General features: G+C 66.7%; 48 protein-coding genes, 1 tRNA gene and 1 other RNA gene (2 of these 50 running past the window's edge). 10 read left to right on the top strand and 40 right to left on the bottom strand.

Annotation, left to right across the window (positions count from 1 at the left end; genetic code table 11):
* Nucleotides 1-842, bottom strand: partial view of an Rv2578c family radical SAM protein gene (locus ACVXZ4_RS03070; RefSeq protein ID WP_461796771.1) — the 5' portion only. It extends 250 nt beyond the left edge of the window; only the first 842 of its 1,092 coding nucleotides appear in the window; it begins with the start codon at nucleotides 840-842; the stop codon falls past the left edge of the window.
* A 48-nt stretch (nucleotides 843-890) separates the two neighbouring features.
* Nucleotides 891-2,318: a malate:quinone oxidoreductase gene (locus tag ACVXZ4_RS03065; RefSeq protein WP_461797915.1), complete on the bottom strand. Its 1,428-nt coding sequence runs from the start codon at nucleotides 2,316-2,318 to the stop codon at nucleotides 891-893.
* Between the two features lie 392 nt (nucleotides 2,319-2,710).
* Here ACVXZ4_RS03065 and ACVXZ4_RS03060 point away from each other — a divergent pair, with 392 nt between their 5' ends.
* Nucleotides 2,711-3,553, top strand: a complete 843-nt coding sequence (locus tag ACVXZ4_RS03060) for a hypothetical protein (RefSeq protein WP_461796770.1) — start codon at nucleotides 2,711-2,713, stop codon at nucleotides 3,551-3,553.
* A gap of 189 nt (nucleotides 3,554-3,742) precedes the next feature.
* Here ACVXZ4_RS03060 and ACVXZ4_RS03055 read toward each other — a convergent pair whose 3' ends face one another.
* The 5 genes from ACVXZ4_RS03055 to ACVXZ4_RS03035 all read right to left on the bottom strand — a co-directional run bounded on the left by ACVXZ4_RS03055 (nucleotide 3,743) and on the right by ACVXZ4_RS03035 (nucleotide 9,525).
* Entirely contained in the window at nucleotides 3,743-4,048 is a 306-nt protein-coding gene (locus ACVXZ4_RS03055; RefSeq protein WP_461796769.1) for a putative quinol monooxygenase, read from the bottom strand.
* A gap of 66 nt (nucleotides 4,049-4,114) precedes the next feature.
* Nucleotides 4,115-5,167 (bottom strand): aspartate-semialdehyde dehydrogenase, encoded by a 1,053-nt coding sequence (locus ACVXZ4_RS03050; RefSeq protein ID WP_461796768.1) that lies wholly within the window; start codon nucleotides 5,165-5,167, stop codon nucleotides 4,115-4,117.
* Complete coding sequence (locus tag ACVXZ4_RS03045) at nucleotides 5,164-6,429, bottom strand: aspartate kinase (protein ID WP_461796767.1); 1,266 nt, start codon at nucleotides 6,427-6,429, stop codon at nucleotides 5,164-5,166. The genes ACVXZ4_RS03050 and ACVXZ4_RS03045 overlap by 4 nt, the downstream gene beginning before the upstream one ends.
* Nucleotides 6,430-6,625: 196 nt before the next feature.
* Nucleotides 6,626-7,225, bottom strand: coding sequence for a recombination mediator RecR (gene recR, locus ACVXZ4_RS03040; RefSeq protein WP_461796766.1), 600 nt, complete (start codon nucleotides 7,223-7,225; stop codon nucleotides 6,626-6,628).
* Between the two features lie 2 nt (nucleotides 7,226-7,227).
* Nucleotides 7,228-9,525: a DNA polymerase III subunit gamma and tau gene (locus tag ACVXZ4_RS03035; RefSeq protein WP_461796765.1), complete on the bottom strand. Its 2,298-nt coding sequence runs from the start codon at nucleotides 9,523-9,525 to the stop codon at nucleotides 7,228-7,230.
* A 185-nt stretch (nucleotides 9,526-9,710) separates the two neighbouring features.
* On the opposite strand from ACVXZ4_RS03035, the gene ACVXZ4_RS03030 reads away from it, so the two are divergent.
* Nucleotides 9,711-10,358, top strand: coding sequence for an SDR family oxidoreductase (locus tag ACVXZ4_RS03030; protein WP_461796764.1), 648 nt, complete (start codon nucleotides 9,711-9,713; stop codon nucleotides 10,356-10,358).
* Between the two features lie 88 nt (nucleotides 10,359-10,446).
* Here ACVXZ4_RS03030 and ACVXZ4_RS03025 read toward each other — a convergent pair whose 3' ends face one another.
* The 6 genes from ACVXZ4_RS03025 to ACVXZ4_RS03000 form a co-directional block, all read right to left on the bottom strand.
* Nucleotides 10,447-11,532, bottom strand: a complete 1,086-nt coding sequence (locus tag ACVXZ4_RS03025; RefSeq protein ID WP_461796763.1) for an LPXTG cell wall anchor domain-containing protein — start codon at nucleotides 11,530-11,532, stop codon at nucleotides 10,447-10,449.
* Nucleotides 11,533-11,636: 104 nt separating this feature from the next.
* Complete coding sequence (locus ACVXZ4_RS03020; protein WP_461796762.1) at nucleotides 11,637-12,422, bottom strand: hypothetical protein; 786 nt, start codon at nucleotides 12,420-12,422, stop codon at nucleotides 11,637-11,639.
* 107 nt (nucleotides 12,423-12,529) lie between these two features.
* Nucleotides 12,530-13,654, bottom strand: a complete 1,125-nt coding sequence (locus tag ACVXZ4_RS03015) for an acetate/propionate family kinase (RefSeq protein WP_461796761.1) — start codon at nucleotides 13,652-13,654, stop codon at nucleotides 12,530-12,532.
* A 73-nt stretch (nucleotides 13,655-13,727) separates the two neighbouring features.
* The gene (gene pta / locus ACVXZ4_RS03010; RefSeq protein ID WP_461796760.1) at nucleotides 13,728-15,824 is read right to left on the bottom strand and encodes a phosphate acetyltransferase; all 2,097 of its coding nucleotides are present in this window, start codon (nucleotides 15,822-15,824) and stop codon (nucleotides 13,728-13,730) included.
* 44 nt (nucleotides 15,825-15,868) lie between these two features.
* Nucleotides 15,869-16,771, bottom strand: coding sequence for an SCO6745 family protein (locus ACVXZ4_RS03005; RefSeq protein WP_461796759.1), 903 nt, complete (start codon nucleotides 16,769-16,771; stop codon nucleotides 15,869-15,871).
* A 55-nt stretch (nucleotides 16,772-16,826) separates the two neighbouring features.
* Nucleotides 16,827-17,396 (bottom strand): ATP-dependent Clp protease proteolytic subunit, encoded by a 570-nt coding sequence (locus tag ACVXZ4_RS03000; RefSeq protein ID WP_461796758.1) that lies wholly within the window; start codon nucleotides 17,394-17,396, stop codon nucleotides 16,827-16,829.
* Between the two features lie 234 nt (nucleotides 17,397-17,630).
* Between ACVXZ4_RS03000 and ACVXZ4_RS02995 the strand changes: the two genes are divergently transcribed.
* Nucleotides 17,631-17,942 carry a helix-turn-helix domain-containing protein gene (locus ACVXZ4_RS02995; protein ID WP_461796757.1) on the top strand — a complete coding sequence of 104 codons (312 nt, stop codon included), beginning with the start codon at nucleotides 17,631-17,633 and terminating at the stop codon, nucleotides 17,940-17,942.
* Here ACVXZ4_RS02995 and ffs read toward each other — a convergent pair.
* Nucleotides 17,940-18,036, bottom strand: an RNA gene (ffs, locus tag ACVXZ4_RS02990) — signal recognition particle sRNA small type. The genes ACVXZ4_RS02995 and ffs overlap by 3 nt on opposite strands.
* 128 nt (nucleotides 18,037-18,164) lie before the next feature.
* Between ffs and ACVXZ4_RS02985 the strand changes: the two genes are divergently transcribed.
* Nucleotides 18,165-18,249, top strand: a tRNA-Ser gene (locus tag ACVXZ4_RS02985).
* 117 nt (nucleotides 18,250-18,366) lie between these two features.
* Entirely contained in the window at nucleotides 18,367-19,002 is a 636-nt protein-coding gene (locus ACVXZ4_RS02980; protein WP_461796756.1) for a hypothetical protein, read from the top strand.
* 43 nt (nucleotides 19,003-19,045) lie between these two features.
* Here ACVXZ4_RS02980 and ACVXZ4_RS02975 read toward each other — a convergent pair whose 3' ends face one another.
* The 12 genes from ACVXZ4_RS02975 to ACVXZ4_RS02920 form a co-directional block, all read right to left on the bottom strand.
* A complete protein-coding gene (locus ACVXZ4_RS02975) occupies nucleotides 19,046-20,785 on the bottom strand; it encodes a helicase HerA-like domain-containing protein (RefSeq protein WP_461796755.1) in 1,740 nt (579 codons plus the stop codon).
* A gap of 375 nt (nucleotides 20,786-21,160) precedes the next feature.
* Nucleotides 21,161-22,273, bottom strand: a complete 1,113-nt coding sequence (menC, locus tag ACVXZ4_RS02970; protein WP_461796754.1) for an o-succinylbenzoate synthase — start codon at nucleotides 22,271-22,273, stop codon at nucleotides 21,161-21,163.
* Between the two features lie 10 nt (nucleotides 22,274-22,283).
* Nucleotides 22,284-23,561: a saccharopine dehydrogenase family protein gene (locus ACVXZ4_RS02965; protein WP_461796753.1), complete on the bottom strand. Its 1,278-nt coding sequence runs from the start codon at nucleotides 23,559-23,561 to the stop codon at nucleotides 22,284-22,286.
* A gap of 9 nt (nucleotides 23,562-23,570) precedes the next feature.
* Complete coding sequence (locus ACVXZ4_RS02960) at nucleotides 23,571-24,290, bottom strand: phosphatase PAP2 family protein (RefSeq protein WP_461796752.1); 720 nt, start codon at nucleotides 24,288-24,290, stop codon at nucleotides 23,571-23,573.
* Nucleotides 24,291-24,337: 47 nt separating this feature from the next.
* Entirely contained in the window at nucleotides 24,338-25,345 is a 1,008-nt protein-coding gene (locus ACVXZ4_RS02955) for an arabinan endo-1,5-alpha-L-arabinosidase (protein ID WP_461796751.1), read from the bottom strand.
* Between the two features lie 3 nt (nucleotides 25,346-25,348).
* Entirely contained in the window at nucleotides 25,349-26,860 is a 1,512-nt protein-coding gene (gene arfA / locus ACVXZ4_RS02950) for an arabinosylfuranosidase ArfA (protein WP_461796750.1), read from the bottom strand.
* A gap of 29 nt (nucleotides 26,861-26,889) precedes the next feature.
* Nucleotides 26,890-27,774, bottom strand: coding sequence for a carbohydrate ABC transporter permease (locus tag ACVXZ4_RS02945; RefSeq protein ID WP_461796749.1), 885 nt, complete (start codon nucleotides 27,772-27,774; stop codon nucleotides 26,890-26,892).
* Nucleotides 27,771-28,736 carry a carbohydrate ABC transporter permease gene (locus tag ACVXZ4_RS02940; RefSeq protein ID WP_461796748.1) on the bottom strand — a complete coding sequence of 322 codons (966 nt, stop codon included), beginning with the start codon at nucleotides 28,734-28,736 and terminating at the stop codon, nucleotides 27,771-27,773. Before ACVXZ4_RS02940 ends, ACVXZ4_RS02945 begins: the two co-directional genes overlap by 4 nt.
* Before the next feature lie 99 nt (nucleotides 28,737-28,835).
* Nucleotides 28,836-30,185: an extracellular solute-binding protein gene (locus ACVXZ4_RS02935; protein WP_461796747.1), complete on the bottom strand. Its 1,350-nt coding sequence runs from the start codon at nucleotides 30,183-30,185 to the stop codon at nucleotides 28,836-28,838.
* A gap of 257 nt (nucleotides 30,186-30,442) precedes the next feature.
* A complete protein-coding gene (locus ACVXZ4_RS02930; protein WP_461798053.1) occupies nucleotides 30,443-31,465 on the bottom strand; it encodes a LacI family DNA-binding transcriptional regulator in 1,023 nt (340 codons plus the stop codon).
* 543 nt (nucleotides 31,466-32,008) lie between these two features.
* Complete coding sequence (locus tag ACVXZ4_RS02925; protein ID WP_461796746.1) at nucleotides 32,009-33,238, bottom strand: multidrug effflux MFS transporter; 1,230 nt, start codon at nucleotides 33,236-33,238, stop codon at nucleotides 32,009-32,011.
* Between the two features lie 53 nt (nucleotides 33,239-33,291).
* Nucleotides 33,292-34,506 (bottom strand): ROK family protein, encoded by a 1,215-nt coding sequence (locus tag ACVXZ4_RS02920; protein WP_461796745.1) that lies wholly within the window; start codon nucleotides 34,504-34,506, stop codon nucleotides 33,292-33,294.
* Nucleotides 34,507-34,604: 98 nt separating this feature from the next.
* On the opposite strand from ACVXZ4_RS02920, the gene xylA reads away from it, so the two are divergent.
* A complete protein-coding gene (xylA, locus tag ACVXZ4_RS02915) occupies nucleotides 34,605-35,795 on the top strand; it encodes a xylose isomerase (protein WP_461796744.1) in 1,191 nt (396 codons plus the stop codon).
* Nucleotides 35,796-35,823: 28 nt separating this feature from the next.
* Nucleotides 35,824-37,242, top strand: a complete 1,419-nt coding sequence (xylB, locus tag ACVXZ4_RS02910; RefSeq protein ID WP_461796743.1) for a xylulokinase — start codon at nucleotides 35,824-35,826, stop codon at nucleotides 37,240-37,242.
* Nucleotides 37,243-37,265: 23 nt separating this feature from the next.
* Here xylB and ACVXZ4_RS02905 read toward each other — a convergent pair whose 3' ends face one another.
* The 4 genes from ACVXZ4_RS02905 to ACVXZ4_RS02890 all read right to left on the bottom strand — a co-directional run bounded on the left by ACVXZ4_RS02905 (nucleotide 37,266) and on the right by ACVXZ4_RS02890 (nucleotide 41,440).
* On the bottom strand, nucleotides 37,266-38,363 hold the full coding sequence (locus tag ACVXZ4_RS02905; RefSeq protein ID WP_461796742.1) for a Gfo/Idh/MocA family protein: 1,098 nt from the start codon (nucleotides 38,361-38,363) through the stop codon (nucleotides 37,266-37,268).
* Nucleotides 38,348-39,058: a ThuA domain-containing protein gene (locus ACVXZ4_RS02900; RefSeq protein WP_461796741.1), complete on the bottom strand. Its 711-nt coding sequence runs from the start codon at nucleotides 39,056-39,058 to the stop codon at nucleotides 38,348-38,350. Before ACVXZ4_RS02900 ends, ACVXZ4_RS02905 begins: the two co-directional genes overlap by 16 nt.
* A gap of 31 nt (nucleotides 39,059-39,089) precedes the next feature.
* A complete protein-coding gene (locus ACVXZ4_RS02895; protein ID WP_461796740.1) occupies nucleotides 39,090-40,283 on the bottom strand; it encodes a Gfo/Idh/MocA family protein in 1,194 nt (397 codons plus the stop codon).
* A gap of 134 nt (nucleotides 40,284-40,417) precedes the next feature.
* Nucleotides 40,418-41,440 carry a LacI family DNA-binding transcriptional regulator gene (locus tag ACVXZ4_RS02890; RefSeq protein ID WP_461796739.1) on the bottom strand — a complete coding sequence of 341 codons (1,023 nt, stop codon included), beginning with the start codon at nucleotides 41,438-41,440 and terminating at the stop codon, nucleotides 40,418-40,420.
* Nucleotides 41,441-41,641: 201 nt separating this feature from the next.
* On the opposite strand from ACVXZ4_RS02890, the gene ACVXZ4_RS02885 reads away from it, so the two are divergent.
* From ACVXZ4_RS02885 to ACVXZ4_RS02875, 3 genes are all read left to right on the top strand, one after another.
* The gene (locus ACVXZ4_RS02885; protein WP_461796738.1) at nucleotides 41,642-42,961 is read left to right on the top strand and encodes an ABC transporter substrate-binding protein; all 1,320 of its coding nucleotides are present in this window, start codon (nucleotides 41,642-41,644) and stop codon (nucleotides 42,959-42,961) included.
* A 77-nt stretch (nucleotides 42,962-43,038) separates the two neighbouring features.
* Entirely contained in the window at nucleotides 43,039-44,001 is a 963-nt protein-coding gene (locus tag ACVXZ4_RS02880; protein ID WP_461796737.1) for a carbohydrate ABC transporter permease, read from the top strand.
* Nucleotides 43,998-44,888: a carbohydrate ABC transporter permease gene (locus ACVXZ4_RS02875; RefSeq protein WP_461796736.1), complete on the top strand. Its 891-nt coding sequence runs from the start codon at nucleotides 43,998-44,000 to the stop codon at nucleotides 44,886-44,888. The genes ACVXZ4_RS02880 and ACVXZ4_RS02875 overlap by 4 nt, the downstream gene beginning before the upstream one ends.
* Here ACVXZ4_RS02875 and ACVXZ4_RS02870 read toward each other — a convergent pair.
* From ACVXZ4_RS02870 to ACVXZ4_RS02825, 10 genes are all read right to left on the bottom strand, one after another.
* Nucleotides 44,885-45,883, bottom strand: a complete 999-nt coding sequence (locus ACVXZ4_RS02870) for a LacI family DNA-binding transcriptional regulator (RefSeq protein ID WP_461796735.1) — start codon at nucleotides 45,881-45,883, stop codon at nucleotides 44,885-44,887. The two genes, ACVXZ4_RS02875 and ACVXZ4_RS02870, sit on opposite strands and share 4 nt — an antisense overlap.
* Nucleotides 45,884-45,919: 36 nt before the next feature.
* On the bottom strand, nucleotides 45,920-47,440 hold the full coding sequence (gene araA, locus ACVXZ4_RS02865) for an L-arabinose isomerase (protein WP_461796734.1): 1,521 nt from the start codon (nucleotides 47,438-47,440) through the stop codon (nucleotides 45,920-45,922).
* Nucleotides 47,437-48,114: an L-ribulose-5-phosphate 4-epimerase gene (locus tag ACVXZ4_RS02860; protein ID WP_461796733.1), complete on the bottom strand. Its 678-nt coding sequence runs from the start codon at nucleotides 48,112-48,114 to the stop codon at nucleotides 47,437-47,439. Before ACVXZ4_RS02860 ends, araA begins: the two co-directional genes overlap by 4 nt.
* A complete protein-coding gene (gene araB / locus ACVXZ4_RS02855; protein WP_461796732.1) occupies nucleotides 48,111-49,793 on the bottom strand; it encodes a ribulokinase in 1,683 nt (560 codons plus the stop codon). The genes ACVXZ4_RS02860 and araB overlap by 4 nt, the downstream gene beginning before the upstream one ends.
* Nucleotides 49,794-50,289: 496 nt before the next feature.
* A complete protein-coding gene (locus ACVXZ4_RS02850; RefSeq protein ID WP_461796731.1) occupies nucleotides 50,290-51,396 on the bottom strand; it encodes a substrate-binding domain-containing protein in 1,107 nt (368 codons plus the stop codon).
* An 84-nt stretch (nucleotides 51,397-51,480) separates the two neighbouring features.
* A complete protein-coding gene (mmsB, locus tag ACVXZ4_RS02845; protein ID WP_461796730.1) occupies nucleotides 51,481-52,848 on the bottom strand; it encodes a multiple monosaccharide ABC transporter permease in 1,368 nt (455 codons plus the stop codon).
* On the bottom strand, nucleotides 52,848-54,395 hold the full coding sequence (gene mmsA / locus ACVXZ4_RS02840) for a multiple monosaccharide ABC transporter ATP-binding protein (RefSeq protein ID WP_461796729.1): 1,548 nt from the start codon (nucleotides 54,393-54,395) through the stop codon (nucleotides 52,848-52,850). Before mmsA ends, mmsB begins: the two co-directional genes overlap by 1 nt.
* Nucleotides 54,396-54,595: 200 nt before the next feature.
* Entirely contained in the window at nucleotides 54,596-55,780 is a 1,185-nt protein-coding gene (locus ACVXZ4_RS02835; RefSeq protein WP_461796728.1) for an ROK family transcriptional regulator, read from the bottom strand.
* Between the two features lie 252 nt (nucleotides 55,781-56,032).
* The gene (locus tag ACVXZ4_RS02830; RefSeq protein ID WP_461796727.1) at nucleotides 56,033-57,046 is read right to left on the bottom strand and encodes a LacI family DNA-binding transcriptional regulator; all 1,014 of its coding nucleotides are present in this window, start codon (nucleotides 57,044-57,046) and stop codon (nucleotides 56,033-56,035) included.
* A 96-nt stretch (nucleotides 57,047-57,142) separates the two neighbouring features.
* Nucleotides 57,143-57,671, bottom strand: the 3' portion of a protein-coding gene (locus ACVXZ4_RS02825) for a cyclase family protein (RefSeq protein ID WP_461796726.1). 134 nt of this gene lie beyond the right edge of the window; 529 of the gene's 663 nt are visible here — the last part of the coding sequence; its start codon lies beyond the right edge, outside the window; its stop codon occupies nucleotides 57,143-57,145.

Raw genomic sequence — 57,671 nt, 5'->3', positions numbered from 1 at the left:
ACGAGTTGCGGGTGATTCCCTTCCAACCAGGCGAAATACCATTCCCGGGCGCCCGGGCGCAGGTGAAGCGCGGTGTACATCACCGAACTCGCACCGGACTCCGCGATGCGGGCCAGCGCGGCATCCAGCTGGCTGCGCGAGTCGGTGAGGAAGGGCAGGATCGGCATCAGGAACACCGAGCATTCGAGTCCGAGCTCCCGTGCCGCGGAAACTGTGGCGAGTCGTGCCGCAGTGCTCGGCGTCCCGGGTTCCACCGACTGTTGCAGTTCGTCGTCGAAGACCGCGATCGAGAACGCCAGATCCACGGGAACCCGCTCGCTCGCCTCCGCGAGCAGCGGAAGGTCACGGCGCAGCAGTGTGCCCTTGGTGAGGATGCTGAATGGCGTCTCCGAGGCGGCGAGGGCCGCGATGATGCCGGGCATCAGGCGATACCGCCCTTCTGCACGCTGGTAGGGGTCGGTGTTGGTGCCGAGGGCCACGGGATGATGCCCCCAGCCGGGTTTCGCCAGCTCCTTCGTGAGGATCTCGGCCACGTTCACCTTCACCACGATCTGCGAGTCGAAGTCCGCTCCGGAATCGAGGTCGAGGTATTCGTGGGTGCGGCGGGCGAAGCAGTAGACGCAGGCGTGGCTGCATCCGCGGTACGGGTTGATCGTCCAGCCGAAGGGAAGGGCTTTAGTCTCGCCCGGAACGCGGTTGAGGGCGCTCTTGGCGAGCACCTCGTGGAACGTGATGCCGGCGAACTCCGGCGTCTGCACGCTCCGCACCAGGTTCGACAGTTTCACGAGGCCGGGGAGGGCAGCGGACGCCTCCGCCCCCAGTTCCTGCCCGCTCCATCTCATTCAGACATTCGAACACACGTTCGAGTCTCTGTCAACGTCTCTGGATCGTCAGGCGAGCTCGAGAGCCTTCTGGGTCGAGCCGAGGGTCTTCTGCGCGAGCGTCGGGTTGTCTGACAGCAGGGTGCCGTAGGTCGGCACCATCTCCAGGAGCTTCGGTGTCCAGCCCGCGATGCGGTCGGGGAAACACCGCTTCAGCACATCGAGCATGATAGGGACGGCGGTGGATGCCCCGGGCGAAGCGCCGAGAAGCCCCGCGATGGAGCCGTCGGCCGAGGTGATGACTTCGGTTCCGAACTGCAGCACGCCGCCCTTCTCCTTGTCCTTCTTGATCACCTGCACCCGTTGGCCGGCCGTGATGAGATACCAATCCTTCGGATCCGCGTTCGGCATGAACTCGCGCAACTCCGCGAACTTCGTGGTCTTGGATGCCGCCAGCTGGGAGATGAGATAGCGCACCAACGCGAGGTTGGAGAGTCCCGCCGAGAGCATCGGCACGAGATTGTGCGGACGGATCGTGGCGAACAGGTCGAACCAGGATCCGTTCTTCAGGAACTTGGTGTTGAACCCGGCGTAGGGACCGAACATCAGGCTCGGCGATCCATCCACCAGGCGGGTGTCGAGGTGGGGCATGGACATCGGCGGAGCACCGAGGGCAGGCTTGCCATAGACCTTCGCCTGGTGGCGTGCCACGACCTCGGGGTTGTCGGTGCGCAGGAATTCCCCGCTCACCGGGAAGCCGCCGAAACCCCGGATCTCGGGGATCCCCGACTTCTGAAGCAGCTTCAGGGCGCCACCGCCGGCTCCGACGAAGACGAATCGGGCGCGTACCTCCTGGGGAGTGCTGCCGACCTCGTGAACGATGCTGAGCCGCCACAGGCCGTCCTTCTGGCGGGTGATGTTCTTGACGGTGTGCTCGGTGAGCAGCGCGGCACCGTTGGAGGTGAGGTAGTCGAGGAGGCCGTGAGTGAGCGCGCCGAAATCGACGTCTGTGCCGGCATCGATCCGCGTGGCAGCGATCGGCTGATCCTTCTTGCGACCCGGGATCATCGCCGGCGCCCAGGAGCGGATCACCGTCGGGTCGTCGCTGAATTCCATGCCCGCGAAGAGCGGATGTCCGGCGAGGGCCTGCTGCCGACGGCGCAGGTAGTCGACATTCTCGGCGCCCCAGACGAAGCTCATATGCGGCACCGGGTTGATGAAGGCCTCGGGATCGGGCAGCAGGTCCTTGCCGACGAGATAGGACCAGAACTGCCGGGACACCTGGAACTGCTCGTTCACCTTGACCGCACTCGAGATCTCGATCGTGCCGTCCGCCTTCTCCGGCGTGTAGTTGAGCTCGCAGAGCGCGGAGTGGCCGGTGCCGGCGTTATTCCACGGGTTCGAGCTCTCGAGCGCGACATCCCCGAGCCTCTCGAAGATCTGGATGCTCCAGTCGGGCTGGAGTTGCTTGATGAAAGCGCCGAGGGTGGCGCTCATGATGCCGCCACCGATGAGCGCGACGTCGACGGGTTTGCCTGGAACAGTCACGCCCCCAGTTTACGGCGGGGAAACTGCCCGCCTCCCGTGAGGGAGCCTCCGGCGGCGTTAAAGCGGAGGATTCTTAAGGCGGGTGCGCTCGGGGGCGCTCGCGATCGTTCGCATGCGTAGGTCGGCGCGCTCGAGGGCGCTCGCGTTCGTTCGACAGCAGTTTTTCGGCATCCGGGTGGTTCGACAGCAGTAATTCGGGCAATCGAGCACCCCGGTGATGTCGAGCGAACTCAGCCGCGCCCCGGCGACCTCTCCTCCCCCGGTCGGCGGCTCGGGCTGCTGCCCCCAAGTCGACGCCCGACGGCGGTAGGCGCCTGCGTGCTGCGGGAGGATCACTCGCGATGCGCTCCCTCGAAAACGACCTTGCCCGCTCCGGGGACCTCGCCCGGGTCGGCTTCCTTCGAGCCCTCGGGCATTCCGCACGAACCCTGTCGGCGGCACGCCGCTCCGGGCGGGTGTATTCACCCCGCCGGGGGTGGGTCGCCTCGGCTCGGGCCTCCCCGGCCGCCGTCCGCGCCGTTGCACTGGGCGGACGCCTCGGCGGAGCCAGCGCCCTCGAGTCCTACGGCATCTGGGCCGGACACCGCCCGGGTCTCGTCGTAGCGGTCGTTCCCGGCACCAGCCGTCTCCCGCCGATCTCGCCCGGCGAATCCCGCGTCTGGGCTCACGACCGGTTCCCGATGCACGGCGATCGGATGTTCCGGGTCTCAGTCCGGGATGCGATCATCCAGCACGCCCGCGTCGCCCACTGCGGGGAGCTGATCGCGACTCTGGACAGCGCCCTGCACCACGGGCTGCTCGGCGAGTTCGAACTCGCGGAACTGCTCTTGGCGCTGCCGGAGCGAGTGCGGCCGTCAGCGGGCGAGCTGGATGCTTCCGCCATGGCCGGCACCGAATCGCTGATGCGCGTCGCGCTCCGGGCGCAGGGCTACCGGGTTCGCACGCAGGCGAGCATCCGCTTCGTGGGGCTGGTCGACCTGCTGGTCGACGACTGGTACATCGTGGAGTGCGACAGTCGAGAGTTCCATGACGGGGACAGCCAGCAGGACACTTACCGACGACGCGATGGTGAGGCGACCCTCGCTCGGTACGGATCGGCGAGGTTCACCTATTCGCAGGTGATGTTCCATCGGGAGTGGTGCCTCAGCGTCGTTGCGGCCGGGCTCGCCGCGGGTCGTCCGTGAGCGCGACCGCCGTTGTCGAAGTGCAGGCGCGACGGTGCGCCGGCGCGCCTGCAGGTCGGCGGGGACCAGGCGTCGGCGGGCCCGGGGCGCTCGACATCATCCGTGGCCCGGAAGTCGCGAAGAACTGATGTCGAACGGCCCGAATGCCGAGAAACTGATGTTCAGGGAATGAAGAGGGGCAGCCGGGCGCTACTCGCCCTTGACGGCGTCCCCGAAACCGAGCTCCGCGATGGTGCGGATCTCCGGTGCTGCCGCGAGGATCCCGCCGGCGCGGGCGAGCAGGGCGGTGACCGCCGGCGCCGCCATGTGCGCTTCGAGGGCTTCGGCGCTGTCCCATCGCTCGATGGTGACGATCACCGACCCGTCCGAGTAGAGCGCGTACTGCTGGCATCCCGGCTCCTGCTGCACGAGCGGAGTGGCCTCTTCGAAAGCGGCCGTGAGCTCGGGAAGTTTTCCGGCCTGCGGGGTGATTGTGGCGATGACGACGATAGACATGTGGCTCTCCTGTGAACGATGATTGCTGACATCCTCGCTCATGTTCATGGCAGAAGGGCGTGCGACTCAGGAACGGACGAGCGTCGCGGCGACCAGTTCGGCGATCTGCACGGCGTTGAGGGCTGCCCCTTTGCGGAGATTGTCATTGCTGATGAAGAGCGCGAGCCCACGATTGTGCGGCACCCCCTCGTCCTGGCGGATGCGCCCGACATACGACGGGTCGGTGCCGGCGGCGGCGAGAGGGGTCGGGATGTCGGAGAGTTCGACTCCCGGGGCATCCGCGAGCAGCTCCTTGGCCCGCGCCACGGTGAGGGAGTTCGCGAACTCGGCGTTGATCGACAGCGAGTGACCAGTGAATACTGGAACCCGCACGCAGGTGCCGCTCACCAGCAGGTCGGGAAGCTCGAGGATCTTGCGGCTCTCGTTGCGCAGCTTCTTCTCTTCGTCGGTCTCGAACAGTCCGTCGTCGACGAGGTTGCCGGCGAAGGGGATCACGTCGAAGGCGATGGTCTTCGGGAAGGTCGTCGCGACCGGGAAGTCGATGGATGAGCCGTCGTGCACGAGGCTTCGCGGATCCTGTTCGATCGCCGCTTTCGCCTGATCGTAGAGCTCTTCGCCGCCGACGAGTCCGGCTCCGGATACTGCCTGGTAGGTGCTCACGATCAGTCTCTCGAGACCCGCTTCCCGGTCGAGCACTTTGAGGATCGGCATTGCCGCCATGGTCGTGCAGTTCGGGTTGGCGATGATGCCCTTGCGCGCCTCGGCGATCGCATGCGGGTTGACCTCGCTCACCACGAGCGGCACGTCCGGGTCCATGCGGAACCCGGACGAGTTGTCGATCACCGTCACGCCGGCCGCCGCGAACCGCGGAGCCTGGGCCTTTGACGTGGTCGCCCCGGCGGAGAAGATGGCGATGTCGATGCCGGCGGGGTCTGCGGTCGAGGCATCCTCCACCACGATCTGGTCGCCCTTCCACGGCAGCGTCGTGCCGGCGGAGCGCGCCGACGCGAAGAAGCGGATGCCCGCCACCGGGAAGTCCCGCTCCGCAAGCAGCTGACGCACGACGGCGCCGACCTGGCCCGTGGCGCCCACGACGGCGATGTTCACTCCGACAGTCATCGTCCCGTTCCTCCGTGCACCTTGGCGAGCTCCTCGGCGTCGAGACCGAAGGCGTGGTGCACGACCCGCACGGCCTCATTGATGGTGTCGGCTCGAGTGACGACGCTGATGCGGATCTCGCTGGTCGAGATCATCTCGATGTTGATCCCGGCCTCGAACAGTGCCGTGAACAGTCGCGCGGACACACCGGCGTTGGTGCGCATTCCGGCCCCAACCAGGGCGAGCTTTCCGATCTGGTCGTCGTACTGCAGGGAGTGGAACCCGGTCTCCTCCTTGCTGTCTTCGAGTGCCTTGAGTACCCGCGCACCGTCGGACTTTGGCAGGGTGAAGGAGATGTCGGCGAGCCCGGTCGCCGCCGTCGAGACGTTCTGCACGATCATGTCGATGTTGGCGTCGGTCGAGGCGACGAGCGTGAAGATTTGGGCGGCTTTACCCGGAACGTCCGGTACGCCGACCACGGTGATCTTCGCCTCGCTCAGGTCGGCCGCCACACCGGAGATGATGGACTCTTCCACGTTCTCGCCTTCTTTCGGATTGACCACGAGCGTGCCCTCGTTGTTGTTGAACGACGAGCGCACATGAAGCGTAACCCCGTGCCGACGGGCATATTCCACCGCGCGAATATAGAGCACCTTCGCTCCGGCAGCGGCGAGCTCGAGCATCTCCTCGCTGGTGATCCGGTCGATCTTGCGGGCGGCCGGCACGACCCGCGGGTCTGCGGTGAAGATGCCGTCGACATCCGTGTAGATCTCGCAGACGTCCGCCTTGAGGGCGGCGGCGAGCGCGACCGCGGTGGTGTCGGATCCGCCGCGCCCGAGGGTGGTGATGTCGCCGGTGCCGCGGTTGAAGCCCTGGAATCCGGCAACGATCGCGATCGCCCCGGCATCGAGGGCAGCGCGAACCCGCGTCGGCGCGACCTCCACGATGCGGGCGCTGCCGTGCTTGGCGTCGGTGCTGAGGCCGGCCTGGCTGCCGGTGTAGCTGCGTGCCTCCTGGCCGAGGCTCTTGATCGCCATTGCGAGAAGCGCCATCGAGATGCGCTCGCCCGCGGTGAGAAGCATGTCGAGCTCACGGCCGGTGGCGATCGGAGTGACCTGGTTCGCGAGGTCGAGCAGCTCATCCGTCGTATCGCCCATGGCGGAGACCACGACGACGACCTCGTTGCCCGCCTTGCGGGTTTCGACGATGCGCTTGGCCACCCGCTTGATGCTCTCGGCATCGGCGAGTGACGAGCCGCCGTACTTCTGCACGATCAAGCTCACTTGCTTCTCCTGGGGTTCGGGCGCCGCGTGTCGGGATGCGGCGCACTGGCCGACTCCCCATCCTAAATGCTGCCCGGGAGCGTCACCGCTATGTGACGCCGCACCCATGGGCTCGCCCGTTCGGCGGGGATTCGCGGGGCCGGGTGACACCCGCGCGCGAAAGTGCGGGCGCGCGTGTCACTCGGCGGCGCGGAGACTAGTTCTCGACGAGACGGCGACCCTCGAAAGCACGGCCGAGCGTGACCTCGTCGGCGTATTCGAGGTCGCCGCCGACCGGCAGCCCCGAGGCGAGGCGGGTGACTCGCAGGTCGAGGTGCATGAGCATGCGCGAGAGGTAGGTGGCTGTTGCTTCGCCCTCGAGGTTCGGGTCGGTGGCGATGATCACCTCGGTGACCACCCCATCGGCGAGGCGTTGCATCAGTTGGCGGATCCGCAGGTCGTCCGGTCCGATACCGTCGATGGGGCTGATGGCTCCACCGAGCACGTGATAGAGGCCCTTGAACTCGCGGGTGCGCTCGATCGCCACGACATCCTTCGCCTCTTCCACCACGCAGATCGTGGCGGGTGAGCGGCGCGGATCGCGGCAGATGTTACAGAGTTCCTGCTCGGTGACGTTGCCGCAGACATCGCAGAACCGCACCTTCTCCTTCACCGTCATCAGTACCTCGGCGAGGTGCGTCACATCGAAGGTCTCGGTCTGCAGGATGTGGAAGGCGATCCGCTGCGCCGATTTCGGCCCGATGCCCGGCAGGCGCCCGAGCTCGTCGATCAGTTCCTGGACGATTCCGTCGTACACGCCTACTGCTCTCTCGGGGCGACCCGGGGGGCCACGGTCTGTTCTTCGATGAAGCTCGCACCGAGGATCTCACGCACAACGGACTCGCCGTAGCGCTGCTTGCCGTCGGCCATCGCCACGGGAGCGGCACGCTTGGGTGCCACCGGCTCGGCATCGATCGGGGGCGGCGCCTTCTCGACCTTCCTGGCAACCGGCGGGGGCACCGGCTTGGTCTCGGGCTCGGAGTCGGTGATGACCGCGGTCTCCCAGGTCGGCCCGGACGGAACCGGGGGCTCGATGTCGGGTGCGGTGGGCTCCGGCGGCTCCTGCTGGGAGGGTTCGTCGACGATGCGCGAAGTCGGCGCCGGCGCGGCCCGGCCGGGAGCGGCTGCCGAAGCCGGAGCCGGTGCGGCGGTCGGCGCTGCCGGCGCCGTTGCCTTTGCCGTTGTCGGCGCGGCGGGCACCGGAGAGCCGGAAGGCTCCGGCCGCACTGCCTCCGGTCGAACTGCCTCCGGTCGAACTGCGTCCGGTCGCACTGCCTCGGCTCGCACTGCCTCGGCTCGCGCGGTGAGAAGCGGACGGAACCCGAGCACGTCGTAGACCGCCTGCTTGAGGAAGTCGGAGACCCCTTCCCCGGGCGTCGTGCGCTGTTTGAGCGCGTCGACGTCGGTCTGGCTCGCGAACGCGAGATCGAGGATGTTGCCGTCGCGGAGTGCAAGCGGTGTCGCCGTGTAGACGACCATCCACGCGGTGCGTTTGGCCTTCTCGACCCGCTCGAGGATCTCGGGCCAGCTGTCCTTGACCTGCTGGAAGGTGACCACGCTCGGGATGACGGCGGGGGTCACGACCGGGTCGACGGCCGGGTCGACGGCCGCTGCCGGCTCGGCTGTCTTCGAGGCGCCGAAACCGTAGACCGGGCCGGGAGGTGCACTCGAGGGTGTCGGGGCCGCGCTCTCCACTCGAGTGGCAGGTTCTACTTCTGGTCGAGAAGGGCGCTCAGCGCCCGTGTCGAGACCGGATGAGCGGGGATCAAGGGTCTCGACACGCTCGCTGGCGCTCGCTACTCGACCGGCAGGAGATTCGCTGGCGCTCGCTACTCGACCGGCAGGAGACTCGCTGGCGCTCGCTACTCGACCAGCAGCCTGACCATCGGGAGCATCCACCCCGATGCGACGCTCCAGGCGCTCGACTCGCGCGAGCGCCCCCCGATTGGTCTCGTCGCTTGCAGGCACGAGCACGCGGGCGATCATGAGCTCGAGGTGCAGACGCGGGGACGTGGCACCGGTCATCTCGGTGAGGGCCGCGTTGGCGACATCCGCCGCCCGGGAGAGCTCCGCGGTACCGAATCTGGCCGCCTGCTGCGCCATGCGTTCGAGCTCGTCTGGCTGGATTCCGCGCAGGACCGCCGCGGCACCGTCGCCCGTCGCGCTCACGATGATGAGATCTCGCAGTCGTTCGAGCAGGTCCTCGACGAATCGACGCGGATCCTGGCCGGTCTGGATGACGCGGTCGATGGCGGCGAACGCGGCCGAGGCATCCCGGGCACCGAGCGCGTCGACGACCTCGCCGAGCAGCGCACCGTGCGTGTACCCGAGCAGTGCCACCGCGCGCTCGTACTGCACCGAGGAGCCCTCGGAGCCGGCGATGAGCTGGTCGAGCAACGACAGGGTGTCACGCACGGAACCGCCGCCGGCCCGCACGACGAGCGGGAGCACGCCGGCCTCGACGTCCACCTTCTCGCTCACGCAGAGGGACTGCACGTATTCGAGCATCTGCGCGGGCGGTACGAGGCGGAACGGATAGTGGTGGGTTCGCGAGCGGATGGTGCCGATGACCTTCTCCGGCTCGGTCGTCGCGAAGATGAACTTCACGTGCTCCGGCGGCTCTTCGACGATCTTGAGGAGGGCGTTGAATCCCTGCGGCGTCACCATGTGCGCCTCGTCGAGGATGAATATCTTGTAGCGGTCACGTGCCGGGGCGAACACGGCGCGCTCGCGCAGGTCGCGGGCGTCGTCGACGCCGTTGTGGCTCGCGGCGTCGATCTCCACGACATCCATCGACCCGCCGCCATCGCGGCTCAGCTCGATGCAGCTCGGGCAGACGCCGCAGGGGGTGTCGGTCGGGCCTTCGGCGCAATTGAGGCAGCGGGCGAGGATGCGCGCCGAGGTGGTCTTGCCGCACCCGCGCGGTCCGCTGAAGAGATAGGCGTGGTTGACGCGGTCGTTGCGCAGCGCCGTGCGCAGCGGATCGGTCACCTGCGACTGCCCGATCAGCTCGGCGAAAGTCTCTGGCCGATAACGGCGATACAGGGCGGTGACCACCAGCCAAGACTACCGTCAGCCACCGACGCGGCCTCCGGGGTTCGCCGGGGGCGAGGGGCCATCCCTCCCTCCCGCATGACTCCTGCAAAGTGCCCGCCGGTGGGTGCGGCGGTCCCGCAGATCCGGGGTCTCTCGCGCACGGCGGAACCGGCTGAACGAGTGACGCGGAGGCGTACGGTGGGGGCATGCGCATAGTCATCGCCGGTGGGCACGGAAAGATCGCCCTGCTCCTGTCCCGCCTTCTCGCCGACGCCGGCCACGAGCCGGTCGGCATCATCCGAAAGCCCGAACAAGCCGATGATCTTCGTGCCGCGGGCGCCCTCCCGCTGGTGCTCGACCTCGAGCACTCGACCGTCACGGAGCTGGCTGACGCGCTCGCCGGCTCCGATGCCACGGTGTTCGCCGCGGGTGCCGGCCCCGACAGCGGCGCCGACCGCAAGCTCACCCTCGATCGTGATGGCGCTGTCCTGCTCGCCGAAGCATCCGTGCGCGCGGGGGTCCGGCGGCTGATCGTGATCTCCTCGATGGGGGCCGATGGGTTCGACGAGACCTCCGACGACGTGTTCCAGGTGTACCTCCGAGCGAAAAGCGAGGCGGATGCCGCAGTGCGGGCGATGGACCTCGACTGGACGATTGTGCGCCCGGGCGCCCTTACGGACTCGGAGCCCGACGGGTCCGTGACGATCGGCGAGTCGGTCGATCGCGGCAGCATCCCCCGAGCGGATGTCGCGGCCCTCGTCACCGCGCTGATTGTCGGCGCCGCCGGGGTCCGACGCCAGTTCGAGGCGGTCTCTGGGCCCACGCCCATCGCCGAGGCTGTCGGCGCACTCTAGCCTCGCCATTCGAGGAGTCACCACCCGGGCGCGCGGAAGCGGGTGGTGCCGGCCCTGAGGACCGGCGCCACCCGCACAGGGTGCCTGCTTAGAGCAGGGCCGCCCGACGACGAGCGACGAACGCGAGTCCGAGGCCGGCCATCAGGGTCAGCAGTCCGATCAGTCCGGCCACCGAAGCGTCCGCACCGGTTGAGGCGAGGACCGACGATGACACGTCAGCCACCGCCAGGGTTCCCAGCCCGTTCGGCGATGACGGCGCGGCCGGCGTACCGGGCGTCGTCGGTACCGTGGGGGCGGTCGGGCCGGTCGGCGTCACGCCGCCGGTCGTGGGGTCGCCGATCACCGTGATGGAGTTGCCCGTCACAGCAACGGGCACCGACGCACCCCCGAGGATCTGCGTTCCTCCGAGGATGCCGCCAGCACCTGTCGTGGTCGAACCCGAACCGGTCGAACCGGCCGGGGCCGTTCCCGTGGTCGAACCACTCGACGCCGGGTCACCGATCAACGTGATCGCATTGCCCGTCACCGCGACCGGAGCCGCGACATCCGGAACCACCTGCGTGCCACCGGCGGTGCCGTTAGACCCGCTTGTGGTCGAACGCGAACCTGTCGAACCGGCCGGAGCCGCACCCGTGGTCGAACCACCCGACGCCGGGTCACCGATCAACGTGATCGCATTGCCCGTCACCGCGACCGGAGCCGCGACATCCGGAACCACCTGCGTGCCACCGGCGGTGCCATCAGCACCCGTCGTGGTCGAGGCCCCGGAGGCCGGTGCGGCGGTGACCGGTGCCGGCGACGCCGCGATGCTGGTGCTGGCTGCATCGCCGACACCGCCGATGGCGTTGCCGGTCACTGTGATGGGCGCGTGGATGCCGAGGATCGCCTGGGTCCCCCCGAGGAGTGGATCGGCACCGGTGGTGGTCGACATGGCTGGAGCCCCGGCAGGTGCTGCGGCGGGTGCCGGAGCTGCTGCGGTCGACGGGTGGCCGACGAGCGAGATCGCATTGCCGGTGACGGTGACGGGAGCGGCTGCTCCGATCACGGCCTGGGTTCCCGAGGCGACGCCGTCGCTTCCGGTGGTGTCGGCGGCATTGGCCGCCGCGGCGCCGAGGAGAGTGAACCCCCCGACGAGGAGAGCGCCGAAGAGGGCCCTCGAAACTATTTTATTCATGGTGGTAGTGCTCCTGATCTAAGAGAGAACTGAATGGAACCGCGCGAAGGCGGGTAGGTCCGTATGTCGTTCAGTGGATGACGACGAGGACCCGATCAGTCAGGCTAAGAACCAGGAGCGAGCGAGCGAGAAAGGGGAAGCGAGTCGTTCTGCGGAAGAGATCCGCGACCGAGGATGCGGTCGGCCAGCGATGGTTCGCCCGTGATCGAGGCGAATGCGACCGGGGCGCTCGTGGGGGCCGAGGTGGAGACCATTCCCGGACACGCCGGGTGTGCCGGGGGCGCGGAAGGCGAGCCGGGAATTACGGGCGCGATGACCGCGATCGACGCCGACTGAACCGGTGCACCGTGGCCGGCGGAAGTCACGTCTCGAAGATCGACGGCCGTCGGGCGGGTCGCGTAGGTCGCGACGGTCACGCCTGGAACGGCAGGGAAGGAGGGAACGAGGCCGACAACAGTGCCCGAGAGCGAATCCAGCGGGATGATCGCGCCGAGTATCGCGTCGACGCCGGCAGCGAGCGGGGCGGTGAGGGTCTCGACCGCTTGCGGACTGACGATCGTCTTCACTGCGGGCAGCGCCTGCACGACAGAGTCGAGCCGCTGGGTGACCGGTGTGACCAGATGCGAAACGGTGACTGGCGCAGCAGGGGCCGCCGCCGGGGGCGCCGTGGCGAGGCTGGCCGTGACCTGCCCGGCGAGTCCGCTGACGGTGTCGAGGGTGGAGCCGACCTGCCCGAGCAGCGAATGGTGCGGCGCGGGTGCCTCATCGGCGGAGGCTGACCCGGCGACACCGAAGATCAACCACACGAGGGCTGCGAATACCGAGAGAACGAGGATGCGCACTGGCGTGGGGATTGACGCCCACCCGCCTGCTTGCGCTGCTTCGCGCATCCGAATCACCCCCCGATGATTGTGCTGACCGCCACGCTACGCCGGGCAAACTGAACTGTCTAGTCCCAACCCCTCGTTCAGGGGGGGGCATCACTGTTCGCGCGACGTCAGCGAACGAGCGCGAGCACCTGCCGAGCGATCTCCAACTCCTCATTCGTGGGGATGACGAGCACGGAGACGGGCGATCCTTCGGGCGAGATGTAGCGGGCCGAACGGGAGACGAGTTCGTTGCGGTCATGGTCGATCGAGATGCCGAGAAACTCCAGCCCGGCGAGAGTGCGTCGACGCAATAACACGTTGTTCTCGCCCACACCGGCGGTGAACACGAGCGCGTCGAGACCGCCGAGATGGGCGATGTAAGCACCGATGTAGCGTCGCACGCGATGCCGGTAGACGGCGAGCGCGGCCTCGGCCGTAGCATCGCCGCGCGAGGCGGCATCCTGGACATCGCGCATGTCGCCGCTGCCGGTGAGTCCGAGCAGTCCGCTCCCCCGGTTGAGCATGGTGTCGAGTTCGTCGAAATCGAGACCGGCCTGGCGGTGGAGGTGGATGAGAACCGCAGGATCGACATCGCCGGAGCGGGTGCCCATGACGAGCCCCTCGAGCGGCGTCATCCCCATGCTCGTCTCGACCGAGACCCCGCCATCGATGGCGGCGACGGATGCCCCGTTGCCGAGATGCAGCACGATGGTCTTGAGCTCGGAAAGGGGCCGGTCCAGAAAGAGTGCGGCTTGCTCGGAGACGTATTTGTGCGAGGTCCCGTGGAATCCGTACCGCCGTACCTGGTGCTTGCGGGCGAGCTCCGCATCGATCGCGTAGGTGTAGGCCGCCGGCGGAAGCGTCTGGTGGAACGCCGTATCGAAGACGGCCACGTGCGGAACGTCCGGCAGCGCTTTCTTCGCCGCCCGGATGCCCTGCAGGTTCGCCGGGTTGTGAAGTGGAGCGAGGGCGGCGAGTTTGTGGATCTGGGACTCGACCTCCCCGGTGATCAGCGTGGCGCGATCGAAGATCGACCCGCCGTGCACGACCCGGTGACCGACGGCGGCGATTCGCCGGTTCGGGCCGAGGGTGTCGAGCACCTGGAGCATGCCGGCCTCGTGATCCACGACTGTCGAACCGGGCTCGCCGATTCGTTCGATGAGCCCGCTGAGGGCCACTTCCTCGGTTTCGACATCGATGAGTTGGTACTTGATCGAGGAGGAACCGGAGTTGACGACGAAGATCTGGGTCACGCTGTGTCCGTTCGGATTGGGGTCTCGACACGCTCGCTGGCGCTCGCTACTCGACCAGCGGGGTATTCGCGCACTACTCGACCTGCGACAGCGTCTGGGCCTGGATCGCCGTGATGGCCACCGTATTGACGATGTCCTGCACGAGCGCGCCGCGCGACAGGTCGTTGATCGGCTTGCGAAGACCCTGCAGCACGGGACCGATCGCCACCGCCCCGGCACTGCGCTGGACGGCCTTGTAGGTGTTATTGCCGGTGTTGAGGTCGGGGAAGATGAACACGGTGGCGCGGCCCGCCACCTCGGAGCCGGGCATCTTTGAGTTGCCGACCGCGGCATCCACCGCGGCGTCGTACTGGATGGGACCCTCGACGAGCAGGTCGGGTCGGCGAGTGCGCACCAGCTCGGTGGCTGTGCGCACCTTGTCTACATCGGCCCCAGATCCCGACGCGCCCGTGGAGTATGACAGCATCGCGATCCGCGGCTCGATCTCGAACTGCTGGGCTGTGGTCGCCGAAGAGATCGCGATGTCGGCGAGCTGATCGGCATTCGGGTCCGGGTTCACCGCGCAGTCGCCGTACACGAGAACGCGATCCTCGAGACACATCAGGAACACGCTCGAGACGACGGAGACACCGGGATTTGTCTTGATGATCTCGAAACCGGGCCGGATGGTGTGGGCTGTGGTGTGGGCGGCACCCGAGACCATCCCATCGGCCAACCCCAGGTGCACCATCATCGTGCCGAAGTAGGAGACGTCGGTGACGGTCTCCCGAGCCTCTTCGAGCTGCATTCCCTTGTGGGCGCGCAGGCGCGTGTACTCCTCGGCGAACTGCTCCCGGAGCTCCGGATCGAACGGGCTCAGGATGGCGGCATCCGCGATGTCCACGCCGAGATCGGTGGCCCGCGCCCGGATCTCAGACTCGTCCCCGAGGATCGTGAGGCGGGCGACTCCGCGGCGCAACAGCGTGGAGGCGGCGCGCAGGATGCGGTCGTCGGTGCCCTCGGGCAGCACGATGTGCTGGGGATTCGATCGGGCGCGATCGAGAAGGTCGTATTCGAACATGAGTGGAGTCACCACGTCGGTGCGACTCACATCGAGCAGACGCAGCAGCACATCCGCATCGACATGCTGCTCGAAGAGGGCGAGCGCGGTGTCGTACTTGCGGGGCGATTCCGGAGCGAGGCGCCCGCGAGTCTGCGTGATCCGCAGGGCGGTGTCGTAGGTTCCGAGCGAATTGCGGATGATCGGCAGGGAGTTGTCGAGACCGTCGATGAGGAGCGCGATCTGCGGCAGTAGCTCGAACCCGCCATTGAGGATGATCGCGGAGACGGAGGGGAAGGTCTCGGCCGCGTTCGCCATGAGCACGGCAAGCAGCACATCGGACCGGTCCCCCGGCACCACGACCACACCGCCCTCGATGAGTCGCGTGAGCACGTTCTCCATCGACATGGCGGCGACGACGACCCCCAGCGATTCCCGGCCAAGGAGTGCGGGGTCGCCCTTGATCAGGGTGCCATCCACGGCCTCCATGAGCGACGCGATGCTCGGGGCGATGAGGAAGCGGTCCTCGGGGATGGCCCAGACCGGGAGTCGATCGCTCTCTTCCTCCACCGCCGCGACGATCTCGTCGATGCGCTCTGGATCGGCCCGGTTGACCACGATGCCGAGCACGTGGGCGTGGGCGCTGTCCAGTTCCTGGCGGGCCAGGGTGAAGACCTGGCGCAGGTCGTCCGGACTGCGGCTGCCCGCGGCATCCGACTGCTGTCCGCCGAGGACGAGGAGCACCGGGGCACCGAGATTGGCGGCGATGCGGGCATTGAATCCGAGCTCGGTGGGGCTGCCGACATCCGTGTAGTCCGAACCGAGGATGACGACGGCGTCGCACTGCCGCTCGACGGCCTTGAAGCGCGAGACGATCTCGCTCAGGGCGGCTTCCGGGTCGGCATGCACGTCGTCGTAGCTCACACCGACGCACTCGTCATAGTCCAGGTCGACACCATCGTGGGCGAGCAGCATCTCGAGCACGTAGTCGCGCTCGTCACTCGACCGGGCGACCGGACGGAACACGCCGACGCGCTCGGTCTCGTGGCTGAGGGTATCCAGCATGCCGAGGGCGACCGTCGACTTGCCGGCGTGCCCTTCGATAGAGGTGATGTAGATGGCGCGGGTCACGAGGCCAGCCTAGGCTTCGCGGACGTACGCCGGCTGGGCGTGTCTCAGCTCGCTCGCGGCGCGACGGGCACCGACGAGGCCTGCGGGTCGAGGTGCGGATCCCACGGCCGCGGCATCCCGATCGGGTTCGGATACGGGAAGATCGCCTCGCACGCCCTGGCTATCGGCTCGAGGGCCCGCGCGACAGCCCTGATCTGCTCATCGGTCGAACCGCTCCACGGGCCGAGGGCGAGGCGGTTGGTGATGCGCTCCGCCCGGTCGAGGGCAGACGTGCCCTGCTCGCTGATCACCCGCTGGTCGGTCAGTAGTCCGCGCGATTCGAGCGCCTCGACCTCGGCGGCCCACTGTTCCTCGGTCCAGCCGCGCGCCTTCTTCATCGCGGCAGCGTCGATGTCGACGGCGCTTCGCAGCACGATCGAGCCCAGACCGGCAATTCCGCCCTCGACGAGGGCGATCACATGCCCGTCACCGCGGTGTTCGCGAAGGGTCGCCGCGGCCTGCCAGAGGCGACGATATGGATCCGGCTCGACGGGCAGGGCGCTGTTGGCTGCGGCGAGCGGTCGGCCGATGGTGTCGACGCGTGCCGCGACCCCGGCGAGAAGGTCCGCCGCCTCGGCCACCGCCCGGTCGTCGGCGACGAGGTTGCGCAGCGTCGCCGCCGCGCCGATCGACCGCGCCTCGAGCACCCGGTCGACGGACGCCGTCTCCCACGCCGCCGGCAGCGCACGCTCCACGATCGACGGGGCGAACCCGCCGAAGATGGCCACTACCGGTGCGGCGACCACGGCGCCGAGCGGAGCCGCGCGACCGGCGAAATAGCCGTCCCAGTAGCGCGTGAGTCCGATTCCAGCGAAGGACTCCCTGGCCTCCGTCGAGAAGTAGGTCACCGCATGGATCGGCTCGAACAGCGTCCACATGGCCCGAACCAGATGTTCCCGGTCGCTCATTCGTCTCCCTCGTCGCAGCGTCCTTTCGATCCTATTGCGCGGGGCGGTTCGACCCTCAGGGGTTCAGGCCCCGCGCTGTCGTGACGATGTGGTCGACGAATCCGTAGTCCTTCGCCTCTTCAGCGGTGAACCAGCGGTCGCGGTCGGCATCCGCGGTGACCTGCTCGAGGGTCCGACCGGTCTGGGCACTCGTGAGCTCGGCCATCCGCCGCTTGAAGAACAGGATCTGCCTCGCCTGGGTCTGGATGTCCGACGACGTGCCGCCGAATCCGCCATGCGGCTGGTGCATCACGACGCTCGAGTTCGGCAGGGCGTAGCGCTTGCCCGGCGCGCCGGAAGACAGCAGGAACTGACCCATCGAGGCGGCAAACCCGAACGCGACTGTCGCGACATCCGCCTGCACGAACTGCATCGTGTCGTAGATCGCGAATCCCGAAGTCACCGAGCCGCCCGGGGAGTTGATGTAGAGGTAGATGTCCTTCTCCGGGGCGACCGAGTTCAGCAACAGGAGCTTCGCGCAGACCTCGTTCGCCGACGTGTCGGTCACCTCCGTCCCGAGGAAGACGATCCTCTCGTCCAGCAACTGGCGGAAGATCTGCTCGGTGCCGTTCGCGGTGGTGTCCATTCGTCTGCCTCTCGTGGGGATGCGTCCATAGTGTGCCGGTCGGATGCCGCGATCCGCGCTGTCTGCCCGCAGCAGATCTGCCAACGGCAGAACCCTGCCTTTAGTTGCGGCACGATTCTGCCGAGGGCAGAACCGGATCTGGCCCAAACCAACCGGAGCAAGAGACACAGTGGGGCAAGAGCCGTATTCTGGCGAGATCCACCTCACGCCATCGCACTGTCGGGAGTCCTGACCATGCTTCTCCGCCACGCACTCGGACACGTCCTTCGTCGTCTTCGTCTCGAGCAGGGCAAGACGCTCCGGGAGCTCGCGCAGCAGTCACGAGTCTCGTTGCCGTATCTCTCCGAGATCGAGCGGGGACGCAAGGAGGCCTCGTCCGAGATTCTCGCGACGCTGTGCCGGGTCCTGGATGTCTCGCTCGGACGCCTGCTCGATGAGGTGAGTGACGAGCTGTCCCGCGCGGAGGTCGCGGTGCTCACCATCACGTCGCTCGCCGAGCTCGGTCCGCACGCGGAGACCCGCGACGCGCTACTGATGGCGGCGTGAAAAGACCCCTCGCGCACCCGCCAGAGCCCGGTTACCCTTGCTACGTTTCCGTCCTGGGGGAGTTGGCCTGGATGGCGCCACGCGAGGAGCCACCGATAGTTTAGCCGGTGATCCCCCCGGTTGAGAATTGCGCGGATCGCTCTTTCGCCGGCAACGAGACCGTCTTCGGCCCCGGTCCGGGTCGGGTACGATATTGCGAGGCCAGAACCATTGGCCGGCTCAGGAGAATTCGCCTAGTGGCCTATGGCGCACGCTTGGAAAGCGTGTTGGGTGCAAGCCCTCGGGGGTTCGAATCCCCCATTCTCCGCGCAGGACCAGTCACATCGACCGACGGGAATCGGACGAGAGTACAGCGCTACTAGGAGCGCTGGAATCGACGCGGTCATGTCACCGCGCCGGTGACCGGCGCATTCGGGGAGTTCTCGTGGCGGTTGCGAGCAGCAAGGACGACGGGCTCGTTCGACTGCGCCCGCGGCGGAGCCTGCTCTGGAGCGGCATCCTCGTGTTCATCATCGTGCCCCTGCCGATCGACGCGACGCTCCTGATCCTCGGGGTGACGGGAGGTTCCTGGGTGATCCCCGTGATGGGAGCCGCGATAGTCGTAGCGATGTTCCTGATCGCGCTCTACCTGCTTCAAACGTCGTACGTCACGATCTCTGCAACCGAGATCGTCGAACGCGAGTACTTCACCCGGCCGGTAAGTACCCCCCTCTCGAAGGTACGGACGGTCGTGATCGCGCACACGTTCAGCTCCTCATCGAGCGAAACCCTTCCGCAATTGCTCGTACGCGACGCGCAGGGCAAGCGCATCCTTCGAATGCGCGGTGTCTTCTGGACCGAGGAGGCGATCCGCGCAGCGGCCGCCGCGATCGGCACCCCGGTCGACGAGCCCGCCGACCCGCTCACGTCGAAACAATTCTTCGAGCAGTACTCCGGGAGCGCCTACTGGTTCGAGGGCCGTCGCGGACTCGGCATCGCCATCGTCGTGGTGGTCGGAATCCTCTGCGTCGGATTGACCATCGGCCTCATGAGCCTGATCGGTTTGCCGATCCGGCCCTGACCGGCCGTTTCTCCAGCGATGGCCGGGTCGAAGACCATCGGTCTCAGCGTCGCCGCAGGGTGCCGAAGATGCCTTTCACCACCGCGCTCATCACGGACTTGCCGGCGGATGAGCCGAGGAAGTCCGTGATCGGGTTCTTCTCGGCGCGCGGCGCCGGTGCGCGGCGGGCGGTGGTCGTGGCGCGCGGCTGGGACTTCCTGGCCTCGCGCAGCATCCGCTCGTAGTCTGCCTGCTGCTGTTTCGCGGCCGCCGCTTGCTCGGCTGCTGTGGCGGCCGCCGCCGCACTGGCCGCCGCAGTCTCGAGCTTGCGCCCGAGCATCTCCTTCGCGGATTCGTTGTCGATGGCGGTGCCGTATTTGGGGAGCAGCGCCGACGAAGCGATCGTCGCCTCTATCAGTTCCGGAGCGCTCGGAGACATCGATCCCTGCGGAGCCCGAAGCCGGGTCCAAGCCACCGGAGTCGGCGCGCCTTTCTCACCCATCACCGTGACGATCGCCTCACCGGTAGCGAGGGTCGTGAGCACGCTGCCGAGGTCGTAGTCGGAGTTGGGATAGGTGGACACCGTGGCCTTGAGTGCCTTCGCATCGTCCGGCGTGAACGCGCGCAGCTGGTGCTGGATGCGCGACCCGAGCTGGGCGAGCACGTCGCCGGGCACATCCTTCGGTGTCTGCGTGACGAACACGATTCCGACACCCTTCGAGCGGATGAGCCGCACCGTCTGGGTGATCGAGTCGAGGAAGTCCTTCGACGCGTTCTTGAACAGCAGGTGCGCCTCGTCGAAGAAGAAGACCAGCTTCGGCTTGTCGAGGTCTCCGACCTCCGGGAGGTCGTTGAACAGGTCGGCGAGCAGCCACATCAGGAAGGTGGAATAGAGCTCGGGCTTATCCTGCACTCCGGGTACCTCGAGCAGGCTGATGATCCCCCGGCCGTCCGGATGAGTGCGCAGGAAGTCGGCGGTGTCGATCTCCGGCTCGCCGAAGAACACATCGGCCCCCTGGTCGGCGAAGGTGATCAGCTCGCGCAGGATCACCCCAACAGTCGCGCTCGAGAGTCCGCCGAGCCCCGTGAGTTCGCCCTTGCCGTCGGCGCTGGTGAGGTAGCTGAGCACGGCGCGCAGGTCGGAGAGATCGACGAGCGGCAGCCCTGCTTGCGCGGCATAGTGGAACACGAGCCCGAGCGACGACTCCTGGGTGCCGTTGAGGCCGAGCACCTTGGAGAGCAGAAGCGGGCCGAAGCCCGAGACGGTGGCCCGCACGGGCACCCCCTTGCCGACTCCGCCGAGCGCGAAATACTCGGTGGGGAAGGATGCGCCGGTCCAGTGCTGCCCGATGCCGTTGGTGCGATCGATGAGCTTGGGGTTCTCGACGCCCGCGGTAGCGACTCCGGAGAGGTCGCCCTTGATGTCGGCGGCGAACACCGGCACTCCCGCCGCCGCCAGTTGCTCGGCGAGCACCTGGAGCGTGCGGGTCTTTCCGGTGCCGGTCGCTCCCGCGACGAGACCGTGCCGGTTGAGCATGGCGATGGGGATGCGCACCTGGACCCCGGGCTGCGCGTCACCATTGACGAGGGCGCCGATTTCGAGCACGGTGCCCGTGAAGGCGTAACCGGAGCGGATCACCTCGACGGCGGCCGCATCGAGGGGCCCCGGTGTACCGCCGGCGGGCTGCGCGGGCGCGGCCGGTGATGGGGACGGCGGCGCGCTTGCCTTCTCGGCGGCGAGGGCCGCCTCGGCATCCGCAAGGGCCTTCTTCGCGGCTTCGACCAGGGCAGCGGCATCCGTCATGTCGCCAGCCTACTGACCCGTCCCGTCGGCTTCCACCGTCGCTGCCGCGCCACGGATGGCCCGGTCCGACCGTCACAAACTGCTCCATCGCGGCGTCAAACGGGCAGTCCCTGACGGGCTGAACGCCGCCTCGCTCCCATCGCCGGCGGCCGTGGCCGCCCACCCGTCACAAAGCGCTCCCCTACTGCGCCCAACGAGCAGATTGCGACGGATCGATGAGGGGCCGCGCGCATCGCTGCCGCACAGGTTCGGGGGCGCCCCTGTCCCTGCCCGGCCCCAACAACAGCCGAGCCGTCGCAAACGGCTCCATCGCGGCGTCAAACAAGCAGCCCGTGACGGATGGGCGGGCGAATTTCGCCCGCGGTGGGCGGCCGGTCAGCCCGCGCGCAGGACCTCGACCGGGCGCTCGGCCCACGCGGTGAGGAGTTCCTCGCGAACGGTCACCCCGCTGCCCGCGCCGGTCGGCACCGCGAGGCGCCCGTCACGGAGCACGAAGGGCTCGGTGAGGTCTTCGGCGAAGTAGCGATCGGAGGCCGAGGTGTCGCCGGGAAGGGTGAAGCCGGGCAGCGCGGCGAGGGCCACATTCGCCGCCCGCCCGACTCCCGTCTCGAGCATCCCGCCGCACCAGACCGGCACTCCGAGCTCGACGCAGGCGTCGTGGAGGGCGAGGGCCTCCAGGTAGCCGCCCATCCGGCCGGCCTTGATGTTGATGATGCTGGTGGCGCCGCGCTCGATCGCATCGAGCGCGAGCTCGGTGTTGACGATCGACTCGTCGAGGCACACCGGGGTCGAGATGGCACCCGCGAGGAAGACGTGCGAGCGGATGTCGTCCTCCACGAAGGGCTGCTCGATCAGCAGCAGCCCGTAGTCGTCGAGTCGCCTCAGGTGATCGAGGTCGAGAAGGGAGTACGCGGTGTTCGCGTCGACCTGCAGGAGGGCATCCGGCCCGAGGAGTTCGCGCACCGCCGCGACCGGTTCGAGGTCCCACCCCGGCTTGATCTTGAGCTTGATCCGTCGGTACCCCTGCGCGACGTAGAGCGAGACCTCTTCGAGCAGTGCGGGGATGGTCGGGGAGATTCCCACCGAGACACCGCAGTCCACCTCGGTGCGCTCGGCGCCGAAGTACCCGGCGAAGCTGGTGCCTTCGACACGCAACTGCGCGTCGAGTACCGCCGTCTCGACGGCCGCCTTGGCCATCCGATGACCGATGACGAAGGCGAAGAGCGCACTGACTCCTTCGGCAGTGACCTCTCCGGCGGAGAGCAGTGCCGGACCGAGGTAGTGACGGATCACGTCTTCGCAGCCGTCCACGTATTCGCTCGAGTAGACCGGATCCGTGCCCGCGACGCACTCGCCCCAGCCGTCGCCGGCATCCGTGCGCACCCTCACGAGTAGTACCTGCCGCCCGGTCTGGCGCCCGAACGAGGTCTCGAAGGGACGCACGAGCGGGATCGCCAGGCGATGGAGCTCGAGAGCAAGCACCCTCACAGGAGGACCGTCACGAAACGGGCGTGCGATCCTCGAGGCCCCAGGCCTGCCCGTAACCGCCCTCGGCCTCGGGGAGAGCCATGAGGTCGAGGAACGGCTGCGCGTCGAAGGCCTCCGGGCCGAGCACTCCGCGTCCCGCCCAGGCGCCGGTTGCGAGCAGCTCGAGCGCGATCACCGGATTAAGCGCGGTCTGCCAGACCACGCACTGGGCCTCGTATTCGGCCATCGTCCAGTCGTTGTCAGCCACGTGATAGAGGTAGACCGCCTTCGCTGCGCCATCGAGGCCACGACCGGTCACCCAGAGACCGGCACAGGTCTTGCCGCTCATCCGTGGTCCGAGGGTCGCAGGATCGGGCAGTCCCGCCGCGACCACATCGCGCGGTGCCACCTCCACCGGGCCGTTCGCGGAGCGCACCCGCACGGGCGCGGTCTTGTCCAGTCCGAGCTGGTGGAGGGTCTTGAGGATGCCGATGAACTCGTTGCCGAGGCCGTACTTGAAGGTCGCGCGCTTGGCATCCACCCAACGCGGCATCAGCAGCACCTCTTCATGCTCCACGTTGACGCACTCGACCGGTCCGATGCCGTCCGGGAAATCGAACACCTCCGGCTCGCTGAACGGCTCGGTGGTGTACCACCCGCGATCCTTCTCCCAGATCACCGGGGGGTTGAGGCATTCCTCGATGGTGGTCCAGATGCTGAACGAGGGGGCGAAGATCTCGTTGCCGAGGTCGTCGCGCACCACGAGATTCGCCCCGTCACGCACGCCGAGTTCGTCGATCTCGCTGAACAGGTGATCGGCGGCATAGCGGGCGAAGACGTCGCTCAGGCCAGGCTCGACCCCCATGCCCACCAGCGCGAGGCGACCGGCGGTCTCCCAATCGGGAGCCTGCGCGAACTGGTCGTCACCGAGTTTGACGCCGGTTTCGGAATACGGCTCGGACGGATGCGGCTCCGACAGGCTCATCGCCATGTCGAGGTAGTCCGCCCCGGCGGCGAGGGCACCGGCGAAGATCGTGGGCACGAACTTCGGCTCGACGGCGTTCATCACGTGCGTGACCCCGTGCGCCGTGGCGACCGCAGCGACGTCGTCGGGGTCGGACGCGTCGATCTTTGCGGCGACGAACCGGTCGCCCTGTTGCCCATGCTTCGCCTCGATCCAGGCGATGGTCGCCTCTGCGCGGGCGAGGTCGTAATCGCAGACGACCATGGTCTCGAAGAAGGTGCGGCGGGCGGCGATCTTCGCGATCGCATTGCCGACGCCACCGGCGCCGACGAGGAGGATTCTCATGTCATTACGCTAGCGGGTGACCGGCTCCGCGGGATCCGGCGGGCGCACTGGACCGACGCGTCTTTCCCGCTCGGTGAGCAGGCGGTGGGCGAGCGGCGCCCAGACGATCACCGCGACCGCGCTTCCGAGCACCAGTCCGCCGATGGTGTCGCTGAGCCAGTGCGCGCCGAGGTAGGTGCGACTGAGCAGCATGATCACGGTGTAGACGACACCGGCGGCCCAGATCCAGACCCGACGGAGAACCAGGGCGAGCACGACGGCCATGGTCGCCGCGTTCGCGGTATGTCCCGACGGGAACGATCCAGGGTCCGCGGTCACCAGGATGTCCTGGGGGCGCGGCCGGTCGTAGATGTTCTTGAGCAGCTGCACGAGACCCGCACTCACGATCGTCGCGATCAAGAAATAGAGAGCGGCCCATCTCATCCGGAACAGCAGGAACAGCAGGGCGATCGCGATCGGCACGATGAAAACACCGATGATGCCGGCCCCGATGTTGTTCATCACCAGCGCGGGAACAGTCCAGAATGGCGACCGGTGCTCCACCAGTTCTCCGAGGAAGGCCAGGTCGAACGAGAACGGGAGGTTGTTTTCCCGGTAGGCGATGATCGCGCCGAGCGCGGCCACGAGAAGCACCGCCATGCCGCCGCTGATCAGCGGCCAGCGCTGGCTGACCCGAGCCGCCTGCCTCTCCGCGGTCGAATCGGCCGGGGGGAGCGAGGTCTGGGGCATCCTTCCAACGTACTCACTCGGATGCGCCCCGCAAGCGTCTCCCTCGATCAGAGCGTGGGCCAGCCGCCTCGTCCCCAGGTGATCTGGCGGATTCCGAGCGTCGCCGCCCCACCCGCATCCCGGTCGTAGAAGTGGTAGGCGAGGTATCCCCGCGAGACGGATTGCCCGCCGGGCCCGATTTCACGCCCGTCAGTCGCGAGCAGCACGCTGCCGCCACCCTCGAGGAGCGCCCGGCCGCGGCGATCGACGTAGGGTCCGGTGACCGACCGCGAACGGCCGACATCGATGTTGTAGGTGCTGTCGAGTCCACGGCAGCAGGAGTCGAACGAGACGAAGAGATAGAACCAGCCATCGTGGGACACCGTGTACGCCGCTTCGACGGCGTTCGGAGGCACCTGCCGGTCCGCGATCCGCAGTGGAGTGTCGGCGGGTGCCGCCCGGAGCCCGCTCGGCCAGTCGAGTTCGACCATGCGGATGCCGCTCCAGAACGAGCCGAAGGTCATCCAGGGAGTGCCGCTCGAGTCCTCGACGATGCCCGGGTCGATCGCGTTGAAGTCGTCCGAGACCTCCGAGCCCACGACGACACCCCGATCCACCCAGCGGTAGGAGGGGTCGGAGGAGTCGAGCGTGGTGTTGGTGGCGAGCGCGATCAGGGAATGGTTGGAGCCGAAAGTCGACGCCGAGTAGTACAGGTACCAGGTGCCCGCATGATGGAAGAGCTCCGGGGCCCACAGGTTCTTGACACCCGGCACCCGGTCGGAGATCCACGCCGGTATCGTCTTCCAGACGGTGCCCGCCTGCTGCCAGTCGAGACCATCGGCCGAACGCCGGATCTCGATGGTGCCCGGTCCGGCCTCGCTCCCGGTGGAGAAGACATACCAGGGGTGCCCCGCGGCCCCGGCGACGAGCGCCGGATCATGGGCGGCGAGGTCACCACTCAGCACTCGCGGCGAGGAATCGGGAGCGCGCCCCGCGACGGCGACGACCGCGACAGCCGCGACCAGCACCCCGACGGCGATGCCGGCGAGGGTGACGATCAGGCGCCGAGTCGTCACGGGTCAGCCGAGGCTGATCGCCGTCCACGAGACCGGAGGAAGCGTGATGGTGATCGCGCCCTCGTTCAGCTCGATCGAGTCGTTCGCCTTCAGTCCTACCCGTTCGGGCTGCTCGAGGGTGTTCTTGGCGTAGACATCGGTATCGCTGAGGGTCTGGGCGCTGATGACCGCGGACTGTTCGAGCCCCGAGACGTCGATCGTCACGGTCACCTCGTCGGTCTGGCTCCGGTTCACCAGGAAGACCGCCGAACCGCCACTCTCGGCATCGTGGGTGGCAACACCGTCGATCACGGCAACGTCGCCGTAGGCGGCGCTCGAGTAGGTCTCCGTCTCGAGCTTCAGTTCGAGGGCCACCCCACGAGCGAGTTCCGAGGTCAGCGCGAACGGGAAGAAAGTGGTCTGCCGCCAGCTCGTGCCTCCCGGCTCGGTCATGATCGGCGCGATCACGTTCACCAGCTGGGCGAGGGATGCCGAGGTGACGCGATCCGCATGACGGATGAGCGAGATGAGCAGGTTGCCGAATACCACGGCGTCCGCAACCGAGTACGAGTCCTCGAGCAGGCGCGGGGCGACCGGCCAGTTGTCCAGGCCCTCGATCTTGTCGACGTTGTGGTACCGGCTGATGTACCAGACGTTCCACTCGTCGAACGAGATGTTGATCGTCTTGGAGCTGCCTTTCACGGCCTTCACGTGATCGGCCGTGGCGACGACGGATTCGATGAAATTGTCCATGTCGACGGCCGACGCGAGGAAGCTGCCGAGGTCGCCGTCCTTCTCCTCGTAGTAGGCGTGGCAGGAGATGTAGTCGACGTCGTCATAGGTGTGGGTGAGGACGACCCGCTCCCATTCGCCGAAGGTCGGCATGTGCGCGCTCGATGACCCACAGGCGACGAGCTCGACGCTCGGGTCGAGCTGCCGCATGGCCTTCGCGGTGCGGGAGGCGAGCTTTCCGTAGTCATCCGCAGAGCGATGGCCCAGCTGCCACGGTCCATCCATCTCGTTTCCGAGGCACCACATGCTGACGCCGAAGGCATCCGTCGCTCCATTGGCGATCCGCTGCTCGGACAGGGCGGTACCCGAGGAGATGTTCGAGTACTCGAGCAGGTCGAGGGCCTCCAGGGTGCCGCGGGTTCCGAGATTCACCGCGAGCATCAGGTCGCTGTCGACCTTGTCGAGCCAGGAGGCGAACTCGTGAAGCCCCACCTCGTTGGTTTCGGTCGAGTGCCAGGCGAGGTCGAGCCGGCGTGGGCGCTGGTCTCGCGGGCCCACGCTGTCCTCCCAGCGGAATCCGGAGACGAAGTTGCCTCCGGGGTAACGGATGGTCGAGACGCCGAGCTCCTTCACGAGGTCGATGACGTCGGTGCGGAAGCCCTCACCATCGGCAAGCGAGTGCCCGGGCTCGTAGATTCCGTCGTAGACGCAGCGTCCGAGATGTTCGACGAACGCGCCGAACAGTCGTCGATTGATCGGGCCGACCGTGAAGGCGGGATCGAGGGTCAGGTGGGCGTGGGGCATGGCTGTCTTCCGTGTGTCGTGGATCAGGGTCACTTGAGGCTGCCGAGCGAGAGCCCGCCCTGCCAGTACTTCTGCAGGGAGAGGAACGCGACGATCAGGGGGACGATGGAGAGGAGGGAGCCGATGATGATGAGACTCCACAGGGACTGCCCGCCCCCGTTGTTGGAGGAGGCGAGGCCTTCCCAGAGCCCGATCCCGACCGTGATCGGGAAGAGGTTGGTGTTGGAGAGCATCGCGAGCGGCAGGAAATAGTTGTTCCACGTGCCGACGACGGAGAGCAGCAGCACGGTGATCACCGCGGGTCGCATCAGGGGAAGTGCCACCTGGAAGAAGGTGCGGAACTCCCCCGCGCCATCCATCCTGGCGGCATCCAGGAGCTCATCGGGCACGGCATCTGCCGCGTAGACCCGCATGAGGTAGACCCCGAACGGATTGAGCAGCGAGGGCAGGATGACCGCCCAGATCGTGTCGGTGAGCCCCAGCTGCGACAGCAGGACGAAGGTAGGGATGACGAGGGCGGTGAGCGGCACCATGACGGATCCGAGCAGGATCGCGAAAGACAGGTTGCGGCCCCGGAAGGCGAACTTCGCGAACCCGTAGCCGGCGAGCACCGCGAGGACCGTCGCGCCGAGTCCGCCGCAGATGGCATAGAGCGCCGAGTTACCCATCCACCGCAGGTAGATTCCGCCGTTGTAGGTGAACAGGCCGCCGAGGTTGCCGAAGAAGTCGATGGTCTTGTCGAACCAGAGCGCGCCGGCCGAACCCGCGAACAGCCCATGGGCATCCTTGGTGCTCGCGACAATGAGGAACCAGAGCGGCACGAGGAAATAGACCACGAGCACGCCGAGGAAGAGGTGGGCGATGACGTTGGGCCGGCGACGTCGCGGCCCCCGCCCGGTGCGGATGGTAGTCATGAGAAGAGGCTCCCGCGCTTGCGTGTGAAGAAGAGGAAGAGGTAGACGCCGATGAAGACCACGATTCCGAGCGCGAACGAGATCGCCGACGCGTAGTTGAACTGCGCGTAGGAGAAAGCGAGATTGAAGGCGTAGATGTTGGGGGTGAAGTCGGGCGTGATCGTGCCGTTCGCCACCGGGCCGAGCACCTGGGGTTCCGTGAAGAACTGGAGGGTGCCGATGAGTGCGAAGACCAGGATCAACACCAGCGCCGAGGAGACCATCGGGATCTTGATGCGGAACGCGATCTGCCGGGCGTTGGCCCCGTCGATACGCGCGGCCTCGTAGAGAGAGGGGTCGATCCCCTGGAGGGCCGCGTAGATGATGATCATGTAGTACCCGGCCCATTGCCAGGTCACCACGTTGAGGAGGCTCCCGAAGATGTTGTCCGCGTTCAGCAGCACCGGCGCCGGCTGGTTGAAGAGCCCGAAGATCTGCTGCAGCGGGCCGAAGCTGGGGCTGTAGAGGAAGCCCCACATGAGCGCACCGATCACCGCGGGAATCGCGTAGGGCAGGAAGATCATCAGTCGCGAGAATCGCGCGAACCGGGTGGTGATGCTGTCGAGCACCAGGGCGGCGGCGAGGGAGACGGCCATCTGCAGGGGGATGAGCACGAGTGAGAACCTGATGACGAACGAGATGCCCTTGAGGAACGAGGGGTCGGTGAAAGCCCGCACATAGTTGTCGATGCCCGCGAACGTCGTGCCGGTCGCGAGACCCTTCGTGTAGAGGCTCAGGTAGAAGGCGTAGACGAGTGGGGCGACGAGGAAGACGAGGAAGACCAGCGCGAAGGGAGCGATGAACAGCCAGCCGGTGAGCGCGTGCTTGCGACTGCGGGATGACTTGCCCGGCTTTTTGGCCAGTGTGCGTGGCTGGGCGGCTCGCGACCGGGTGGCCGGGAATGCCGCTGGCGCGTCTGCCATGGGAATCCTCCTGGTGGGGATGCGAAAGGGTGGTCGGGATGTCGGCCGGCCTCCGACTCGAAGGCCGGCCGACATCCGCTGAGGATCGGGCAGGGAACGCTACTTGACGGTGAAGCCCTGCTGCTTGGCGTACTTGACCATCGTGGCCTGCAGCTCGGTGGCGGCATCCGCTCCCGAGATCTTGCCGGCGTTGATCTTCACGATCTCCGCCTGCAGCTGCGCGTAGTAGTACACGGAGAAGGGGCTGTAGTTGAAGCCCTTGTAGAGGTTCTCAGCCGGAACGTAGATGTCCTTGTTCGCGGTCTGGCCGTTGAAGAACTCGACGGGGTTGTTGACGAACGCGTCCGACTTCAGCACGCCCTGGTTCAGCGGGAAGATGGTCTGGGTCTTCCAGCCGTCTGTGAGCGAGGCGTCATCGGCATAGAGCCCCTTGGCCACGATCGCCGAGAGCTTCTTGTCGCTGGCCTGGGAGGTGACGGCGAAGGTGGAGCCGCCCCAGTTGACCGAGACCGGGTTGCTCACGTCCCACTGCGGCAGAGCCGCGACCGCGAACTGGCCCTTTTCGGACCCCTTGCCGACTCCGGCGCCGGTGAGGTAGCCGGGAGCCCACGCCGCCGAGATGTAGGTGGCGTACTTGCCACCGACGACGCCGGAGATGTAGTCCGTCGTGAACTGGTCTTCCTTGCCGACGAGCCCCTTCTTCGACAGGTCTGCCCAGTAGTCGAGCACATCCTTCGCCGGCTGGGAGTCGAGATCGATCGTCACGTTCTTCGGGTCGGCGAGGTCATAGGTGAACGGCACTGCACCCTTCTGCGCGATGAGGGCGGTGGTGGCCGCCGGCACGTTGCTTCCGAGGTCGCCGAAGGCGGGCCCTCCGGCATCCTTCACCTTCTGCGCGTCTGCCGCGTACTCTGCCCAGGTGGTGGGCGGGGTCGTGATGCCGTACTTGTCGAAGATGTCCTTGCGGTAGATCATGGCCATCGGTCCGCCGTCGACCGGGATGGCATAGACCGCGCTGCCCTGCGAGACATCCTTCCAGGCGCCGTCGCTGAAGTTCTTCTTCACGTCGTCCGCCCCGTACTTGCTCAGGTCGACGAGCGCCTTCTGGATCTCGAAGCCGGTGAGCTGGTCGGCTTCGAGCATGATCACATCCGGCGCACCCTTTCCGGCCGAGATCGCCGTCTGGAACTTCGCGTACTCCGGCGCGCCCTGGCCTGCGACGGTCCAGCAGACCTGCACGTCGGTGTGGGCGTTGTTGAAGTTGTCGACGACCTTCGCCATGTTCGGATACCACGCCCAGACCGAGACGACGGGGGCCTTCTTGTCGACGATCTTGTTGGTGCAGTTGGTCGGTTTGGCATTGGTCGTGCCGCCTCCGCTGCTACAGGCGGCAAGTGTGGCCGCGAGTGCGATGGCGGTAGCCGCGGCGACAAGGATTCTTTTTTTCACGGGGATTCCCTTCGGTGCTGCATGGACTTCGTTGTCTGAAGGTGCTGATCAGCCGGATCGTTTCGGTGCGAAGGATCGATTCGGCGGCCTGTTCAGAGCGGATCACTCCGTCCGGCCGGTGGCGACCTCGCCATCGGCAGTCGTTGATTCCCGCTGCCTGAAAAGTGTTCTACAACGTTGTAGGTAAACGTTGTAGGAACATCTTCCTGAGCAGCCGGACCGATGTCAAGAGCACATCGCGAATCGGTGCCGAGCAGTTACCCGGCGAGCACGCCCGTCGACTCCCGCGCCACGACCTGGAAGTCCGAGAGATATTCCCGGGGTGGGATCTCCGCGCCCGGCCGGGAGATTCGCTCGAGGAGGTACGCCACCGCCACCCGAGCGATCTCCTCCCGTCCCGGGTTGATGGTCGACAGGGTGGGGAGGGTGTAGCGGGTCTCGTCGATGTCGTCGAATCCGATCACCGAGACATCCTGCGGAATGCGGATGCCCGCCTCCTGCATCACGCGCATTCCGCCGAGCGCCATCGAGTCGTTGAACGCGACGACACCGTCGAAGTCGACGCCAGAGGCAAGAAGCGACCGCATCCCCTCCGCCCCACCAGAGCGGAACCACCCTCCGACCTCGCAGACGAGACGTTCGTCGTACTCGATGCCCGCGGCATCCAGTGCCTCGCAATAGCCGCTCAGCCGCAGTCCGGCCGAACCGATCACCTCGCCACGGTGAGCGCCGAGAGCGACGATCCGGCGGCGCCCGAGTGAGATCAGGTGCTCGGTGGCCGCACGGGAGGCCTCGGTGTTGCGCATCGTGACGTGGTCGGTCGGGCCATGGAAGATGCGCTCACCGAGTAGCACCATCGGCACCTGCACCTGGTCGAGCAGGTGTGCATCGCTCTCGCCGAGGGCCAGCACGCTGTACAGCACGCCGTCGACCATCTGCATTCGGGGGCCTCGGAGCAGCGCGAGCTCGCTCTCGCGGGTGTCGCCCGATTGCTCGATGATCACCGAGAGACCCTGGTCGGCGGCGGCGCGCATCACGGCATCCGCGAGTTCGGCGAAGTAGGCATTCCTCAGGTCGGGGATGATGAGGCTGATGACCCCGGTGCGCCCGGAACGCAGCCCGCGAGCCGACAGATTCGGGCGGTACCCCAGCTCCTCGATGGCGTCGAGCACGCGCTGCCGCGTCTCCGGCCGGATGTAGGGGTAGTCGTTGACGACGTTCGACACGGTCTTGATCGAGACGCCGGCGACCCGCGCGACATCATGCATCGTGATCGACATCGCACCGCTCTCCCGCAGACTCTCCACCGGCGCAGAATCCGTCGCCTGATGTGAGAGTACAACGTTGTCATTGCCTCAGCAGTCAGAGGTGGTGTCCGCTGCAGACCACACTGGCGCTGCCCCGCCCACCCCGCCGCGCCCCGCCACGCTCCGCCGCGCCCCGCCACGCTCCCGCCACGCTCCCGCCACGCCCCGCCACGCCCCGCCCCGCCCCGCACGCTCCTGCCACGCTCCCGCACGAAATGCAGGATCACCCGTGACTGGAGTGACACATGAGCCTCATCCGCAACATCCGTCACAACAATTCCTGCATTTCGAGCAGGCAGGCACTGAAGAGCGGCCCCGGCGAGCGGCCTCAGCCTCGGCAGCACCCGGCCCCACTCCCGCCACGCTCCCGCACGAAATGCAGGATCACCCGTGACTGGAGTGACGCATGAGCCTCCTCCGCAACATCCGTCACAACAATTCCTGCATTTCGAGCGGGCAGGCAGGCAGGCATGCAGACACGCATGCAAGCACTGAAACAGACGAGGTGCGTGCCGGTCAGTGCCCGAGGGCCGGCACCGTTCGGGGCCGCACGACGAACCAGAGTGCGAGCACGGATACCGCGGAGGTCGCCGCCATCACCGTGCCCATCGGCACCGCATTGTGGATGCCGAACAGCCCGACGATCGGCGAGATCAGGCCCGCGAGCCCGAAGTTCACCGCTCCGAGCACGGATGCCGCCGTGGCTGCCTCCCCCGCGTGATTCACCAGTCCGAGCACCTGCACGAGCGGGAACCCGAACCCGCACGCGGCGATGAAGAACCACAGCGGGATCAGGATGCCGAGCAGCCCGACATGGAGCGCGTCGAGAAGAACGATCGTGAGCGATGAGACGAGCAACACCGCGGTCGAGCAGGCCAGGATCCACTGCGGCCCGACCCGGCGCACGAGGCGGGAACTGATCTGCACTCCCGCCACCACTCCGAGCGAATTGATCGCGAAGAGCAACCCGAACTCCTGGGCACTGAGTCCGTACACCTCCTGGAACAGGAACGACGATGCCGAGAGATAGGCGAACAGGCCCGAGAAACTCATCGCCCCGATGATCGCGACGCCGACGAAGATGCGGTCGCTGAAGATCGCCCCGTAACGCTCGCGCGCGGTGCTGTGGCCGGTGTCCGCGCGACGGGCCGGGGGAAGGGTCTCCACGATGAAGAACACTGCAGCGAGCACGACGAGCACGCCGTAGGCCGTGAGGAAGACGAAGATGCCCCGCCAGTCGACGATGCGCAACAGCTGGGATCCGATCACCGGCGCGAGGATGGGAGCGAGCCCGCTCACCAGGGCGAGTCTCGACAGCATCCGCACCAGGGGTACGCCGCCGAAGAGGTCTCGCACGAGCGCCATCGCCACAACGCCGCCGGCCGCCGCGCCCATCCCCTGCAGCACCCGGAAGAACCCGAGCCAGACGATGTCAGGCGAAAGCACCGCCCCGAGGCTCGCGAGCACATGCAGCGAGCTGGCCACGATGAGCGGGATGCGGCGGCCCACCTTGTCGCTCCATGGACCGACAAGCAGCTGGCCGACTCCGAACCCGATGGTCGTTGCCGTGAGCGTGAGCTGGATGATCGCCGGGGTCACGCCGAGGTCGTGCTGCAGGGCAGGGAAGGCCGGAAGGTAGAGGTCGATAGTGAACGGCCCGAGGGCGGTCAGCGCTCCGAGCACGAGCACATAGACGAGGCGCTGGCGCCGGGAAAGGGAGTCTCCGGGGTGAAGGGTCGTGGTCACTTAGAGGATCAACCGGCTCGGACGCAGACTATTCCCGGCAATTTCCCAGCGCATCACGGTCGCACCGGCGGGCCGACCGAGGCGGGATCGGCGATCAGGGTCTCGAAGACCAGCTCAGCCGCCCCGACCAACAGGAGGTCGGAGCCGAGTCGCGTGCGTACCACCGTCACCGATTCCCGCGAGGCCGCCAGCGGCTGCGTCGCGAGCAGCGCGTCGAGATGGCTCGGATCGACCGCATACAGCGAAGCGAGGAACCCGCCGAGGACGATGAGCCGGGGGTTGAGCATGTTGATGGCATTGCGTAGTGCCACGCCGAGGAAGTCGAGTTGCCGGCGCACCTCCGTGCTCACCGCCGGATCCGTCGAGGTGCTGAGCGCGACCTCGAGTTCGTCGCCGTCTGCGTTCGAGAGACCCACGAGCGCAAGCAGGTGTTCCCGACGCACCTCGGTTTCGAGGCATCCGCTCGCCCCGCAGTGACAGGGGATCCCGTCACCGGTGACCAGGGTGTGCCCGAGTTCGCCGGCGTATCCGGCGGTACCTCCGAGCGGCTGTCCCCCGGAGACGATGCCTCCGCCGATTCCGCTGGCCCCGCCATTGAGGTAGATGAGGTCCCGGATGTCTCGCGCGGCGCCGAAGGTGCTCTCGGCACGGCTGCCGAGGTGGGCGTCGTTTGCGGCGACGACGGGCATCCCGGTCGCGGCGGCGAGCAGCTCGGCGAAGGGCTCGTCGTGCCAGCCGAGATGCGGCGCCAGCCGTACCAGCCCGTCCCGTGTGCGCACCAGACCGGGGATCGCGGCTCCGATGCCGCGGATCCGATACCGGGGATCGAGGTCGACCCGCAGCTTCGCGATTCCCTCCGCGGCGATGTCGACTGCCTCGCGCACCTTCGGAGGGTGGTCGACCGGATACCGCACCCGCTCGACAACGGATCCGCCCAGCCCGACCACTCCGATCGTCACGGCGTCGATCTCGGGGTTGACGGCGATTCCGACGGTGGAGGGGTCGGGTCGAACCATCGGGCTCGGCCTTCCGACCCGGTTGCCGGGGTCCGGCTCCCCCTCGATCGTGAGACCGAGCGCCACGAGCTCCGACACCAGCGCAGCGATCGTCGAACGATTGAGGCCGGTCTGCCGGGTGAGCTGCGATCTCGAGAGTCCGCGGTTGCGGTGGACGAGCTCGAGAATCACCGACAGGTTGTGTCGACGCAGGGAATCGTTGCTGTTGCCCCGCCCCATCGGTGGGTCGTCGATCGTCGTTGGGGAAGGCATGTCAGAAGGATATGTTGTTTGAGTCTCGAAATTCGGCACGACCCCTGATATGTTCTCCACAACAACAAATCATCGATGACGCTGAAGGATTCACCGCTATGGCTCCCACCCCCACCCGTGACGACAAGTTCTCCTTCGGCCTCTGGACGGTCGGTTACAACGGATCCGACCCCTTCGGCGGACCCACCCGTCCCCCTCTCGACGTGGTCGAGGCCGTCACCCGCCTCGCCGAGCTCGGCGCCTACGGCCTGACCTTCCACGACGACGACCTGTTCGCCTTCGGCTCGTCGGATGCCGACCGCCAGAAGCAGATCGACCGTCTCAAGCAGGCCCTGAGCGACACCGGGCTCATCATCCCGATGGTCACCACGAACCTTTTCAGCGCCCCCGTCTTCAAGGACGGCGGCTTCACCTCCAACGATCGGGGAGTACGCCGGTTCGCGATGCGCAAGGCTATGCGCCAGCTCGAGCTCGGTGTCGAACTCGGCGCGAAGACCTTCGTAATGTGGGGCGGCCGCGAGGGCGCGGAATACGACTCGGCCAAAGACATCCGCGGCGCCCTCGAGCGGTATCGCGAAGCCGTCAATGTGTTCGCCCAGTACGTCACCGACAAGGGCTACGACATCCGGTTCGCGATCGAGCCGAAGCCCAACGAGCCGCGCGGCGACATCCTGCTGCCCACCGTCGGCCACGCTATCGCGTTCATCGAGACCCTCGAACGGCCCGAGCTGTTCGGCGTGAACCCCGAGGTGGGGCACGAGCAGATGGCCGGCCTCAACTTCACCTCCGGCATCGCCCAGGCGCTCTACCAGGGCAAGCTCTTCCACATCGACCTGAACGGCCAGAAGGGCATCAAGTACGACCAAGACCTGGTCTTCGGACACGGCGACCTCGCCAACGCCTTCGCGCTGGTCGACCTTCTCGAAAACGGTGGCGCGAACGGCGGGGCGAGCTACGACGGACCGCGGCACTTCGACTACAAGCCGAGCCGCACCGAAGACATCACCGGCGTCTGGGATTCCGCCGCGGCGAACATGCGCACCTACCTGCTGCTCAAGGAGCGGGCCGCGGCCTTCCGCGCCGACCCGGAGGTGCAGGAGGCACTCGCGGCCTCCCGCGTCGCTCAGATTCAGGAGACCACCCTCGCAGCGGGCGAGACCTACGACGACCTGCTCGCCGATCGCGGCGCCTACGAGGACTTCGACACGGATTCGTACTTCGGCGGCAAGGGCTTCGGCTTCGTGCGTCTCAACCAGCTGGCGCTCGAGCACCTGCTCGGCGCGCGCTGACCCCGGATCGCGGGCGGAGCGAGCAAGCATGACACGGGTCGCCGGGGTCGATTCATCGACGCAGAGTTGCAAGGTCGTGATTCGCGACACCGACACCGGTGAGGTGGTGCGCTCCGGCCGGGCGCCGCACCCCGAGGGCACGGAAGTCGACCCGGCAGCGTGGTGGGATGCCCTGCTCGCCGCGATCGACGACGCGGGCGGCCTCGCCGACGTCGCCGCCATCTCCGTCGCCGGCCAGCAGCACGGCATGGTGGTCCTGGATGCCGAGGGTCGCGTCATCCGTCCAGCCCTGCTCTGGAATGACACACGTTCGGCACAGGCGGCACGCGATCTCATTTCCGAGGTCGGCGCCGAGGAGTGTGCGCGCCGAACCGGCCTTGTACCCGTCGCGAGCTTCACAGCGACCAAGCTGCGGTGGCTGCGGGACACAGAGCCCGAGAATGCGGCACGGGTCGAGGCGGTCCTGCTTCCTCACGACTGGCTCACGTGGCGGCTGCGCGGGTTCGGCCCCGAGAGCGAGAGCGTCTACGGTCCGCGGCTCGAGGAGCTCATCACAGACCGGTCGGATGCGAGCGGCACCGGCTATTGGAACCCGAACTCCGGGCGGTACGACTTCGAGATGTTCGAGCTCGCCCTCGGGCATCCGGCGATCCTCCCCCGGGTCATGAAGCCCGGTGCGCGGGGTGGCGAGACCGCCGCCTTCGCGAAGCACGGCATCCGCCTCGGCCGGGTGATCGGGGTCGGCGCGGGCGACAACGCCGCCGCGGCGCTCGGGCTGGGTGCCGGCCCTGGCGATGTCGTCGTCTCGATCGGCACAAGCGGCACCGTCTTCGCCGTCACCGAGACCGTGTCGGCCGACCCCTCCGGCACGGTGGCCGGATTCGCGGATGCGAGCGGCGCGTTCCTCCCGCTCGTCGCTACCCTGAACGCTGCGCGCGTGATCGACTCGGTCGCTGGCCTGCTCGGTGTCGACCACGCCGAACTCGGCCGGCTCGCCCTCGAAGCCCCTCCCGGCGCCGGAGGCGCGGTGCTTCAACCGTATTTCGAGGGGGAACGAACCCCGAACCGGCCCGATGCAACCGCAACCCTGTTCGGCCTCACCCTGGCATCCACAACCCGCGCCAACCTCGCGAGGGCCGCCATCGAGGGGATGCTGTGCGGGCTCGCCGACGGACTCGACGCGATCCGCGCGCAGGGCGTCGATGCCCGGCGCATCCTGCTGATCGGTGGCGCCGCCCAGAACGAGGCGGTCGCGACCATCGCCGGCCAGGTATTCGACCTGCCAGTCGAAGTGCCGTCGCCGGCCGAATACGTTGCCTTCGGTGCGGCAGTGCAGGCCGCCTGGGCGCTCACGGGCTCGCGCCCGGACTGGGCGCTCGAACTCTCGGCGCGCCCGGCTCGAGACACGCGCGCGGTCATCCGGGAGCAGTACGCGGCGCGCGACTGACCGCAGCGCGGCGAGCCCGCGGCTCACCACCCGTTGGGCGTCGCCCCGAAGGGCACGGGCTCCGGTCGCGCGACCGTGCTGGTGAGCTCGACCACCCGGTGCTCGCGCGCCGCACGGAGCACGGCATCCATGATCTCGAGCACATGGAAGCCCAGTTCCCCCGATGCCCGGTGCGGCCGATCGGTCTCGATCGCGTGCGCGAGATCCGCGAGGCCGACGCCGCGTCCGGCATCCGCGTACCCCGCCGACGCGGGCACCTCCGTCCATTCCGGCTCGGCTACCGTCCAGACTTCCACCGGGTCGGAGAACCGGTTGGGATCCGGCACCGCGATCGTGCCGGTCGTACCGTAGAGCTCGAACAGGGGGGCGCGTGAGGCCCATACTTCGAAGCTGACCGTGAGGGTCGAGGTGACCCCGTTCGCATGTTCGAGGATCGCACTGACGTGCGTGTCGACATCGACGGTGATGCTGCTGCCGGCCCGATCACCGGTGGCGATCGTGCGCTCCCGGTTCGACCGCGTCGCGACGCCGGAGACTCGGATCACCGGTCCGAGCAGCGTGACAAGGGTGGTGAGGTAGTACGGGGCCATATCGAACAGCGGACCGCCGCCGGGCTGGTAATAGAACCCGGCCGCCGGATGCCAGAGCTCATGGCCCGGCGCGCTCCAGTGCACGGCTGCGGCGACTGGCTCGCCGACTGCACCCGAGTCCAGCAGCGCCCGCGCGGTCTGGACGCCCGTGCCCAGCACTGTGTCCGGAGCACTGCCCACGCGCAACCCGTTCCGGCTCGCGAGCTCGAGCATCGCCACCGCTTCGTCGGGGTGCAGTGCCAGCGGCTTCTCGCCGTAGACATGCTTGCCCGCCTCGAGCGCACGGGTCGCGATCTCCACATGCGCCGCCGGAATGGTGAGGTTCAACACCGCGTCGATGCGTGGATCGGCGAGCAGCGCGTCGACGCTGAGAGCCTCGACTCCCTGCTCCGCCGCCACCTCGGCAGCACGGACCTCGTTGACATCGGCGACCGCCACCACCCGCAATCCGGTCAGTTTCGGGAATTCCGCGAAGTACTGTGCGCTGATCGTGCCGACGCCGACGATTCCGATATTCAACGTGCCGCCCACAGGAGGCCCCTCTCCACAATCGTGCGTACATTCGGGTCATCGAGAACCTCGAGCCGATGCCCGGGAGCAGAGACGAAGATCCGGCCCTTCCCCCACTGCCGTGTCCAGATCGCCGGAGCGGTGACCGGACGATTCCAGGCGTCCCAGGGGCGAACGGATTGTGTCGTCGTCGCGAGCACGTCGTTGTACTCGTCGCTCAACACCCAGTACTGCTCCGTCACCAGGTCGAAGTCGTCGATTCCACGAGTGATCGGATGCTCGCGCCCCAGCTCCGTGATGTGCACCGTATACGGGATGTAGTTGTCGGACTGCTCACCGGTGCGCTCGGCCGGATCCTTGCTCGCATGATGGGCGAACTGCCCGCCGATCATGTGCAGGTAGTCCGCGTTGTCACGGTACGAGTCGGCGATTCCGCCGTGCCATCCGGCCATCCCGGTGCCGTCAAGTACGGCCCTCTGCAGCCCGGCGAATTCGTCCTTCGTGATGGACGCCATGGTGTTGATCTGCAGGATCAGGTCGACGGTGCCGAGGTAGTCGGCATCCGTATACACGGCGGGTGACTCCTCGATTCGCACCGTGAATCCGTTCGTTTCCAGGAACGGAATCATCGAGTCGGTGGTCTCGACGGGTTGGTGACCGTCCCAGCCGCCGCGCACGATGAGCGCCGTGCGCCCCCTTGGTGTTGCCGATGTCATCGAGTTCTCCTCCTCGGAGCGAGACTGCCGCTCATGATTGCTGCATTTCAGATCTGTCGTCGACGGCGATCCACGCGCTCCCGGCCGCCGAACTGGCTTCGACCGCCTCCAGCACCCGCTGCACCTGCAGCCCCTCGTCGAACGAGGGGCGCGGCTGGACGCCCGCCGCGATGTCGCACACCAGGTCCCGCACCTGGTGCGAGAACGGGTGTTCGTACCCGATACCGTGCCCGGTCGGCCACCAGGCGGCCATATACGGATGCTCCGGCTCTGTCACGAGGATGCGGCGGAAGCCACGCAGGCCCGCCGGGTCGGTGCTGTCGTAGAACTCGAGTTCGTTCATCCGCTCGAGGTCGAAGGCGAGTGCACCCTCCGACCCGCTGAACTCGAGACGGAAGGCGTTCTTGCGCCCGGTCGCGAATCGAGTGGCCTCGAAAGACCCGAGTACCCCGCCGTTCAGCCGGGCCGTGAACAGCGCGACGTCATCCACTGTCACCCGCCCTCGCTCGGTCGACGCGGTGCCACTCAGCCCGATGGCTTCTGCGAGCAGCGGCCGTTCCGACACGAGGGTCTGCAGGATGCCGCTCACGCTCTCCACGCTCCGACCCGTGACGAACTGCACCGCATCGATGGCGTGCGCCCCGATGTCTCCGAGCGAACCCGAACCCGCGAGTTCCCTGTCGAGCCGCCACGTCATCGGGCCGTCCGCATCCACCAGCCAGTCCTGCAGGTAGAGGGCGCGCACCTGCCTCAGTTCGCCGATCCTTCCGGCCGCGACCAGGTCGCGGGCGAAGGTGATCGCGGGCACCCGCCGATAGCTGAAGCCCACCATGGCGTACACGCCGCGCCCGGCCGCACGCCGGGCCGCTTCGGCCATCCGCTCGGCTTCCTCCACCGTGTTCGCAAGGGGCTTTTCGCAGAGCACGTGCTTGCCGGCCTCGAGCGCTGCGATCGCTATCTCGGCGTGGGTGGAACCGGGGCTGCAGATGTCCACGAGATCGATGTCGTCGCGCTCGATCGCCCGCCGCCAGTCGGTCTCTGTCTCTGCCCAGCCGAATCGCTTGCCGGCGGCCTCGACGCGCGAGCGGTCGCGACCGACGATCACCGACATCCGCGGCTCGACCGGAAGGTCGAAGAAACGAGGGGCCACGCGCCACGCCTGAGAATGGGCAGCCCCCATGAAGCCATAGCCGATGAGAGCCACACCGAGCGAGGGACGACTCATCTGCGCAGACTCCTTCGCCGGGTTGGCCGGGGGCGTCACAGTCCCCGGTGCGTGTGCCGTTACGTTATCCCGGTCGCAAGCGTCAACGCAAGTTTTCTCGAAATTGACGGAAATATGTCGCCGAGTTCACGAACTCATTGGCGCGGGGGCGCCGTGCTCTCCCGCACCACGAGACTCGTCGCGAGGTCTATCCGCACGAGTTTGCGATGCGGATCGTCGCGCAGCGCGAGCACGAGGCGCGTCGCCTGCTCGGCCATCTCGATCAGCGGTTGGTGCACCGTCGTGAGCTTCGGCCCCATCCAACTTGCGCTCGGCACATCGTCGTAGCCCACCACCGAGACGTCGTCCGGCACCCGTAACCCCAGCAGGCGCGCGGCTTCATAGACCCCGAACGCCTGAAGGTCGTTGCCGGCGAAGATCGCGGTCGGTCGGTCCGGCATCGTGAGGATCCTCGTGCCTGCGGCGACGCCGTCCTCGTAGTGGAACTGGCCACCATCGATCAGCGTCGGATCGAACGCGATCCCCGCCTCTTCCAGTGCGGACCGGTAGCCCGACAGCCGCGCTCGCGAGCACAGCATCTCCGACGGGCCGTTCACCATGGCGATGCGGCGGTGCCCCAGCTCGATGAGGTGACGGGTCGCGGCGAGGCCGCCCGACCAGTTGCCGGAACCCACCGACGAGACATCCGGATCCGGATCCCCGGCCGGATCGAGCACGACGAAGGGGATGTTGCGGGTCGCCAGCTGCCGTTTGTGGTCGACGGACAGGTTGGAGAAGAGCAGGATGACTCCGACCGGTTGCCGTCGCAGGATCCCGTCGATCCAGCCGGGAGCGAGCGATAGTCGCTGGCCGCTCTCGGTCAGGATGACACTCAACCCGTTCTGCCGCGCGACGCCTTCCACTCCACGGATGATCTGGAGCGACCACTCACTGTCGATGTTGTCGAACACGAGCTCGATGAGCTTGCCCTGGTCGTGCGCGGCACCGCGGCGGCTGTAGCCCGCGGTATGAAGTAGTCCTTCGATTCGCTCGCGCACGGCATCCGAAACACCGGTCCGGCCGTTGAGCACCTTCGACACCGTCGACATCGACACCGACGCATCGCGGGCGATCTCTGCCAGCGTGGCCCGGCCGGACGAAACCTTTTGCTCGCTCATTCGCTCATGGTAGTGGGCATCCGACGCTTTGCTGGCGTGAGTGTGCAGGTCGGCCGCATGAATTCTGTTGACAACGCTCCCGAAGCATTGAATACTGATGCCGTCGCAGCACGAAACCTTTTCACAAATAGAGCGACACATGCATCCAAAGACGAATCATGGCCGCCGCCACTGGCGACGGCGGCTGGAAAGGACACTGTCATGGCGACACAATCCACAGGATCTTCGTTCTCCAGGCGGCGATTCCTCGGAATCGCAGGTGGCGTCGCAGCGACCGCCGCACTCGCAGCGTGTTCCACCGGAGGCAGCTCCGGAGGATCCGCAAAGGCGATCAAGTTCTGGAACATGCCGTGGGGCGGCACCGAGTTCAACCCGCTCGATAAGAAGATCACTCTCGCGTACAAGCCGAAAGCGGGGATGGGCGCGGCCACCTACCAGGAGATCCAGTGGGCGAACTTCACCCAGACCTTCTCCTCCGCGGTGGCATCCAATACCGGGCCGGCCGTGAGTTCCGGCGGAGGAACGCAGGCGTTCCAATTCGCGGAGCAGGGCAAGATCGCCTACGCCGACGACCTCATCGACAGCTGGAAGAAGAACGGCATCTACGACGACTTCTTCGACGGGCTCGTGGACACCCTGAAGACCGACAAGGGGTACGCCGCTGTGCCGTACAACCTCGACGTGCGCGTCTCCTGGTACAACAAGACGCTGATGGAGGAGGCGGGCGTCGAGTCGCCGACGGACTGGGATTCCTATCGGGCCGTCTGTGCGGCGCTCAAGAAGAACGGCGTCTACGGGTTCGGTCTCGGGTCCGGTGCCGGCAGCTTCACCGGCAGCCACATCCTCACGGCGTTCATGATCAACAACGGCGGCGGACTATTCGATGGCGACAGTAAGCCGGACTGTGCGACTCCCGAGAACATCGAAGCCATGGACTTCATCCTGGACCTCGTGAAGAGCGGGTACAGCGACCCGGCATCCGCCACCTACACGAGCGCGAACGTGCAGTCGCAGTGGAAGGCGAAGAAGTTCGGATTCGGTTGGGACGGCGCGGGGCTTGCGGCCGGTGCCGTCGGTGATGTCGCCGGCGACCTCGTGGTCGGCAGCCCACTCACCAGCCCCAGCGGCAAGAAGGGTGGCCTGTACTTTCCGAACAACATCATGATGTACAAGAACACGCCGAGCCAGCAGGGCTCTGAAGCATTCCTCACGTACTACTACCAGAACATGAAGGAACTGTGGACGAAGAAGACGGGCATCGGCTTGCCGCCTCTGAAGTCGATCTCGGAGACCGCTGAGTTCCAGGCGGACCCCAACAACGTGAAGATCATCAAGGAATGGCAGCCCGTCTTCAAAACCTGGGCCGCACCCGGCGGATCGGGACTGTTCGCCAACGTCGCCAATACCGTCGACGGAACAGCACCGATGATCACTTTCGCGCAGTCGATCCTCGGGGGCAACACCACGTCGAAGGCCGCACTGACGGCGCTCCAGACCTCGATGGAAGGTCTCATGAAGTAACTCTCCGATTCGGGTGGGCCCAGCGTGAGCTGAGCCCACCCTTTTTCCCAGCGCAAAGACCTTCGAAGGAGAAGTACATGACGACCGAGTCCGTGACGGGAGCGCTGAGACGGGCGCGGAGCGGCGTGGGAAACGCCGGGTCGGGTCGACCGACGAGAGATCGCGAACGCCGGCGGAGGTTCACCCACTCGCGGGCTTTCGTCTTCTTCGTGCTTCCGTCGTTGATCTTGCTCGTACTGCTGAACCTGTACCCGGTGATCTATGCGGGCCTGCAGTCCCTCCGCAACGGAGACCTGCTCAGCGCCGGAAATTTCGTCGGACCGAACAACTATGTCGCGATGGTGCAGACACCGGCCTTCTGGCACGCGGCCGGATTCACCGTGGTCTTCACCCTCGTCGGCGTCTTCGGCAGCTGGGCGATCGGACTCGCCCTCGCCCTGCTGCTTCGCACCCGCATCCCCGCAGGTGGCCTGTTCAAGGTGCTGCTGCTGCTGCCGTGGGTGGTACCGGTCGTCGTCTCCGCCACCTCCTGGAACTGGCTGGTGGCAACGCCACAGTCGCCGCTTCCGATGCTGGCCCAGGCCCTCGGCCTCGGCAATGTGCTCTTCCTCGCCGACCCGCTGCTCGCCCAGGTGACGGTGTGCGTATTCAAGGTGTGGATCAGCTTCCCGTTCATGATGATGATGATGTCGTCCGCGCTCGCGTCGGTCGACGTGAATGTCTACGAGGCGTCGAAGGTCGACGGCGCGTCCGCGTTCCAGACCTTCACGCGGATCACTCTTCCGATGATCTCCCGCTCGACGTACATCAGCTGGATCCTCATGACGATCTTCTGTGTCAATGATTTCCCGAGCATCTTCCTGCTCACCGGAGGCGGGCCGGTCAACTCGACCCAGACGCTGGTCGTGCTCGCCTACTCGACGGTGTTCCAGAACTTCCAGACCGGCCCGGGCGTGGCGATCGCCTTCATGATGACCATCGTGCTCGTGATCATCGCCACAGTGCTCTACCGCCAGATCCGAAAGGTGAACATCGAATGAGCGTCGAAACCTCACGCGCCACCATCGTCCGCCAGGCTACGTCGACCTCCCGACCGGCCAAACGCCGCACCCTGACCCAGGCGCAGGAGCGGGGCAAGTGGTGGCGATTCGTTCTCATCCTCGTCATCGCCGCCATCGTGCTGGTGCCGATCGTGGCGGTGGTGCTGCTCTCCCTCGAGCCGTCGCTTGGCAGTACCGCCCGCGGAGTGACTCTGGAGAACTTCAGCAAGATCTTCACCGAGACATCGGTCGGCACCTGGCTCGCCAACAGTCTGGTCGTCACCATCGTCACCGTGCTCATCTCCGTGACTGTCGCGGCCCCCGCCGGGTACGTACTCTCCCGGGGGCGTAGCAAGCTCGTCTCCGGCTATTCGCTCATCCTGTTCATCGTGCAGTCGCTTCCCGTCGTCACGGCCGTGATCCCCCTGTTCATCCTGTTCGCCCAGATCGGCCTGGTCGACAACCTGGTCGGCGTCACGATCATCTACGTCGGCTCGACGATGTCGGTCGCGATCTGGATGATGGCGGCCTACTTCGACTCGATCCCGATCACCCTCGAAGAGGCGGCCTGGATGGATGGCTGCTCCGTCTTCGGCAGCTTCACCCGCATCGTGCTCCGCAATTCCCTGCCCGGGGTGCTCTCCACCGCGATCTTCGCGTTCCTCCTGGCCTGGAACGACTACCTGGTCGCCGTGGTGTTCCTGCGTTCCGACGAGAACTACACCCTGCAGATCGGCCTGCAGACGTTCTTCCAGCAGAACCAGACCAACTGGGGCCTGGTGATGGCGGTGGCCGTCGTGATGATGCTGCCCCCGGTGCTCCTCTTCGCCGCGCTCAACAAATATTTCAGCGTGGGCGGCATCGGCGGTTCACTCGCCGGGCGTTAGAGCGATCGAGCAGACCGCGCCGTCGACGCACGCTCCACCAGATGCGGGCTCGTCTTCACCGGATCGGTGACCATGCGACCGTCGAGCACCGACGAGACGGTGCCCATGATGCGGTGCCCGAGCTCGGTGAAGTCCTGGCGCACCGTCGTGAGCGGCGGAGAGAAGTGCGCGGCCTCCGGGATGTCGTCGAACCCGACGACGCTCACCGCGGAAGGCACCCCGATGCCCCGGTCACCGAACGAATGCAGCAGCCCGAGTGCCATCTGGTCGTTCGCGACGAACACCGCGGTGAAGTCACCATCGTCGACCAGCCGTTCGCCGAGGGCCCGACCGCTGTCGGCCGTCCAGTCCCCGTGTCGCGGCTCGCGCACCGGAAGGCCGCGCCGCGTCAGTTCGGAGCGCCACCCGCGTTCCCGCTCCCGGGCATCGAGCGAGCCCTCGGGGCCCGCAACGTGCAGGATGCTGCGGTGGCCGAGGTCGGCGAGATAGCCCGTGGCGAGCTCGGCCCCCCGGAACTGGTCGATCGAGACGCTCGGGAAACCGCCGTGCCCGCTCGAGTCGGCGGTGACGAGCGGGATGTCGAGCTCGAGCCCGTCGACCGCTTCGATCGACGAATAGTCCGAGGCGATCAGAACGATGGCCTCGACACGCTGCCGCAGCAGCACGTCGACGGCTTGCAGGATCTCGGCGCGATCGGCATCCGCCATGCTCGCCGTGATCACCTGGTAGCCGCTCTCGCGCGCCGCCCCATTGAAGGCCAACGCGATGCTCGCCGGGCCGTACAGCGGATTGCCGGTGCTCACCAGCCCGAGCGTGCGGCTCTTTCGGGTGGCAAGCGCACGGGCGACGGAGCTCGGCCGGTACCGCAATTCGCGGATGGCATCCTCGACTTTGGCCCGCGTCTGCGGCCGAACGGTGTCCTCGTTGTTGAGCACCCGCGACACGGTCTGGTGGGAGACGCCGGCGAGCCGGGCGACCTCCATGATGTTCGCCACGAATCGAAGGCTAGCTGATCACCGGCACGGGCCCCATCACAGCCGCTGGGCAAGGCGGTAGTACGCCTGGTTCCAGCGCAACTCGCGCCCGAAGTCGCGCAGGTTCGTGTTCTGGTCGATCACGACGAGCTCGTTCTTGGCGATCTCGGCGAAGTCCTCAAACACCTCGAGCCCCACGGCCGTCGACATGACGGTGTGATGGGCGGCGCCGGCGGTGAGCCAGGCCGCGGCGCTGGTCGCGAAGTCCGGCTGCGGCTTCCACACCGCACGCGCCACCGGCAGGCGGGGAAGCGGATGTGGCAGCTCGACGACCTCGACCACATTGGCCACGAGGCGGAACCGGTCGCGCATGTCGCTGAGCGCGACCACGATGGCGGGGCCGGCATCCGCATCGAAGACGAGCCGGACCGGATCCTCCCGGCCGCCGATTCCGAGCGGATGCACCTCGAGTCGCGGCTTCGATGTCGTGAGCGAGGGGCAGACCTCGAGCATGTGGGCCCCGAGGATGACCTCGTTTCCCGGCGTCAGGTCGTAAGTGTAATCCTCCATCAGGGAGGCACCGCCGGGCAGTCCGGACCCCATCACCTTCGCCGCGCGCACCAGCACCGCGGTCTTCCAGTCACCTTCCGCTCCGAATCCGTAGCCGTCGGCCATCAGCCGCTGCACGGCGAGACCGGGAAGCTGGCGCAGCCCGCCGAGGTCTTCGAAACTCGTCGTGAAAGCGCTGAATCCGCCGGCCTCGAGGAAGGAGCGCAGCCCGAGCTCGATGCGGGCACCGTAGCGCAGCGAGTCGTGCCTCTCGGCCCCCGGCAGAAGCTCGGGGGCGATCTCGTAGAGTTCGCCATACTCGGCGACCAGAGCGTCGATCTCGGATTCGGATGCCGCATCCACGGCTTCGACGAGATCGTTGACTCCCCAGGTATTCACCTGCACGCCGAACTGCAGCTCCGCCTCGGTCTTGTCACCCTCGGTGACGGCGACGAAGCGCATGTTGTCGCCGAAGCGCGCGAGCTTCAGGTCGTGGGTGGCGGCCCAGCCGGCGGCCGCGCGACTCCACGTTCCCACCTTCGCCGTGACATCCGGATTCGACACATGGCCGACGACCGTCTTGCGCGCGACGCCGAGACGGGTCTGGATGTAGCCGAACTCCCGGTCGCCGTGCGCGGCCTGGTTGAGGTTCATGAAGTCCATGTCGATGGTGGCCCACGGCAGCTCGACGTTGGCTTGCGTGTGCAGGTGCAGCAGGGGCTTCCGCAGCAGGTCGAGGCCGGTGATCCACATCTTCGCGGGGCTGAAGGTGTGCATCCAGGCGATCACGCCGATCACCTTGTCGGCGGCGTTGGCTTCGAGGGCGGTGCGACGGATGGCGTCGGAATCGGTGAGCACCGGCTTCCACACCACGCTGACCGGGATGTCGTCGGATACCCCGAGGGCGCGTGCGATCTCGCGCGACTGGTCGGCGACCTGGGCGAGGGTCTCTTCGCCGTAGAGTCCCTGGCTTCCGGTGAGGAACCAGACCTCATAGGTGGCGAGGTCGGGGATTATGGAGTTGCTCATTTCGAGTCCTTCTGTCCATAGACGTTCTGATAGCGGTCGAAGAGTGCATCGATGCTCTGCTGCGGGATCGGGATGACCTCCCCGAGCTGGCGCGCTATATGCACGGTGCGCGCGACATCCTCGGCCATGACGGCCGCCTTCACGGCGTCGCGAGGGCTCGAACCGATCGTGAAGACGCCGTGGTTCTGCATGAGCACAGCACGGGATCGGTGCCCGGTGAGGGTCGCGACGATGCCCTCGCCGATCGATTCGTCGCCGATTATTGCAAATGGGCCGACCGGGATCTCACCGCCGAACTCGTCGGCCTGGCCGGTGATGACGCAGGGTATCGCCTCCCCGCGGGCGGCCCAGGCGGTCGCGTAGGTGGAGTGGGTGTGCACCACCCCGTTGACCTCCGGCATGTTGCGGTACACGTAGGCGTGGGCCGCGGTATCGCTTGAGGGCGAATGCGATCCTTCGATCACCGTGCCGTCGAGGTCGCAGAGGATCATGTTCGCCGGGGTGAGATCGTCATATTCCACTCCGCTCGGCTTGATGACGAAGAGGTCGGCGCCCGGCACCCTGCCGGAGATGTTGCCGCCGGTCCAGATCACCAGGTTGTAGCGCACGAGCAGTTCGTGGAGGGTGGCGACGTCGGCGCGGACGGCGTCGATGGCCTGCTGGACAGCGGTCATGCGCGCACCGCATCCCGCTTCATGGCCTTGAGCCGATGCATCACGTCGTTGCCGCCGCGACCGAAGTAGTCGTGCAGGGTCGCGTACTCCGCGTAGAGGAGGTCGTAGGCATCCGCGTCCTCGGTGTTCGGGGTGTAGACGGCGCGATCGACCTTGCCCATCGCGCGACCCGCGGCGAGGACATCCGGGTACGCCCCGGCGGCCACCGCGGCGTGGATCGCCGATCCGAGCGCCGGCCCCTGATCGCTCGCGATGATCGAGATCGGCATCCGTAGCACGTCACTATAGACCTGCATGAGGAAGGGATTGCGCAGCAGACCACCGGCGACGATGAACTCCGTGACCGGCACTCCACTCGCGTTGAAGGTCTCCACGATGGTGCGGGTGCCGAACGCCGTCGCCTCGAAGAGCGCGCGATAGATCTCCTCCGGCCGCGTGGTGAGGGTCGTGCCGACCACGAGGCCGCTCAGTTCGTGATCGACCAGCACCGAGCGGTTGCCGCTCTGCCAGTCGAGCGCCACCAGACCGTGCCCGCCCACCGGCTGGTGTCGTGCGAGCGCGGTGAGGTGTTCGTGGATGCTGATGCCCGCGGCATCCGCTGCAGCGAAGTAGCTCGCCGGCACCTGGTTCTTCACGTACCAGGCGAAGATGTCGCCCACTCCGGACTGACCGGCCTCGTAACCGTAGAGCCCGGAGACGATACCGCCGTCGACGACCCCGCACATGCCGGGCACCTCGGTGAGCACGTCGGAGTTCATCACGTGACAGGTGGAGGTGCCCATGATCGCGAGCATCTGGCCGGGTTCGACGGCCTGTGCGGCGGGAGCGGTGACATGGGCATCCACGTTGCCGACCGCGACCGCGATCCCCGCGGGAAGGCCGGTCCACTTCGCCGCCTCCGCAGAGAGGGAGCCGGCGGATGCCCCGAGCTGGCCGATCTCGTGGGCGACCTTGTCGTCGGCGAAACCGGCGAAGGCCGGGTTGAGGGCGCCGAGGAATTCGCGACTCGGATACTGCCCGTCCTGCAGGATGCCCTTGTAGCCGGCGGTGCAGGCGTTGCGGATGTAGTGGCCGGTGAGCTGCCAGACGATCCAGTCGGCCGCCTCGACCCAGTGGTCCATGCGGTCGTATGCTTCCGGATCTTCCTCGAGCAGCTGAAGGCCCTTGGCGAACTCCCACTCGCTCGAGATGAGGCCACCGTACCGAGGCAGCCACGATTCGCTCCTCGCCGCGGCGAGCTCGTTGATGCGATCGGCCTGGCCCTGGGCGGCGTGATGCTTCCACAGCTTCACGTAGGCATGCGGGCGATCCTCGTAGCCGGCGACCTCGTTGAGCGGTGTGCCGTCCGCGAGGACGGGAAGAGGCGTGCTCGCGGTGAAGTCGGTGCCGATGCCGATGACGAGCGAGGGGTCGATTCCGGATGCCGCGATGGCGGCCGGTACCGCGATCCGGAGCACCTCGACGTAGTCGCCCGGCACCTGCAGCGCCCAGTCCGGCGGCAGGAGCGCACCGGTCGACGCGAGGACGGTATCCATCACGGCATGGGGGTAGTCGTGCGTGCCGGTGCCGAGCTCCGCGCCGTCCGATACCCGCACCACCACTGCGCGGCCGGAGAGCGTGCCGAAGTCGACGCCGATGACGTATTGCTCGGCCGGGCTGTCGGGCGTTGCGGAACTCACCTCAGGGACTCCTTTGTCGTTCGGGGTCGGTATCTGTTCGACCAGAATGTGAGCGATCACATTGGGAACGAGACTAACGTTCCCCCGGCGCAATCCGCAACCCCGCCCAGATGCTCCCCGCCCCGCGATCCGAACCGGCTCGCTCCCCCGCTCGAAATGCAGGAACGGGTGTGACTCAAGTGAAGCGTGAGGCACATCCGCAACATCCGTACCACTGAGTCCTGCATTTCGAACAGGCGGCGTCGTCCAGGAGGTGTCGTCCAGGCGGTGTCGTCCAGGCGGTGTCGTCCAGGCGGCGTCGTCCAGGCGGCGTCGTCCTGGCGGCGTCGTCCTGGCGGCGTCGCTCAGGCGGTGTCGCACGCGCGGTCGCACGCGCACGGTCGCGCCGGCGCAGTCACACCGGCGAAGTCGCCAAGCGGATGCGTGGCCCCGCGGGCACTAAAAAGTCCGGCCCCCGCGAAATCGCGGGGGCCGGACTCGTGACTATCGAGGCGGACTACTTGTTGACGAGCGCCAGGAGGGTCGGGTTGTTCTTGTAGGACTCTGCAGCGTTGTCCTTGGTGACGAGCTCCGGCGGCAGGTAGTAGGTCGGAACCTTGACCGAACCGTTGTCCGTCGCGTCGGCGTTGGTCGACGCCTTCTTGCCGGCAGCGAGCTGCTTGACCATCTCAACGGCCTGCGCGACGAGCTTCGTCGTGTCCTTGTTGATGGTGGAGTACTGCACGCCCGACATGATCAGCGGGATCGAGGCAGCTTCCGAGTCCTGACCCGTGACTACGGGCATGACCGGCTTGTCCTTGCCTGCACTCTGGATCGAGGTGATGATGGCGCGACCCAGGGTGTCGTTCGGCGAGAGAACACCGTTCAGCACATTGCTGGAGTAGTTGCCGGCGAGCAGGGTGTCCATACGGGTCTGCGCGTTGGCGGCGAGCCATCCGGTGGTCTGCGTCTGGGCGATCGCGGTCTGTCCGGAGACGACCTTGAGCGTTCCATCATCGATCTTCGGCTGGAGGATCTTCATCGCTCCACCGAAGAACACTGCCGCGTTCGGGTCGGTGGATGCACCCGAGAACAGCTCGATGTTGTACGTCTTCGCGTCGGGGAAGCGTGCCTTCATCCCGTCGAGGAGGGCCTGGCCCTGGAGCTCGCCGACCTTCTCGTTGTCATAGGCGATGTAGTAGTCCACGTCGGCCGTGTCCTGGATGATGCGGTCGTACGCGATGACGATGGCGCCGTTGTCGTGGGCCGCCTTCACCTGGGCGCCGAGCTGCTTGCCATCGAACGCGCCGATGATGAGGACCTTCGCACCCTTGGTGTTCATGGTCGAGATCTGGCTCGCCTGCTCCGATGCCGTGTTGGCGGACGGTGCGTACTGCACGTCTGCCTTGAAGCCGGCCTTGGTCAGGTCGTCGGTGAACAGCTTGCCGGCGAGAACCCAGTTCTCCGAGGTCTTGTCGGGAAGTGCGACACCGATGACGGAGCCGGACTTGAAGCCTGCGGCAGTGCCAGAGGACGCGGCGTCCGTGCCACGGCTCGAGCAGCCCGAGAGGGCCATCAGCGCGACTCCGGCGATTGCCACAGTCGTGATTGCGATTTTGCGCATTTTTATCACTTTCTTTGTTGTGTGGTGGTGCAGGGGGATTGCAATAGGGCGGACGGGTCCACCCCGGTGACTACGCCGGCGCTGCTATGCGTTCGGAGTAGTGGATTGTGGGCGGGATGAGGCTTCGGCGCTTTCTCCTCCTGGTGCGACATCCGGGCGATCGATCGGCGTTGAGGCCGGAGGGTTCCCCCCGGACGACTTCGGTCCGCGCACGAAGATGCCGATGATCGACGGTCGGCCCTGGCGCTTGCTGTAGACGTCGATGCCCACCGCGAGCAGCAGCACGAGGCCCTTGATGATCTGCACCCGGTCGTTCGAGACGCCGAGCAGTTGGAGGCCGTTGTTGAGGATGGCGATGACGAGACCACCGATGATCGACCCGACGACGGTACCGATACCACCGGCGACCGCGGCACCACCGATGAAGACGGCGGCGATCGCATCGAGCTCCCACCCGGTTCCATCACCGGGGCCGGAGGCGCCGGCTCGCGCTACTCCCACCATCCCGGCGATGGAGGCCAGCACCGACATGTTCATCATGACGAAGAAGTTGATTCGCTTGATCTTCACACCGGAGAGCTCGGCGGCGTGCCAGTTGCCACCGACAGCGTAGATGTGGCGACCGAAGGTCGTGTTGCGGGTGACGAACGAGTAGATGAGCACGAGGATGCCGAGGATGATCCCCGAGATCGGATAGCTGGTGCCGATTCGGCCGGTCGCGAAGAGATAGGTCGCGCCACCGGCGACGAGCACCAGGACGATGATCTTGACGACGCTGACCCAGAGGGGAGCCGGCACCGCACCCATGAGGGTCTGCGTGCGGCGCTGGCGGAATTCCTGCCAGACGAGCGCGATGATCACGAGGAGACCGAGGATGAGGGTTCCGTTGCTGTACCCGACGTTCGGCCCGAAATCGGGGATCGAGCCACCACCGATGAAGGTGAAGGAGTCCGGCACAGTGATGGTGTTCGAGCTGCCGAAGAACTGGTTCGCACCGCGGAAGATGAGCATGCCCGCGAGGGTCACGATGAAGGCGGGCACCCCGACGTAGGCGACCCACCAGCCCTGCCAAGCACCGATGACGGCGCCGAGCACGATGCCGAGCACGAAGGCCAGCACCGGTGGGAAGTGCCAGCTCACCATCGCCGTGGCGACCACGATCCCCACGAAGGCTGCGACGGATCCGACGGACAGGTCGATGTGGCCGGCGATGATCACCATCACCATGCCGATGGCCAGAATGAGCACGTAGGCGTTCTGGTTGACCAGGTTGATGAGGTTGATCGGGTCGAGGGTGAGGCCCCCCGTTGCGATCTGGAAGAAGATGATGATGACCACGAGCGCGGCGAGGATACCGACCTGACGGCCGGTGCCCTGGGATCCGCCGAACATCTTGCCGAGGTCGCGGAGCTGGAAGCCGCTCTTCTGTGGAGCTTCGGGAGTTGCGCTCATTAGCTGTTAACTTTCTTCTTCGCGGAAGTCATGCTTCTCAGGAGAGTTTCGGGATTCGCTTCATCGGCGGTGAGGTCATTAGTGATCGCACCCTCGAAGATCGTGTAGATGCGGTCCGAGACGCCGAGCAGCTCCGGCAGCTCGGACGAGATGAGGATGATGCCCTTGCCGGAGGCGGCGAGGTCACGGATGATTCCGTAGATCTCGGTCTTGGCGCCGACGTCGATGCCGCGGGTCGGCTCGTCGAGGATCAGCAGGTCGGGGTCGGTGAACATCCATTTCGCCAGCACGACCTTCTGCTGGTTGCCGCCGGACAGCTTGTTGACCCCCTCCTCCACGCGCGGGGCCTTGATCCGGAGGCTCTTGCGGTAGCTCTCCGCGACGCGGTGCTCTTCGACCTTGTCGATCACCGAGAGCTTCGCGATCTTGGAGAGCTTCGCCGAGACGATGGAGTCCTGGATGTCGTCGAGCAGGTTCAATCCGAGCGCCTTGCGGTCCTCGCTCACGTAGCCGAGGCCGTTTGCGATCGCCTCGGTCACGGTGCGCAGTTGGATCTCTTTGCCGTCCTTGAAGACCTGCCCGGAGATGAAGGTGCCGTAAGAGCGTCCGAACAGGCTCATCGCGAGCTCGGTGCGGCCGGCGCCCATGAGCCCGGCGAAGCCGACGACCTCACCGCGCCGCACGACGAAGCTGGAGTTCTTGACGACCATCCGCTCGGAGGTGAGCGGATGCTGAACCGTCCAGTTCTTCACCTCGAAGAAGACTTCGCCGATGTCGGCGTTGCGATCGGGGAAGCGGTTCTCGAGCGTGCGGCCGACCATGCCACGGATGATGCGGTCTTCGTCGACGCCGTCGGCCTTCACGTCCAGGGTCTCGATCGTCTTGCCGTCGCGGATGATGGTGATCGAGTCGGAGATCTGCTCGATCTCGTTGAGCTTGTGCGAGATCATGATCGACGCGATCCCGCGGCCCTTGAGACCGAGGATGAGGTCGAGGAGGTGCTGCGAGTCCGCCTCGTTGAGCGCCGCCGTCGGCTCGTCGAGGATGAGCAGCTTCACGGACTTGTTGAGTGCCTTGGCGATCTCGACGAGCTGCTGCTTGCCGACGCCGATGTTCTTGATCTGGGTGTCTGGGTCGTCTACGAGTCCGACGCGGGCGAGCAGGTCGACGGCGCGCTTCTTTGCCTGCACCCAGTCGATGACGCCGAAACGTCGCGGCTCGTTGCCGAGGAAGATGTTCTCGGTGATCGAGAGCTCCGGGATCAGCGCGAGTTCCTGGTGGATGATCACGATGCCGGCGGCCTCGCTCGAACCGATGTCCTTGAAGCGCGACTCGTGACCCTGGAAGACGATGTCGCCCTGGTAGGTGCCGTAGGGATAGACGCCGGAGAGCACCTTCATCAGCGTCGACTTGCCAGCACCGTTCTCACCGCAGATCGAGTGGATCTCGCCGGCCTTGACCACGAGGGAGACCTTGTCGAGAGCCTTGACCCCGGGGAACTCTTTGGTGATCGAACGCATCTCGAGGATGACCGGTTCACTCGCCATCGGACACCTCCGCGATGTCCGCTGAAATCGCTCGGAAGCGCGGGTTGTGTACGTTCACAACTGCGAGGCTCGCCTGTGGTTTCACGCCGGACTACCTTGTCTCGTTAGGGGGATGAAATTACCCGCTAACAGACTAAACCTTGTTTGCGGTGTTGTCGTCAAGTTGTGAACGCAACAAACTCGTAACGACTCGGAAACACTCACTCGCGATGCAGCCCGGGAGACTGCAACACGAGCGACGCCGCGCCGAGCGCCTCGGCCCGGTCACCGAGCGAAGACATCACGAGACCGGTCGCCTCGCCGACGCTCGGCACCGCGTGACGAAGCAGCCCGCGTCGGATCGGGCCGAGCAGGATCTGGTCGAGACCCGCGAGCGGTCCCCCGATCACGATCACCTCGGGGTTGATCAGGTTGGCGATACTGGCGAGACCGCGGCCGATCGCCGCGCCCGCATCATCCAGCACCCGGAGAGTCGCGGAGTCTCCGGCGAGCGCGTTCCGCACGATATCGGCCGTCGAGACGGGGGCTCGGGTGCCGAGGAGCGCCATCATCACGGAGGTGGACGCCACCGTCTCGAGACAGCCCCGGTTGCCGCAGTGGCACACCACCCCGTTGTCCGTGATCGTCTCGTGACCGATCTCCCCCGTGATGCCGAGACTGCCGGAGAAGGGGTGGCCACCGAGGATCAGGCCGGCCCCGATGCCACTTCCGATCTTCACGAACACGAGGTTGTCCACGGTGTTGTGCGGACCCCAGGTGACTTCCGCCAGAGCTCCGAGGTTGGCGTCATTGTCGAAGACGACCGGGAAATGCAGGCGTTTCTCCAGATCCTGCAGGTGGATGCCCACCCACTCCGGCAAGATGGCCCCCTGCACGACGGTGCCCGTTCGCTGGTCGATCGGGCCCGGGATCCCGACGCCGACACCGAGCACCGCGGACGGCTTCACGTCGTTCTCCTCGAGCAGCGTCGCCAGGAGCTGGGAGGCCCGGTCGATGCTGTCCTCGGCCCGGTGACCGAGCGGCAGTTCCACGAATCGCTCGGCCACCACAGTGAATCCGAGAGTGGCGAGCACGATCCGCAGGTGCCGGCGGCCGAAGTCGATCCCTACCGCGACCGCGCCGTTGTTGGACAACCGCACCAGCAGTGCACGGCGGCCGGAGCTCGTCGTCGGCTCGGTCTCGATCGATCCCATCGATGCCAGGGTCTTCACGATGTTGGACACCGTCGCTGTCGACAACCCGGTCTGCCTGGCGAGTTCGGCCTGGGTCAGCGGACCGCTTCCCAGTAGGGCATCGACGACCCTCTGCTGGTTGAGTTCGCGCAGCGCCGATTGCGACCCGGGGTTCCGGGCGCCCCGTGGGAGCGGTTGCGACGTTGCAGGCATGAGTACGAGGGTGCATCATCCCCCGGCTTGTCGTCAAGAAGTTAACGCAACCGTTATCGAGGTATGAGAGCGATCACATCGCGCCGCGTCCCAGCGTCTGGCGTGCTGTGACTCGGGCAAAGCCGCGTCGAATTGCACTCTTTTGTCGGTCGCGCATCGTCTCAACCCACAAACTGGTGCAACTCGACGGCACGCGCGGGTCAGGCAGCGTCTTCTGCTGAGGATGCCCATGCTCGGAAGCGGGAACCGCAATTACTGGCGAGGGCCGGCCGTCGAATTGCGCACGATCAATTCGGGGAGGATCGGCTCGTGCCCGAGCCCGGACTGGCCGTTCAATTCTGCAAGGAGCATCGCGACCGAGCGGCGTCCGATCTCGGCGAAATCCTGGCGGACCGTGGTGAGCGGCGGCCAGTAGTGCGAGGCATCCGGTACATCGTCGAAGCCGACGACACTGATGTCGCCCGGCACGTCGAGTCCGGCATCTCGGAATGCGTGGATGAGACCGAGGGCCATCTGGTCGTTGGCGGCGAAGACCGCCGTGAAGTCACGATACCGGGCGAGCTCGCACCCCGCTCGATAGCCGAAATCGGCGGTCCAGTCCCCGAGGATCGGGGCGCGCACGTCGAGATCCGCCTCGATCAGCTCGTCGAGGAATCCCGCCATCCGCGCTTCGGCCTCGATCCAGTCCTGCGGGCCGCCCAGGTGCAGGATCTTGCGATGACCCAGCTCGATGAGATGCCGGGTCGCGAGCCGGGCGCCGGAGGTCTGGTCGACTGACAGGCTGTGCTGGCCGTCGCGACCAGTCGAGTCGAGTGTGACGAGCGGCAGCCGGATGTCGAGATCGCGGATGGCGTTGAAGACCCGCATCTGGGGCGAGATGACGACGAGGCCCTCGATCGCCTGGCTGAGGAGGTATTCGAGGCGGTCGTGGATCGCCTCGGAATCGGTGGCGGCGAGGCTCGTCGTCGTGATGAGGTACCCGGCATCACGGGCGGCCTCCTCGATCGCCGCGAGGCTGGTCGCCGGACCGTAGTTCGCGACCTGGGAGGTGAGGACCCCGATCGTGCGCGATCGGCTCGTGACGAGAGCGCGCGCGGCTTGGTTCGGCCGGTATCCGAGCTGCTCGATCACCTCGAGCACACGATCCTTGGTCGACGAGCGGATGTTCTCGGAGTTGTTGAGCGCGCGGGAAACCGTCTGGTAGGACACCCCGGCGATCCGCGCGACATCGCGGATGCTGGGGGCACGAACCTTCGCTGGTTCCATGGACGGGAGTATCCGGATTCGTAGTCATCGGGGGCGCGGACTCGAATCGCCGCACGGCGAAACCATTATCACCCACGGCGGCGCCGGCGGCGCGACTCAGGGGATTCGCGCGAAGGCCCGCACCGGGAAAGTCCCGAAGCCCTCGATCTTCGGGGGCACGACGGTGACCGTCGCTCCCGATTCGGGCAACTCATCCACAGCGGTGAGGTGCTCGACCACGTGGATACCTGCCGCGAGCAGCAGCGAGTGCGCGGGTCGCTCACCCCCCGATTCGACGTCGTCGATGTTGAGCGAGTCGATCCCGACGAGGGTGACGCCCTGGTCGACGAGGTACGCCGCGCCTTCTGCGGTGAGGAACGGAGCGCCGGTCGCATACTCGGCGGCGCCGAAGAATCTGCTCCAGCCGGTGTCGAGCAACGCGGCTTTGCCTGCAAGGTCCCGGCCCGCGAAGGCCTCGACGGTAACGCCCCGCGAAGATACATCCCTCAGATGGAATATCTCCGCCGGTTGGTCGACCAGGGTGTCGAGAGACAGGCCGGCGAGATCCGTCCCGCCCGCGTATCGGTGGAACGGACTGTCGAGATAGGTGCCGGTATTGCCGATCATGGTGATGATGTCCATCGCG

Source organism: Lacisediminihabitans sp. FW035 (genome assembly GCF_054880895.1).
The sequence above is the reverse complement of the archived record's forward strand: the minus strand, read 5'-3'. Positions and strand labels throughout refer to the sequence as shown.

Bases quoted from the DNA above. Each gene is read 5' to 3' on its own strand.
- ACVXZ4_RS02900 (WP_461796741.1), bottom strand. From the start codon at position 39,058: ATGACATCGGCAACACCAAGGGGGCGCACGGCGCTCATCGTGCGCGGC.
- ACVXZ4_RS03020 (WP_461796762.1), bottom strand. From the start codon at position 12,422: ATGCGCGAAGCAGCGCAAGCAGGCGGGTGGGCGTCAATCCCCACGCCA.
- xylA (WP_461796744.1), top strand. From the start codon at position 34,605: ATGGCTCCCACCCCCACCCGTGACGACAAGTTCTCCTTCGGCCTCTGG.
- ACVXZ4_RS03005 (WP_461796759.1), bottom strand. From the start codon at position 16,771: ATGAGCGACCGGGAACATCTGGTTCGGGCCATGTGGACGCTGTTCGAG.
- ACVXZ4_RS03025 (WP_461796763.1), bottom strand. From the start codon at position 11,532: ATGAATAAAATAGTTTCGAGGGCCCTCTTCGGCGCTCTCCTCGTCGGG.
- ACVXZ4_RS02960 (WP_461796752.1), bottom strand. From the start codon at position 24,290: ATGCCCCAGACCTCGCTCCCCCCGGCCGATTCGACCGCGGAGAGGCAG.
- araA (WP_461796734.1), bottom strand. From the start codon at position 47,440: ATGAGCAACTCCATAATCCCCGACCTCGCCACCTATGAGGTCTGGTTC.
- ACVXZ4_RS03000 (WP_461796758.1), bottom strand. From the start codon at position 17,396: ATGGACACCACCGCGAACGGCACCGAGCAGATCTTCCGCCAGTTGCTG.
- ACVXZ4_RS02830 (WP_461796727.1), bottom strand. From the start codon at position 57,046: ATGGAACCAGCGAAGGTTCGTGCCCCCAGCATCCGCGATGTCGCGCGG.
- ACVXZ4_RS02850 (WP_461796731.1), bottom strand. From the start codon at position 51,396: ATGCGCAAAATCGCAATCACGACTGTGGCAATCGCCGGAGTCGCGCTG.
- ACVXZ4_RS03050 (WP_461796768.1), bottom strand. From the start codon at position 5,167: ATGACTGTCGGAGTGAACATCGCCGTCGTGGGCGCCACGGGCCAGGTC.
- ACVXZ4_RS02895 (WP_461796740.1), bottom strand. From the start codon at position 40,283: ATGAGTCGTCCCTCGCTCGGTGTGGCTCTCATCGGCTATGGCTTCATG.
- ACVXZ4_RS02975 (WP_461796755.1), bottom strand. From the start codon at position 20,785: ATGACGGATGCCGCTGCCCTGGTCGAAGCCGCGAAGAAGGCCCTTGCG.
- ACVXZ4_RS02930 (WP_461798053.1), bottom strand. From the start codon at position 31,465: ATGTCGATCACGATGCATGATGTCGCGCGGGTCGCCGGCGTCTCGATC.
- ACVXZ4_RS03055 (WP_461796769.1), bottom strand. From the start codon at position 4,048: ATGTCTATCGTCGTCATCGCCACAATCACCCCGCAGGCCGGAAAACTT.
- ACVXZ4_RS02885 (WP_461796738.1), top strand. From the start codon at position 41,642: ATGGCGACACAATCCACAGGATCTTCGTTCTCCAGGCGGCGATTCCTC.
- ACVXZ4_RS02890 (WP_461796739.1), bottom strand. From the start codon at position 41,440: ATGAGCGAGCAAAAGGTTTCGTCCGGCCGGGCCACGCTGGCAGAGATC.
- arfA (WP_461796750.1), bottom strand. From the start codon at position 26,860: ATGCCCCACGCCCACCTGACCCTCGATCCCGCCTTCACGGTCGGCCCG.
- ACVXZ4_RS02920 (WP_461796745.1), bottom strand. From the start codon at position 34,506: ATGCCTTCCCCAACGACGATCGACGACCCACCGATGGGGCGGGGCAAC.
- ACVXZ4_RS02880 (WP_461796737.1), top strand. From the start codon at position 43,039: ATGACGACCGAGTCCGTGACGGGAGCGCTGAGACGGGCGCGGAGCGGC.
- ACVXZ4_RS03065 (WP_461797915.1), bottom strand. From the start codon at position 2,318: ATGAGCGCCACCCTCGGCGCTTTCATCAAGCAACTCCAGCCCGACTGG.
- ACVXZ4_RS03060 (WP_461796770.1), top strand. From the start codon at position 2,711: ATGCGCTCCCTCGAAAACGACCTTGCCCGCTCCGGGGACCTCGCCCGG.
- mmsB (WP_461796730.1), bottom strand. From the start codon at position 52,848: ATGAGCGCAACTCCCGAAGCTCCACAGAAGAGCGGCTTCCAGCTCCGC.
- ACVXZ4_RS02995 (WP_461796757.1), top strand. From the start codon at position 17,631: ATGCTTCTCCGCCACGCACTCGGACACGTCCTTCGTCGTCTTCGTCTC.
- ACVXZ4_RS02940 (WP_461796748.1), bottom strand. From the start codon at position 28,736: ATGGCAGACGCGCCAGCGGCATTCCCGGCCACCCGGTCGCGAGCCGCC.
- ACVXZ4_RS03030 (WP_461796764.1), top strand. From the start codon at position 9,711: ATGCGCATAGTCATCGCCGGTGGGCACGGAAAGATCGCCCTGCTCCTG.
- ACVXZ4_RS02835 (WP_461796728.1), bottom strand. From the start codon at position 55,780: ATGCCTGCAACGTCGCAACCGCTCCCACGGGGCGCCCGGAACCCCGGG.
- ACVXZ4_RS02965 (WP_461796753.1), bottom strand. From the start codon at position 23,561: ATGAGAATCCTCCTCGTCGGCGCCGGTGGCGTCGGCAATGCGATCGCG.
- xylB (WP_461796743.1), top strand. From the start codon at position 35,824: ATGACACGGGTCGCCGGGGTCGATTCATCGACGCAGAGTTGCAAGGTC.
- ACVXZ4_RS02875 (WP_461796736.1), top strand. From the start codon at position 43,998: ATGAGCGTCGAAACCTCACGCGCCACCATCGTCCGCCAGGCTACGTCG.
- mmsA (WP_461796729.1), bottom strand. From the start codon at position 54,395: ATGGCGAGTGAACCGGTCATCCTCGAGATGCGTTCGATCACCAAAGAG.
- ACVXZ4_RS02945 (WP_461796749.1), bottom strand. From the start codon at position 27,774: ATGACTACCATCCGCACCGGGCGGGGGCCGCGACGTCGCCGGCCCAAC.
- ACVXZ4_RS02860 (WP_461796733.1), bottom strand. From the start codon at position 48,114: ATGACCGCTGTCCAGCAGGCCATCGACGCCGTCCGCGCCGACGTCGCC.